The organism is Acidithiobacillus sp. (assembly GCF_023229925.1).
In the GTDB taxonomy this organism is placed as follows: domain Bacteria; phylum Pseudomonadota; class Gammaproteobacteria; order Acidithiobacillales; family Acidithiobacillaceae; genus Acidithiobacillus.
Window position 1 is genome coordinate 111,051 of sequence record NZ_JALNYM010000001.1, and the last position, 54,157, is coordinate 165,207.

General features: G+C 57.0%; 59 protein-coding genes, 5 tRNA genes and 1 pseudogene (2 of these 65 only partly in view). 33 read left to right on the forward strand and 32 right to left on the reverse strand.

The window, feature by feature from the left end; translation table 11 throughout:
* A protein-coding gene (gene tilS / locus M0P56_RS00625; protein ID WP_291508124.1) for a tRNA lysidine(34) synthetase TilS crosses the window boundary here: on the forward strand, positions 1-633 show its end. 762 nt of this gene lie to the left of the window's left edge; the window shows 633 of its 1,395 coding nt (coding positions 763-1,395); its start codon lies off the left edge, out of view; the stop codon is at positions 631-633.
* On the opposite strand, the gene M0P56_RS00630 is transcribed toward tilS, so the two are convergent.
* Both M0P56_RS00630 and dksA read right to left on the reverse strand, forming a co-directional pair.
* On the reverse strand, positions 597-1,928 hold the full coding sequence (locus tag M0P56_RS00630; protein ID WP_291508125.1) for a dihydroorotase: 1,332 nt from the start codon (positions 1,926-1,928) through the stop codon (positions 597-599). The two genes, tilS and M0P56_RS00630, sit on opposite strands and share 37 nt — an antisense overlap.
* A gap of 4 nt (positions 1,929-1,932) precedes the next feature.
* On the reverse strand, positions 1,933-2,397 hold the full coding sequence (dksA, locus tag M0P56_RS00635) for an RNA polymerase-binding protein DksA (protein WP_291508126.1): 465 nt from the start codon (positions 2,395-2,397) through the stop codon (positions 1,933-1,935).
* Positions 2,398-2,562: 165 nt separating this feature from the next.
* Here dksA and M0P56_RS00640 point away from each other — a divergent pair, with 165 nt between their 5' ends.
* A complete protein-coding gene (locus M0P56_RS00640; RefSeq protein WP_291508127.1) occupies positions 2,563-3,327 on the forward strand; it encodes an HAD family hydrolase in 765 nt (254 codons plus the stop codon).
* A gap of 51 nt (positions 3,328-3,378) precedes the next feature.
* Here the strand turns inward: M0P56_RS00640 and M0P56_RS00645 are convergent, their stop codons facing one another.
* Both M0P56_RS00645 and cadR read right to left on the reverse strand, forming a co-directional pair.
* Positions 3,379-4,137, reverse strand: a complete 759-nt coding sequence (locus M0P56_RS00645; RefSeq protein WP_291508128.1) for a sulfite exporter TauE/SafE family protein — start codon at positions 4,135-4,137, stop codon at positions 3,379-3,381.
* Between the two features lie 128 nt (positions 4,138-4,265).
* Positions 4,266-4,742: a Cd(II)/Pb(II)-responsive transcriptional regulator gene (gene cadR / locus M0P56_RS00650; protein ID WP_291508129.1), complete on the reverse strand. Its 477-nt coding sequence runs from the start codon at positions 4,740-4,742 to the stop codon at positions 4,266-4,268.
* Between the two features lie 100 nt (positions 4,743-4,842).
* Between cadR and M0P56_RS00655 the strand changes: the two genes are divergently transcribed.
* Positions 4,843-5,805, forward strand: coding sequence for a cation diffusion facilitator family transporter (locus M0P56_RS00655; protein ID WP_291508130.1), 963 nt, complete (start codon positions 4,843-4,845; stop codon positions 5,803-5,805).
* Between the two features lie 122 nt (positions 5,806-5,927).
* Here M0P56_RS00655 and M0P56_RS00660 read toward each other — a convergent pair whose 3' ends face one another.
* Entirely contained in the window at positions 5,928-6,662 is a 735-nt protein-coding gene (locus M0P56_RS00660) for a M48 family metallopeptidase (RefSeq protein WP_291508131.1), read from the reverse strand.
* Positions 6,663-6,722: 60 nt separating this feature from the next.
* Complete coding sequence (locus tag M0P56_RS00665; RefSeq protein WP_291508132.1) at positions 6,723-7,205, reverse strand: type I restriction-modification system subunit M N-terminal domain-containing protein; 483 nt, start codon at positions 7,203-7,205, stop codon at positions 6,723-6,725.
* A gap of 279 nt (positions 7,206-7,484) precedes the next feature.
* Here M0P56_RS00665 and M0P56_RS00670 point away from each other — a divergent pair, with 279 nt between their 5' ends.
* The 5 genes from M0P56_RS00670 (at position 7,485) to M0P56_RS00690 (ending at position 12,260) form a co-directional block, all read left to right on the forward strand.
* The gene (locus M0P56_RS00670) at positions 7,485-8,228 is read left to right on the forward strand and encodes a polysaccharide deacetylase family protein (protein WP_291508133.1); all 744 of its coding nucleotides are present in this window, start codon (positions 7,485-7,487) and stop codon (positions 8,226-8,228) included.
* A 78-nt stretch (positions 8,229-8,306) separates the two neighbouring features.
* Positions 8,307-9,626 (forward strand): NAD(P)/FAD-dependent oxidoreductase, encoded by a 1,320-nt coding sequence (locus M0P56_RS00675; RefSeq protein ID WP_291508134.1) that lies wholly within the window; start codon positions 8,307-8,309, stop codon positions 9,624-9,626.
* A gap of 2 nt (positions 9,627-9,628) precedes the next feature.
* Positions 9,629-10,705 (forward strand): hypothetical protein, encoded by a 1,077-nt coding sequence (locus M0P56_RS00680; RefSeq protein WP_291508135.1) that lies wholly within the window; start codon positions 9,629-9,631, stop codon positions 10,703-10,705.
* Positions 10,702-11,502, forward strand: coding sequence for a 1-acyl-sn-glycerol-3-phosphate acyltransferase (locus M0P56_RS00685; RefSeq protein ID WP_291508136.1), 801 nt, complete (start codon positions 10,702-10,704; stop codon positions 11,500-11,502). Before M0P56_RS00680 ends, M0P56_RS00685 begins: the two co-directional genes overlap by 4 nt.
* Complete coding sequence (locus M0P56_RS00690; RefSeq protein ID WP_291508137.1) at positions 11,499-12,260, forward strand: glycosyltransferase family 2 protein; 762 nt, start codon at positions 11,499-11,501, stop codon at positions 12,258-12,260. Before M0P56_RS00685 ends, M0P56_RS00690 begins: the two co-directional genes overlap by 4 nt.
* Before the next feature lie 29 nt (positions 12,261-12,289).
* On the opposite strand, the gene fabG is transcribed toward M0P56_RS00690, so the two are convergent.
* Genes fabG through M0P56_RS00710 form a run of 4 tightly spaced genes read right to left on the reverse strand, consistent with a single transcriptional unit; the run spans position 12,290 to position 15,517 of the window.
* Entirely contained in the window at positions 12,290-13,012 is a 723-nt protein-coding gene (gene fabG, locus M0P56_RS00695) for a 3-oxoacyl-ACP reductase FabG (protein WP_291508138.1), read from the reverse strand.
* Positions 13,005-13,502 carry a 3-hydroxylacyl-ACP dehydratase gene (locus tag M0P56_RS00700; protein ID WP_291508139.1) on the reverse strand — a complete coding sequence of 166 codons (498 nt, stop codon included), beginning with the start codon at positions 13,500-13,502 and terminating at the stop codon, positions 13,005-13,007. Before M0P56_RS00700 ends, fabG begins: the two co-directional genes overlap by 8 nt.
* The gene (locus M0P56_RS00705) at positions 13,493-14,308 is read right to left on the reverse strand and encodes a beta-ketoacyl synthase chain length factor (protein WP_291508140.1); all 816 of its coding nucleotides are present in this window, start codon (positions 14,306-14,308) and stop codon (positions 13,493-13,495) included. The genes M0P56_RS00700 and M0P56_RS00705 overlap by 10 nt, the downstream gene beginning before the upstream one ends.
* A gap of 12 nt (positions 14,309-14,320) precedes the next feature.
* Complete coding sequence (locus tag M0P56_RS00710; RefSeq protein ID WP_291508141.1) at positions 14,321-15,517, reverse strand: beta-ketoacyl-[acyl-carrier-protein] synthase family protein; 1,197 nt, start codon at positions 15,515-15,517, stop codon at positions 14,321-14,323.
* 256 nt (positions 15,518-15,773) lie between these two features.
* Between M0P56_RS00710 and M0P56_RS00715 the strand changes: the two genes are divergently transcribed.
* Positions 15,774-16,040, forward strand: coding sequence for a phosphopantetheine-binding protein (locus M0P56_RS00715; RefSeq protein WP_291508142.1), 267 nt, complete (start codon positions 15,774-15,776; stop codon positions 16,038-16,040).
* A gap of 71 nt (positions 16,041-16,111) precedes the next feature.
* Here M0P56_RS00715 and M0P56_RS00720 read toward each other — a convergent pair whose 3' ends face one another.
* Positions 16,112-18,031, reverse strand: a complete 1,920-nt coding sequence (locus M0P56_RS00720; protein WP_367273205.1) for an MMPL family transporter — start codon at positions 18,029-18,031, stop codon at positions 16,112-16,114.
* Positions 18,032-18,151: 120 nt separating this feature from the next.
* Between M0P56_RS00720 and M0P56_RS00725 the strand changes: the two genes are divergently transcribed.
* Positions 18,152-18,298 (forward strand): hypothetical protein, encoded by a 147-nt coding sequence (locus M0P56_RS00725; RefSeq protein ID WP_291509256.1) that lies wholly within the window; start codon positions 18,152-18,154, stop codon positions 18,296-18,298.
* A 164-nt stretch (positions 18,299-18,462) separates the two neighbouring features.
* Here the strand turns inward: M0P56_RS00725 and M0P56_RS00730 are convergent, their stop codons facing one another.
* The 8 genes from M0P56_RS00730 to M0P56_RS00765 form a co-directional block, all read right to left on the reverse strand.
* Positions 18,463-19,131: a LolA-related protein gene (locus M0P56_RS00730; protein ID WP_291508143.1), complete on the reverse strand. Its 669-nt coding sequence runs from the start codon at positions 19,129-19,131 to the stop codon at positions 18,463-18,465.
* Positions 19,132-19,142: 11 nt separating this feature from the next.
* Positions 19,143-20,069, reverse strand: coding sequence for an acyl-CoA synthetase (locus tag M0P56_RS00735; protein WP_291508144.1), 927 nt, complete (start codon positions 20,067-20,069; stop codon positions 19,143-19,145).
* The gene (locus tag M0P56_RS00740; RefSeq protein WP_291508145.1) at positions 20,069-20,479 is read right to left on the reverse strand and encodes a hypothetical protein; all 411 of its coding nucleotides are present in this window, start codon (positions 20,477-20,479) and stop codon (positions 20,069-20,071) included. The genes M0P56_RS00735 and M0P56_RS00740 overlap by 1 nt, the downstream gene beginning before the upstream one ends.
* Positions 20,376-21,737 (reverse strand): AMP-binding protein, encoded by a 1,362-nt coding sequence (locus M0P56_RS00745; RefSeq protein ID WP_291508146.1) that lies wholly within the window; start codon positions 21,735-21,737, stop codon positions 20,376-20,378. The genes M0P56_RS00740 and M0P56_RS00745 overlap by 104 nt, the downstream gene beginning before the upstream one ends.
* Entirely contained in the window at positions 21,734-22,468 is a 735-nt protein-coding gene (locus M0P56_RS00750; protein ID WP_291508147.1) for a hypothetical protein, read from the reverse strand. The genes M0P56_RS00745 and M0P56_RS00750 overlap by 4 nt, the downstream gene beginning before the upstream one ends.
* 97 nt (positions 22,469-22,565) lie before the next feature.
* Positions 22,566-22,898 (reverse strand): hypothetical protein, encoded by a 333-nt coding sequence (locus M0P56_RS00755; protein WP_291508148.1) that lies wholly within the window; start codon positions 22,896-22,898, stop codon positions 22,566-22,568.
* Between the two features lie 280 nt (positions 22,899-23,178).
* Positions 23,179-23,508, reverse strand: coding sequence for a hypothetical protein (locus M0P56_RS00760; protein ID WP_291509257.1), 330 nt, complete (start codon positions 23,506-23,508; stop codon positions 23,179-23,181).
* Positions 23,471-23,884 (reverse strand): SHOCT domain-containing protein, encoded by a 414-nt coding sequence (locus tag M0P56_RS00765; RefSeq protein ID WP_291508149.1) that lies wholly within the window; start codon positions 23,882-23,884, stop codon positions 23,471-23,473. Before M0P56_RS00765 ends, M0P56_RS00760 begins: the two co-directional genes overlap by 38 nt.
* 150 nt (positions 23,885-24,034) lie before the next feature.
* Here M0P56_RS00765 and sixA point away from each other — a divergent pair, with 150 nt between their 5' ends.
* Positions 24,035-24,517 carry a phosphohistidine phosphatase SixA gene (gene sixA / locus M0P56_RS00770; RefSeq protein WP_291508150.1) on the forward strand — a complete coding sequence of 161 codons (483 nt, stop codon included), beginning with the start codon at positions 24,035-24,037 and terminating at the stop codon, positions 24,515-24,517.
* A 23-nt stretch (positions 24,518-24,540) separates the two neighbouring features.
* Here the strand turns inward: sixA and M0P56_RS00775 are convergent, their stop codons facing one another.
* The 4 genes from M0P56_RS00775 to M0P56_RS00790 form a co-directional block, all read right to left on the reverse strand.
* On the reverse strand, positions 24,541-25,047 hold the full coding sequence (locus tag M0P56_RS00775; protein WP_291508151.1) for a 2'-5' RNA ligase family protein: 507 nt from the start codon (positions 25,045-25,047) through the stop codon (positions 24,541-24,543).
* Positions 25,048-25,159: 112 nt separating this feature from the next.
* Positions 25,160-25,675 (reverse strand): nucleoside-triphosphatase, encoded by a 516-nt coding sequence (locus M0P56_RS00780; protein WP_291508152.1) that lies wholly within the window; start codon positions 25,673-25,675, stop codon positions 25,160-25,162.
* 76 nt (positions 25,676-25,751) lie between these two features.
* Positions 25,752-27,185 (reverse strand): RtcB family protein, encoded by a 1,434-nt coding sequence (locus M0P56_RS00785; protein ID WP_291508153.1) that lies wholly within the window; start codon positions 27,183-27,185, stop codon positions 25,752-25,754.
* 41 nt (positions 27,186-27,226) lie between these two features.
* On the reverse strand, positions 27,227-27,637 hold the full coding sequence (locus M0P56_RS00790) for an archease (protein WP_291508154.1): 411 nt from the start codon (positions 27,635-27,637) through the stop codon (positions 27,227-27,229).
* Positions 27,638-27,720: 83 nt separating this feature from the next.
* Between M0P56_RS00790 and M0P56_RS12355 the strand changes: the two are divergent.
* Positions 27,721-27,822: pseudogene (locus M0P56_RS12355) on the forward strand (antitoxin); the annotation flags it as partial.
* A gap of 96 nt (positions 27,823-27,918) precedes the next feature.
* Here M0P56_RS12355 and M0P56_RS00795 read toward each other — a convergent pair.
* The 3 genes from M0P56_RS00795 to M0P56_RS00805 form a co-directional block, all read right to left on the reverse strand.
* On the reverse strand, positions 27,919-28,314 hold the full coding sequence (locus M0P56_RS00795) for a VapC toxin family PIN domain ribonuclease (protein WP_291508155.1): 396 nt from the start codon (positions 28,312-28,314) through the stop codon (positions 27,919-27,921).
* Positions 28,290-28,487, reverse strand: coding sequence for a type II toxin-antitoxin system VapB family antitoxin (locus tag M0P56_RS00800; RefSeq protein WP_291508156.1), 198 nt, complete (start codon positions 28,485-28,487; stop codon positions 28,290-28,292). Before M0P56_RS00800 ends, M0P56_RS00795 begins: the two co-directional genes overlap by 25 nt.
* A gap of 194 nt (positions 28,488-28,681) precedes the next feature.
* Positions 28,682-28,758 (reverse strand) — tRNA-Arg (locus tag M0P56_RS00805).
* 133 nt (positions 28,759-28,891) lie between these two features.
* Between M0P56_RS00805 and uvrB the strand changes: the two genes are divergently transcribed.
* From uvrB to M0P56_RS00835, 6 genes are all read left to right on the forward strand, one after another.
* Positions 28,892-30,919, forward strand: a complete 2,028-nt coding sequence (uvrB, locus tag M0P56_RS00810) for an excinuclease ABC subunit UvrB (protein WP_291508157.1) — start codon at positions 28,892-28,894, stop codon at positions 30,917-30,919.
* 104 nt (positions 30,920-31,023) lie between these two features.
* Positions 31,024-32,076: an NAD(P)-dependent alcohol dehydrogenase gene (locus tag M0P56_RS00815; RefSeq protein ID WP_291508158.1), complete on the forward strand. Its 1,053-nt coding sequence runs from the start codon at positions 31,024-31,026 to the stop codon at positions 32,074-32,076.
* A gap of 215 nt (positions 32,077-32,291) precedes the next feature.
* Entirely contained in the window at positions 32,292-33,929 is a 1,638-nt protein-coding gene (locus tag M0P56_RS00820) for a CTP synthase (protein ID WP_291508159.1), read from the forward strand.
* Complete coding sequence (gene kdsA, locus M0P56_RS00825; RefSeq protein WP_291508160.1) at positions 33,926-34,771, forward strand: 3-deoxy-8-phosphooctulonate synthase; 846 nt, start codon at positions 33,926-33,928, stop codon at positions 34,769-34,771. The genes M0P56_RS00820 and kdsA overlap by 4 nt, the downstream gene beginning before the upstream one ends.
* Entirely contained in the window at positions 34,768-36,048 is a 1,281-nt protein-coding gene (eno, locus tag M0P56_RS00830; RefSeq protein WP_291508161.1) for a phosphopyruvate hydratase, read from the forward strand. The genes kdsA and eno overlap by 4 nt, the downstream gene beginning before the upstream one ends.
* 53 nt (positions 36,049-36,101) lie before the next feature.
* The gene (locus M0P56_RS00835; protein WP_291508162.1) at positions 36,102-36,467 is read left to right on the forward strand and encodes a septum formation initiator family protein; all 366 of its coding nucleotides are present in this window, start codon (positions 36,102-36,104) and stop codon (positions 36,465-36,467) included.
* Between the two features lie 48 nt (positions 36,468-36,515).
* On the opposite strand, the gene efp is transcribed toward M0P56_RS00835, so the two are convergent.
* A complete protein-coding gene (gene efp, locus M0P56_RS00840) occupies positions 36,516-37,076 on the reverse strand; it encodes an elongation factor P (protein ID WP_291508163.1) in 561 nt (186 codons plus the stop codon).
* Positions 37,077-37,166: 90 nt separating this feature from the next.
* On the opposite strand from efp, the gene M0P56_RS00845 reads away from it, so the two are divergent.
* The 6 genes from M0P56_RS00845 (at position 37,167) to dusA (ending at position 41,239) form a co-directional block, all read left to right on the forward strand.
* Positions 37,167-37,469, forward strand: coding sequence for a DUF971 domain-containing protein (locus tag M0P56_RS00845; RefSeq protein ID WP_291508164.1), 303 nt, complete (start codon positions 37,167-37,169; stop codon positions 37,467-37,469).
* Positions 37,470-37,500: 31 nt separating this feature from the next.
* Positions 37,501-39,372: an excinuclease ABC subunit UvrC gene (uvrC, locus tag M0P56_RS00850; RefSeq protein ID WP_291508165.1), complete on the forward strand. Its 1,872-nt coding sequence runs from the start codon at positions 37,501-37,503 to the stop codon at positions 39,370-39,372.
* Positions 39,373-39,374: 2 nt separating this feature from the next.
* Positions 39,375-39,962 (forward strand): CDP-diacylglycerol--glycerol-3-phosphate 3-phosphatidyltransferase, encoded by a 588-nt coding sequence (pgsA, locus tag M0P56_RS00855; protein WP_291508166.1) that lies wholly within the window; start codon positions 39,375-39,377, stop codon positions 39,960-39,962.
* Between the two features lie 22 nt (positions 39,963-39,984).
* Positions 39,985-40,059, forward strand: a tRNA-Gly gene (locus M0P56_RS00860).
* A gap of 40 nt (positions 40,060-40,099) precedes the next feature.
* Positions 40,100-40,173, forward strand: a tRNA-Cys gene (locus tag M0P56_RS00865).
* 115 nt (positions 40,174-40,288) lie between these two features.
* Positions 40,289-41,239 carry a tRNA dihydrouridine(20/20a) synthase DusA gene (dusA, locus tag M0P56_RS00870; RefSeq protein WP_291509243.1) on the forward strand — a complete coding sequence of 317 codons (951 nt, stop codon included), beginning with the start codon at positions 40,289-40,291 and terminating at the stop codon, positions 41,237-41,239.
* On the opposite strand, the gene M0P56_RS00875 is transcribed toward dusA, so the two are convergent.
* The 3 genes from M0P56_RS00875 to gnd form a co-directional block, all read right to left on the reverse strand.
* Complete coding sequence (locus M0P56_RS00875; protein ID WP_291508167.1) at positions 41,236-41,529, reverse strand: helix-turn-helix transcriptional regulator; 294 nt, start codon at positions 41,527-41,529, stop codon at positions 41,236-41,238. The two genes, dusA and M0P56_RS00875, sit on opposite strands and share 4 nt — an antisense overlap.
* Before the next feature lie 269 nt (positions 41,530-41,798).
* Positions 41,799-43,262: a glucose-6-phosphate dehydrogenase gene (gene zwf, locus M0P56_RS00880; RefSeq protein ID WP_291508168.1), complete on the reverse strand. Its 1,464-nt coding sequence runs from the start codon at positions 43,260-43,262 to the stop codon at positions 41,799-41,801.
* Complete coding sequence (gene gnd, locus M0P56_RS00885; protein WP_291508169.1) at positions 43,263-44,183, reverse strand: phosphogluconate dehydrogenase (NAD(+)-dependent, decarboxylating); 921 nt, start codon at positions 44,181-44,183, stop codon at positions 43,263-43,265.
* 99 nt (positions 44,184-44,282) lie between these two features.
* On the opposite strand from gnd, the gene purT reads away from it, so the two are divergent.
* Complete coding sequence (gene purT / locus M0P56_RS00890; protein WP_291508170.1) at positions 44,283-45,467, forward strand: formate-dependent phosphoribosylglycinamide formyltransferase; 1,185 nt, start codon at positions 44,283-44,285, stop codon at positions 45,465-45,467.
* A gap of 45 nt (positions 45,468-45,512) precedes the next feature.
* Here purT and M0P56_RS00895 read toward each other — a convergent pair whose 3' ends face one another.
* Positions 45,513-46,721 (reverse strand): pyridoxal phosphate-dependent aminotransferase, encoded by a 1,209-nt coding sequence (locus tag M0P56_RS00895; protein ID WP_291508171.1) that lies wholly within the window; start codon positions 46,719-46,721, stop codon positions 45,513-45,515.
* Positions 46,722-46,914: 193 nt separating this feature from the next.
* On the opposite strand from M0P56_RS00895, the gene M0P56_RS00900 reads away from it, so the two are divergent.
* From M0P56_RS00900 to M0P56_RS00930, 7 genes are all read left to right on the forward strand, one after another.
* Entirely contained in the window at positions 46,915-49,350 is a 2,436-nt protein-coding gene (locus M0P56_RS00900) for a copper-translocating P-type ATPase (protein WP_291508172.1), read from the forward strand.
* A gap of 144 nt (positions 49,351-49,494) precedes the next feature.
* Complete coding sequence (locus tag M0P56_RS00905) at positions 49,495-49,875, forward strand: hypothetical protein (protein ID WP_291508173.1); 381 nt, start codon at positions 49,495-49,497, stop codon at positions 49,873-49,875.
* Between the two features lie 15 nt (positions 49,876-49,890).
* The gene (locus M0P56_RS00910; RefSeq protein ID WP_291508174.1) at positions 49,891-50,868 is read left to right on the forward strand and encodes a heavy metal-binding domain-containing protein; all 978 of its coding nucleotides are present in this window, start codon (positions 49,891-49,893) and stop codon (positions 50,866-50,868) included.
* Positions 50,865-51,689, forward strand: coding sequence for a heavy metal-binding domain-containing protein (locus tag M0P56_RS00915; protein WP_291508175.1), 825 nt, complete (start codon positions 50,865-50,867; stop codon positions 51,687-51,689). The genes M0P56_RS00910 and M0P56_RS00915 overlap by 4 nt, the downstream gene beginning before the upstream one ends.
* A gap of 39 nt (positions 51,690-51,728) precedes the next feature.
* On the forward strand, positions 51,729-52,472 hold the full coding sequence (locus tag M0P56_RS00920) for a PspA/IM30 family protein (RefSeq protein ID WP_291508176.1): 744 nt from the start codon (positions 51,729-51,731) through the stop codon (positions 52,470-52,472).
* 60 nt (positions 52,473-52,532) lie between these two features.
* Positions 52,533-52,609, forward strand: a tRNA-Arg gene (locus M0P56_RS00925).
* Between the two features lie 108 nt (positions 52,610-52,717).
* Positions 52,718-53,290 carry a DUF1643 domain-containing protein gene (locus tag M0P56_RS00930; RefSeq protein ID WP_291508177.1) on the forward strand — a complete coding sequence of 191 codons (573 nt, stop codon included), beginning with the start codon at positions 52,718-52,720 and terminating at the stop codon, positions 53,288-53,290.
* A 12-nt stretch (positions 53,291-53,302) separates the two neighbouring features.
* Here M0P56_RS00930 and M0P56_RS00935 read toward each other — a convergent pair whose 3' ends face one another.
* Complete coding sequence (locus M0P56_RS00935) at positions 53,303-53,956, reverse strand: DUF202 domain-containing protein (protein WP_366110257.1); 654 nt, start codon at positions 53,954-53,956, stop codon at positions 53,303-53,305.
* Between the two features lie 167 nt (positions 53,957-54,123).
* Between M0P56_RS00935 and M0P56_RS00940 the strand changes: the two genes are divergently transcribed.
* Positions 54,124-54,157, forward strand: a tRNA-Val gene (locus tag M0P56_RS00940) (it continues 41 nt past the right edge of the window).

A 54,157-nucleotide genomic window follows, 5' to 3' on the forward strand; every position in this document is an offset into this window, starting at 1 on the left:
CGGCTCTCCCTGGCGTATTTGCAGTCCCTCTCTACTGCCGCGCAGCGGGTTTTCCTGCGCGGATGGCTTCGGAAACGGCAGATTTCGGTGCCGAGCCGGGAGCGTCTGGAGGCTCTGCAAGGCGCCATAGCGCAGGGACGTGGAGGCGCGAGGATTCAGTGGGAAGGAGGAGAAGCCTGGCTGCAGGGCGGATTGCTGAGCGCCTGGCCGCAACCGCGCGCTACGGCGGAAAAAGAATGGGAAGAAGGCCCTTGGTGTGCCGCTCTGGAAAAACCGCTGCCGATCCCTGGCTGGCAGTTTGCTCTGCGGGATACCTCACCGGACAGTCTTCATCATGCGCTGGCTGAACGTTTTGCGGAGACGCGCTTGTACTGGCGCCGTCGCCGCCAGGGGGAGCGCGTCCTAACCGGACAGGGCCAACATCGTCCGCTGAAAAAATTGCTGCTGGAGGCGGAGGTCCCACCGGATCGGCGTGCGGATGTGCCCTTACTCTGGGACGAGGCGGGGCATCTGATACTCATTCTAGGTTACTACACTAGCCCCTGGGCGAGCGCCCCCCATGGGAGCACGGCACTCTGCCTCTGGAATGCCGGTACTCAGTCTACCGCCGGCAAGGGGGTCGGCTCGACGTAGTGCAGCGGCTGCCCGTGCGCGTTGGGGAGAATCTCGCCTTTGTCGAAAACCACCTGGCCGCCGACGATGGTAGTTATAGGCCAACCGGTCAGAACCCAGCCATTGAAGGGACTCCAGCCCACCTTGGTGAACATCTCCTCATTGCGGACGGGCTTTTCATGGGTCATATCGACCAGGGTCAGATCCGCATCCCAGCCGATGGCAATGCGCCCTTTGTTCACCACCCCATAGAGACGCGCCGGGTTGTAGCACATCCAGCGCTGCAGCTCGGCCAGACTGCAATGGCCGTCGCGCATGGCGGTGAGCATCAGGGGCAGGCTGGTTTCCACGCCGGGCATGCCCGAGGGCGCGCGGGGATAGCCCAGGGATTTGTCTGCCAGCAGGTGCGGGGCGTGATCCGTAGCAATGCAATCGATTACGCCGCTGCGCAAACCCTCCCAGAGGGTCTGGCGATCGTGCTCGCTGCGGATAGGGGGGTTCATCTGCGCCAGCGTACCCATTCTGGCATAGGCATCGGTCGTCAGAAAGAGATGGTTGGGAATCGCCTCACAACTGATATAAGGCGTCTTTTCCTGCCGTAAGAATTCGGTCTCGATGGCCGTGGAGAGATGCAGGACGTGCAGGCGGCGCTGATATTTTTTCGCCAGCCGAACGGCTCGCCGGGTAGCGATCAGCGCCGATTCTTCATCGCGGATACGGGAATGGTCGGCGGGATCACCGCTGCTGGTAAACCGAGCGCGCCGCTCACGAATGCGTGCCTCGTCTTCCGCATGGACCGCTATCAGTTTGCGGCCATGGGCGAAAATACGATCCAGGTCCTCTTCCTTGTCCACCAGTAAATTGCCGGTACTGGCACCCATAAAAATCTTGATGCCGCAGGCGGCATCGGCTGCCAGCAGATTGTCGAGATTGTCGGGGGTGGCCCCGATAAAAAATCCGTAGTTGACCACGGATTTTTCGGCACCGCGCGCCAGCTTGTCTGCCAGAGCAGCGGGGCTGGTGGTGGACGGGTTGGTGTTGGGCATTTCCAGAAAACTGGTGACGCCGCCTTTGGCCGCTGCCCGCGAGCCGCTGGAAATATCTTCCTTCTGCTCATTGCCTGGTTCGCGGAAATGCACCTGCGGGTCCATAACGCCGGGCATTAGCATATGACCCTCGGCGTCAATCACCGTATCGGCGACGCGGTCTATATCCCGATCGATGGCGACAATGCGATCATCTTCGGCAAAAAGATCCCCGTGATATAGTTCACCGGAGGGTAGCGCGATGCGCGCATTGCGGATCAGCAGACGCATGGCATCAGTCCTGCGCCATCTGTTTCTCGCGTTTTTCTTCCAGTGTTTTGCAATCAATGCAGAGAGTGGCGGTAGGGCGGGCTTCGAGGCGGCGCAGACCGATCTCCACGCCACAACTTTCGCAGTAGCCATATTCGCTAGCCTTGATGCGGTCGAGGGCTTGGGTGATTTTACGGATCAGCTTGCGTTCCCGATCGCGGGCGCGCAGTTCCAGGCCCATGTCCGTCTCCAGGCTGGCCCGATCATTGGGGTCGGAATAGTTGACGTTTTCCATCTGCATGTGTTGTACGGTACGGTCGACTTCCGCCATCAGTTCGCCGCGCCAATCTTCCAGAATTTTCTGGAAATGGGCGATCTGCGCGGGGCCCATATACTCTTCACCGGGAGCGGGTTCGTAAGGGGTGAAGGCGGTGAATTGCTGGGCTGCGCCGGGCACTGTTTTCGCGGGCTGAAACGTGTTCTGGTCCATGTGGCTTCCTGTCTTTGTGGAATATCCGCTTACGTTTAACAGAGAACAGCCGTTTTGGCAATCCAGGGTATGCTGGTTACAATAGCCTACCCAAGCTATTTTGGATGTCGTGGGTTTACCAGCGGAATTATGGCGCTTTTTGATAAATTTAGGAGATAATGATCCATGCCTTTGCGCGCGCTGATCTTTGATGTAGATGGGACCCTTGCCGATACCGAACGGGATGCCCACCGGGTTGCTTTCAATCAGGCTTTTGCTGAAGCGGGCCTTCCTTTTAGCTGGGATGTGCCGACCTATGGCCACTATCTGAAGGTTACCGGCGGCAAAGAGCGCCTCAGGACTTTCCTGAATGAACATCCGCAATTGCCACAACTGAGCGATGCTGACATTGCCGCTGTCCACCGTCAAAAGACCGGGTATTACGTGGAGATGATGAATGCCGGGCTATTACCGCTACGCCCCGGTGTGGAGCGTTTGCTGAACGCGGCGCGGGACCATGGCCTGCTGCTGGCCATTGCCACGACCACCACGCCAGCCAATGTCGAGTCCCTGTTGAAGAGTACCCTGGGTGCGGAGGCCTCGCAGCGCTTTCATACCATCGGTGCCGGGGATGTCGTTTCCCATAAAAAGCCGGCAGCGGACATTTATACCCATGTTCTGGGTCAATTAGGGTTGCCTGCCGCAGACTGCCTCGCGATTGAAGACTCGGCGAATGGGCTGCAATCAGCGCGTGGGGCGGGGCTTGCCACCATTATTACCCAGACGGAATATACCGAAGGACAGGACTTTAGCGCCGCGCTGCGGGTTCTCGATCATTTGGGAGAAACCGTATCCCCTGCGCATGTCTTGCAGGGCCAGGCCGCTGGGGAACAGGTGGTCGTGGATATCCCCACGCTGCAGAAATGGTGGGCGGATATCCGCGAAGTTTGAGTGTTTGGAAATGTCGCCGCAGGTGTTATGCGGTCAGCATCCCCAATCCGGTCAAACCCAGAGCTTGGCAGCCATCAGCAGTATGATGATCGCCATGATCACTTTGACCCACCGTTCTCCGCGGCGGCTCACCGTAAGCCTGGTAGCCAACCATGCGCCTATCATGCCGCCTATGCCGACGATAACGCCAATGCCCCAGCGAACTTGACCCATCCATGCGAAGATAAGGAGGGTAGGCAGTATATATATTGAGATAATGAGGGTTTTGTAAGCATTTACTTGCGCTAGATTTTTGGTGAGCAAATGGTGCAGGGCAAAGATGAAGAGGAAGCCGACACCGAGCTGCATAAAGCCGCCGTAAAAGCCCAGTGTTAGCATGGAGGGATACAGCCATGGTGAGGCACTGCCATCGGGACGTGTAGATTCTCTAGCGACAATCTTTGGGAAGAACATCGTGGCCGTGCTGAGCGCCAATACAATCACTAAAATGCGCTGAAACCAGAGACTACCGATATGGATACCCGTAATAGCCCCGAGTATGGCTCCCGGCAGCGTCCACAGGGCCAGCATCATCCCTTTTTTTAAATCCACCAAATTGTGGCGATAGAAGGTGCGAGCGGCGGTGAGATTTTCCAAAAGGATGCTGATGCGGTTGGTGCCGTTGGCGGTGACGGGATCAAGGCCAAGGAAGATGAGTACCGGCAAGGTCAGCATGGATCCGGCACCAGCGAGGACATTGATGAATCCGGCACCCACCCCGGCGGCGAACAATGCCGGGAAGAGCCACCATTCTGTGCTTACCGATTGCATCGTAGGTAGGTGTCAGCCCGCTTGGCGCCAGTCGGGATATAAAAAATCCGCGCCCTGGCGTTGCCCCACATGCTGCCTTGGGGCGGCATGGTAGTCATTTCGGGGGAGACGGAATAAGACAAATCCTGTCAGCCTGTTTGGTTTACCGACCGCCGCGTCTCCTTCAAGGGGGCCGGGATTGAACTGCCATGACATACGCAGCTTTCCCCTTGGGCGGCGGCCACCAACTCATGTAGAATACCGCATTCGGCCGTCGCATGTTGCCCGTGGCAACGTCCGCGCAGTTGCGCAAGCTGCCTCGCCAGCGCTTGTAGGGACTGGAGTCTTCCCTGTACGTGCGCCAAATGCGTATCGATCAGTCGATCCACGTCCTGGCAATCGTCCAGAGGGTGATCCAGCAAGTGCAATAGTCGCTGCACATCCGCGAGTGGCATATCCAGCGCCCGACAATGGCGAATAAAGGCAAGTCGCTCCAGGTGCGCGGGGCCATAAGTGCGATAACCGTTCGCCCGCCTGGTCGGCGCGGGCAACAGGCCTATCCGCTCATAATAACGGATGGTCTCCGGATCCACGCCGGTCATCTGTCCAAGCGCGCCGATTTGCATATCGCCCCTCCCAAAATGGCCAGTATAAATCCTTGACCACGTAGTGACTACAAGGTTTTTAATGGCCATTCATGCGGATTTTTTCGAGGAAGGATAATGTATGGCACACGACCATCATGACCATGCCGACCATACCAGTGGTCAACAGCAGATCCACGGCCACGCGCATGGGCATGGTCATGGCCCGGCGGACTACGGCCGTGCCTTCGCCATCGGGGTGGCGCTCAATCTGGCCTTCGTGCTGGTTGAGGCCGTGTTTGGGGTGATGGGACACTCCTTGGCCTTGTTGGCGGATGCCGGCCATAACCTCAGTGACGTGCTGGCCATGCTGATGGCCTGGGGCGCCACTGCCCTGGCTCGCCGTCCACCCTCGGTCCGTTTCACCTATGGGTTGCGCAGTTCGTCTATCCTGACGGCACTGGCCAACGCCGTATTCCTGTTGGTGGTAACTGGTGGGATTGCCTGGGAAGCGATTCAGCGTCTGCTGCATCCAGCTCCGGTAGACAGCGGTATCGTGATCGGTGTGGCGGCTTTCGGGGCGCTGATCAATACCGGGACGGCGCTGCTGTTCATAGCGGGGCGCAAGGGTGATCTGAATGTCCGGGCAGCCTTTTTGCACATGGCAAGCGACGCTGTCGTCTCGCTTGGCGTGGTCATCGCCGGAATTATGATGCTTTTTACGCACTGGTTTTGGCTGGATTCCACGGTGAGTCTGCTCATCAGCGCGGTGATCGTGATCGCCACCTGGGGGTTATTGAGGGATTCCACCCAGTTGGCCCTGCATGGCGTGCCAGAAGGCATTGAAACCCCGGCGGTACGCGCTTATCTCTCCGCCCTGCCGAATGTGGTAGCGGTGCATGACCTGCACATCTGGGCCATAAGCACCACGGAAACGGCGCTGACCGCGCATCTGGTCATGCCGAATGGTTACCCGGGGGACGCATTTCTGAATCAAGTCAGCGATGAATTGCAGGCACGCTTTCGTATCGACCATCCCACCTTGCAGGTAGAGACAGGCGATCCGGCCCATCCATGTGCACTGGCTCCGGATCATCGAGTTTGAAATTCCCCGGCTGGAAGTACTAACGATTGAGGGTTCCTCGGGGGGCGCATCCTCGGTGTCTATTCTTTGGGTCAGCGCCGCTGATGAAATGACCCGCTTCCGAGCTGGCAGTGTGCGTCATTTCAGCCGCCCTCTGGTTCAGAGCTTGTCAACGGTACGCCTTTTTTCAGAACCGCCCGCACGGTCCGCCAATCCGGCATGGCCTGATCCAGAATACCCTTGAAGCGGTCATTGTGCAGGCGCTCCAGCAGGTGCGCCATTTCATGGACCACCACATATTCCAGGCATTCCTCTCCGTAATGCACCAGTTCTAGATTCAGCCAGATTCGGCGTGCCCGGATATTGCAAGTGCCCCAACGGGTTCGCATGCGTTTGACGCCCCACTCAGCGACTCTGACCCCCATGATGGGCTCGTAATGGGCGATGAGCGCCGGGATACGCTCCTTTAGCGTCTGTCGGTGCCAGTCTTCGATAACCCGTGCCTTGTGGTCGCGGCTGGCCCCTTCCCGCACATGGAGGTCTAGGTAATGGCTCTGCTGGCAGGAGATATGGGCGGCCTGCGTCGTTGGGTATACCCGCAACCGGTAACGTCTGCCCAGGTAATCATGGCTTTCTCCAGAGACATACTCCCGTGGCGAGGGCCGGTCCTGCCGGGCGAAGTTCTGCTGATGTTTTTTTATCCACTGTAGGCGAATCAGCACCGCCGCACGGATGGCTTCTTCACTGAGATGCCAGGGCGCCGCCACCCGGACTCTGCCCTCCGGCGGATACACCCCCAGATGCAGGTTTTTGATCCGTTTCCGCACCACCTGCACGGTCAGGTCGCTGACTTCCAGCGTGTAGGTCTCAGTAATCACGCTATTCTTTGACCAGAGCGAAGATGCGCGCGACGTCTTCGGGATCGCTCAAATGACGTTTCACCACACGCAATACCTCCCGTTCCTTGAGCTTGTGGCCGCGCCAGCCGTCCTTTTTGACACTGCAGATAGCGCTGTCCAGACATCCCCCAGCAGATCATCACCCTCGGCGCGGTTGCCGGTGAAATCCACTCCCTCAAAGATGCCGATGAGTTTGGTGAGGCGGTCCACCCGCTCTTTGCCTCGGCCGATCTTGTCCGCGTCGTTGAAGTCGGCTACATCGATCATGCCGGTCAGGTCGTGGGCTTCGGCCAGACGGCGGATGATCTTGTTGGGCTTGTCGCCCTTGGCCAGCACCATGTCCCGGAAAAAGCCGCCGTATGGCACTTCCAGCAGAGGATCGCGCTCGGCTTTGTCCGACACATATTTGACGAAGAGCAGGACCAGCATGGAGCTCTTGTACTGGGAGGCGTCCATACCCCCGCGCAGTCCGTCACAGATCTTCCAGAGGGAGGCGTAGAGTTCGGATTTCTTGAGGGGCATGGGGTGGAGCGTACCTGCGGTGATGGGCTTATGTGCGGCATTCTATAACAAATACACAAAAGACGATGCGCGCCCATCCTTATGCCACCACTGGTCCGGCGGGCGGGTATTCGCTTTGACTTGCTGGGGAGCACTTATCATGCCACACTTTACGCCGAGCGGCAGCAGACTGGTGGGCACCTTAACGATCACGCTAACAGCAGCGAAACGATATACTTTGGAGGTTGTTTCCATGGAGGGCGGTCTGCCCCGGATGGCCGGGAACCCGAGGATTCTGGAATGATGCTGCTGACGTCGGCGTTATGGACCCTGGCAAGTGCAGGGGTCCTGGGGAATGCCGTGTTAGGATTGCTGGTGATGTGCCCACGCTGCAAAATAATCAGTACCAACTTGGTATGTCTGCCAAAAACCGCTATAGGGCGCGGTGAGATAGCACTCACTTTCGACGACGGACCGGATGCCCACATAACCCCTCAGGTGCTGGATCAGTTGGACCTCTATGGCGCGAAAGCCAGCTTCTTTTGTATTGGCGAGAAAGTGGCCGCACAACCGGATTTGGTTGCAGAAATCATGCGTCGCGGACATAGCATAGAAAATCATAGCTATAATCACCGGAATTTATTTGCATTTAGTAGTATAAAGCAACTGAAAATGGAAGTCGTTGCCACGCAACAGGCCATCCATTCCGCGAATAGCGGCAGCAGTTCCCAGTTTTTTCGTGCCCCATTTGGCTTTCGCAGCCCATTATTAGGCGGTGTGCTGCGCCAGGCCCATATGCAGCATGTGGCCTGGACTCGGCGCGGCTATGACGCCGTTTGTCGAAATCCCGATGCGGTGCTCCGTCGCCTTGTCCACAATCTGTCCGCCGGCGATATTTTGTTATTACACGACGGAGGGTCAGCACATACACGCAATGGACAGCCGGTTGTACTAGAGGTCTTGCCCCGGCTTTTGGAACGGTGCGCCAGCCACGGACTGCGCAGTGTATCTTTACCAATGGCATTCAGTGACGCGCAATTATAAAAATCCTTGTCCTTTGATTGACCTGCCATGAATGGCAACCAATGCCGACGTGAAAAAATTAAAATGGAGCAGATCATAATGGAAAAAGAGGAAATAATAGGTTCGGCTCCAGTAACGCAAATCTGTGACATTCTCGTTATCGGCGGGGGACCTGCGGGCTCCACGATCAGCGCGCTACTGGCAGAGCGGGGCTACCAGATCACCGTTCTGGAAAAGGCGCACCATCCCCGCTTTCATATCGGCGAATCGCTACTCCCGGCCAATTTACCTTTATTGCGAAAATTGGGTGTTGCGGAGGCGGTCCAGCGTATCGGTATGGAAAAATGGGGGGTAGAGTTCAACTCACCTTACCATGCGGAGAAAAGGCAGACGTTTTCTTTCGCCGACGCATGGGATAAATCCATGCCGATGGCTTATCAGGTGCGACGCTCCGAATTTGACGATATCCTCGTGCGCAATGCCGAGCGGAAGGGCGCCAGGGTGATAGAAGGTTGCCGTGCCAATGCCGTGGAGTTCTTGCCGGATAACACCGGGGTACTCATCCTTGCGCAGCACGAAGATGGCCGACGGGAAACCTGGCGGGCACGCTTCCTGGTGGATGCATCTGGCCGTGATACGTTCCTGGGCAATCGTCTCAAATACAAGCGTCGCAACCCCAAGCATAATGGTTCCGCGCTCTATGCGCATTTTCGCGGTGCCCAGCGTCTTGACGGCAGGGAAGAAGGGAATATTTCCTTATTCTGGTTTGAGCACGGGTGGTTCTGGTTCATTCCCCTTGCGGACGGGGAGACCAGTGTAGGGGCCGTGGTATGGCCGCACTACCTCAAATCCAGAAGCAAACCGGTAAACGAATTTTTTCAGGAAATCATCGAAATGTGCCCTGCCCTCGCGGCACGGTTGGTGGATGCCCAGCGTACTACTGATGTCGAGGCCACCGGCAACTACTCCTACGCTTGCGATCAAACCCATGGATCCAACTATCTGCTGCTGGGTGATGCATTCGCTTTCATCGACCCGGTTTTTTCTTCGGGGGTCATGCTGGCGATGCAAAGCGCATTCATTGGCGCCGAGACCATCGACACTTGCCTGCGTGAGCCGCAGCGCGCCGCAGGGGCGCTCAGGGATTTCGATCGCCGGGTGCGTCACGGCGGCAAGGTGTTTTCCTGGTATATTTATCACATCAGCCAACCGGCCATGCGCGACATGTTTATGCGTTCGAGTAACGTGCTGCGGGTTAAAGAGGCAGTACTCTCGGTTCTTGCCGGAGATATTTTCAGCAAGACGCCAATTTGGCCCTCTCTTGCCGTCTTTAAGGGCATTTATTACTTGTTTTCCCTGCGTCATGCACGTCGTTCATGGGCAGCCAGGAGGAAACGTAAAGAAGACATACGAGTATAGTGATGACGCTAAGCGCGAACGCCTTGCTTACTGATCCGGAAGCACTTTATTTTTCTTATGCCCCTCCTGGCGAGGCGGTGTTGCAGTCACTATCCAGGCCAAAAGGTCTGCTGGGGATCATCACATTCCGGACCGATTTTTTTAGAGACAAGGATGGCGCTACGCCAGACAGAATATTACAGATACCCTTATCTGGCCGGGGAGACGATCTTTGTGAAGTATGGAAGACCACGCAACCGGTAGTTGCCGGGACGGTCGGTGATATTTCCTACCGTTGCAGCCGCGACTTTTTGTTGGGCAGCATCGCCCTAACCGTAGCCGATGTTCCCGCCGACAATCATCATGGTCTGATCTCCCCTCCTTTACAAAGCGTCGCCGAACGTGCCTATAGGCAAATATTCAGCCTGCTGGATCACCACGGGTACCCGGGCCTGCTGCGCATTTGGAATTTTGTCCCGAATATCAACGGGGTTAGCCATGGTCTTGAACACTATCGCCAATTTAATATGGGCCGCCAGGAGGCGTTTCTTGCCCACAGTCGCCTCCCGTCAAAGCAAAATATCCCCGCAGCCAGTGCATTAGGTTCCGTTGATGGGCCGCTGATAGTGTACTTTCTTGCGGCACGGCATAACTCGGTAGCCATTGAAAATCCGAGGCAAATCAGCGCATACCATTACCCACGAGAATACGGGCCGAGCAGCCCGACCTTTTCTCGTGCCGGATGGATTGATCTAGGGCAACAAAAAATCCTCTTCATTTCCGGAACGGCCAGTATCATCGGGCATCAAACCCGGCATGAGGGGGATGTAGCGGCGCAAACGCGCGAAAGCATGGCGAATATTGCCGCCGTCATCGCAGAGACAAATCGCGTCGCGGCTGGGTCCTTTTATGACCTCAACGACTTTTCCTACAAAGTTTATTTGCGGCAGTTCACAGATCTGCCGGTCGTTCGGGCCGAGTTGGATCTTCTGGTTACGCCAGAGGCACCGGTATTTTATCTTCAGGCCGATATCTGCCGAGCAGATCTTCTGGTAGAAATTGAGGCAACCGCGGGCGTACTTCATGGTGGCATGGCATGAGCCAAGCCCCAGGATTGGGCATTCCAGGGATACTGCACACGCTGCGCGAATATCTCGTCTTCTATAGCGGACTGGGACTGCTGGCAGGCGTCAGCCTCCTGTGGTCCGTGCTGGCCCTGCCATTGCGCCTTGTACTGCCCAGGAGATGGAGAAAACAGACGGGACGATGGGTCATTACCATGGGGTTCAGAATGTACCTGCGGGCATTGTCCATTATGGGCGCCTGCCATTTTGACTTGAAGGCGCTGGATACGCTCCGGGGCGAATCGCCCATGATCATCGCGCCCAATCATCCCTCTCTGCTGGATGCGCTGATGGTGATTTCCCGCTCGCCCAATCTGGCGTGCATCATGAAGTCCGAGTTGGTGGATAATGTATTTTTTGGCGCAGGCGCTCGTTTGGCTGGTTATATCCGTAATGATTCGTTACGCAGCATGATTTGTCTTGCCGTGGAAGACCTGCGCAGGGGCAGCCATTTGCTGCTCTTTCCGGAAGGCACCCGGAGCAACCGCCTCCCCATCGGGACCGTACGCGGCAGCATTGCCCTGATTGCCAAAGAGGCTAGGGTGCCTATCCAAACCGTTTTTATCGAAACCGAGTCGGCATTCCTGACCAAGGGCTGGCCTTTTTTCCGCAAGCCATCCATGCCCATTCATTACCGAATCCGTCTCGGGCAACGCTTCGATCCACCGACCGACGTACGCGGCTTTACCGTGGAGTTGGAACGGTACTTCCAGTCGGCGCTGGCAGAAGCCCGGTTGCCGCCGCTCTCTTCAATGGGTGCTCGTGCTCCATGAGCGAAGCGTCGACTACCCATCTGTTGCTGATCCCAAGTTACAATCCCGGTCCAAGAGTATATGAAACTGTCGCATTGGCACGGCAGCAGTGGAATCCGGTATGGATAGTGGTGGATGGCAGCACCGATGGAACGGCTGCGGGGCTGGAGGCGCTGGCCATCAAAGATAGTGGGTTGCGTGTTTTTCAGCGCACCAGTAATCAGGGTAAAGGGGCGGCGGTGCTTTTGGGTCTGGATCAGGCAGCCTCACAGGGTTATACCCATGTGCTGACGATGGACTCCGACGGACAGCATCCCATGGCGGCTATCCCAGCGTTTATGGCAGCATCACTGCAAAATCCGGATGCCATGATTCTCGGGGTTCCGGTCTTCGATGCCAGCGCCCCAGCCTTGCGGGTAAAAGGCCGCAGGGTATCCAACTGGTGGGCCAACCTGGAGACGTTGGGGGGCGGCATTGGTGATTCCCTGTTTGGTTTTCGCGTCTATCCCATCGTGCCGTTACGGCAACTGATGCACTCACAACGCTGGATGCGGCGCTTCGATTTCGATCCGGAGGCGGCGGTGCGTATGTCCTGGCGTGGTGTCAGGATCATCAATATGCCGGCAACGGTCCGCTACTTCCGCGCCGATGAGGGTGGGATATCCCATTTCCGCTATCTGCGGGACAACGTGCTGCTTACCTGGATGCATACGCGCCTGTTCTTCGGTTTTCTGGTTCGTTTCCCCGTATTGTTGTTGCGTTACTGGTCAAAATCATGACTAAGTGTGCTCTTGGGCAGCTCCAGGGTTTATGCCATGGCGCCATTGATGGAGATGATTTGGCCACTGATGTAGGCAGCTTGCTCCGAGGCGAGAAAGCCAACCAGATCAGCCACCTCCTCGGTTCGTCCGGCACGTTTCATCGGCACCACTTGCGCGATGGCATCAGCGGTGAAGGCCTGCGCGCTCATGTCCGTGGCGATGATGCCAGGCGCCACGGCGTTGACGGTAATCCCGCGGCTGGCGACCTCCAGTGCCAGGGACTTGGTGGCCGCATGCAGCGCACCCTTGGCCGCTGAATAATTGACCTGACCTCGGTTGCCCGTGAGAGCGGCCACCGAGGTGATATTGATGATACGCCCCCAGCGCGTGCGGATCATGGGCATGAGCACGGTCTGCGTTACATGAAAGAAACCATTCAGGGATACGTCTATCACGCTCTGCCATTGCCGCGCACCGAGGGCCGGGAAGACCGCATCGTCGTGAATGCCGGCATTGTTGACCAGGACCTGGATGGGTCCGGCTTCGAGCACATCCCGCAAGGCCAAAGCGGTAGCCTGTGCATCAGTGGCATCGAAAGCCGATATTGATGCGTCGCCACCTGCGGCGATGATGGAGTCGGCGAGGGCCTGCGCTTTCACCGGGTTGCGATGGGTATGGATAATGACCTGGAGCCCATCTGCGGCGAGTTTTTTGCAGATGGCGGCACCAATGCCGCCGCTGCCTCCGGTGACCAGGGCGCGCTTAGGCATGCGGCTCCTCCCGGCTGTCTGCAGGTAGGGCAGGGGAATGCACCGCTGCAGACGGATTGGTGTCCAGTAGAAGTGCCGCACGCCCGTCCAGCAGCACGCGGCCCTGGCCCAGAACGGAGAAGCGGTATAATAGATTGCTCTTATCGGAGAGCTTTTCCGCCGTAATCGTGAGGTCGTCGTCGATGTCGTCAAGGCGCGATACGCGCAGTACTATATTACGCACACTGATGAGATAGCCTAGTTGGGCTGCGCGCCCCTCTTCGGTTGTGGAGCATAATAAGGCGCTATGTACGGCCATGGTCTGTGCCGCATATTCAATACCACAGGCGGCGCCGAGCCGCCCGTGGGCGCGTAGGGGCAATGTTTCCCATCGGTGGCTGGTGGCCGTGCAGGTAATGGTGTTTTCGTCCCATCGCTCTACAGTATTGAGCAAATGCATGCCGCCCTGGTGCGGTATTTGTTTGGCAATCCACTGACGGTCTAGCCGCACGGTGCTACATCCACTGCCAAACGCGGTGAATTCACATAATCCAGGACGATGCGCCCGGCTGTTCCTCTCGCTATGGCCTGAAGCAGAGGGAGGCAGCGTGCGGCAGGAATGGATTGGCGCAAGGTTTCAAGGGCAAGGTCATCCATGGGTTGCACTGCGGCGTCCGTAAATAACGTTTCGCCGCAAAAACTGAGTTGCGCGATGGTTCTTCCGGGATGTGGCGTAGCTGTCAGCAGTAGTGCCACGGCAAAAGTATCGGGAACCGGACGGACATCGTGCAGAGGCTGTGGGTAATCGCTATCACAGGCGATCAATAATACGGGGCGCTGCGCGCTTACCAGCAGCATCACCGCTTCCAATAGTCCGGCAGCGAAGCTCCCATCATGGGCGCTGACCACGGAGGACGGCGTCATGGCACCCGCCGCAATGCCCCAATAACCGGAAATGGCGTTGTGTACGGAATTATGAAACTGGGTGGGAGAAATCATGGTGTCCCCCGACGCCAGCGCCGAACAGATGGCATGGCAGATACGACCATCACCCCCTGACGAGGCAAATACCGACGCCGGATCTGCAGGTTGTACGTCGGCCATGGCGCAGGCCTCATAGCCCACCTCCAGGGCAGCCATGACCCCCGGACTGGCGCGGCGCCGCTCTGCCGGTGGCAACGAAGTAGGTGGCGATAATACGGTTTTCTGCTTTTGGTAGCGCGTTTGTCCGGTAAGCATGGCCAACCCTTGCGGCCAGTTGGTGACGCCAGGGCCGAGCAGGCCTATACCTTCAAGGTGTGCACTGAGCAATGTCATGATGTCGTTTCGCTAGGTGAAGCGGCCGAAGACCAGACTACAGTTGCTGCCACCAAAACCGAAGGAATTGCTTAATACATGGGAAACCCTTTGCCGTTTATTGGACGCGAGGTATTGAATGCCGGTCGTGGTGTCGGTCTGTCCAATCTCCGGGCCTGCTGGCATCAGGTCATGTTGGATGGCGATGGCACAAATGACGGCTTCCAGCGCTCCGGCGGCACCTAAGGTGTGGCCGGTGGCTCCCTTGGTAGAACTGCATGGCGTTGTGGCTCCGAAGACGTCGGCTACGGCTATGGCCTCGGACGAATCATTGTTGAAAGTGGCGGTGCCGTGCAGATTGATATAGTCAATATCTGCAGGGCTTAACCCGGCCGAAGACAGCGCCTGCTCCATGGCCATACGTGCTCCCAGGCCCTCGGGGTGAGGCGATGACATATGATAGGCATCGCTGGATTCGCCCACACCTAATAAAAGCACCGCATTGCCGTCGGCGGGGCGGTCCGGCAGGCGTTCTAGCAGCAGATAGGCGGCGGCCTCACCGAGGGAAATACCTTTACGGTCGTCGCTGAAAGGCCGACAGGGTCCGTCGGCCAGCAGCCCCAGCGAATGAAAACCATAGAGGGTAGTAGCACATAATGAATCTACGCCGCCAACTACGGCGGCATCAATCAGCCCCGCGTCGAGCATGCGCTTTGCCGAGGCGAGGGCCTTGGCGCTGGAAGAGCAGGCGGAAGACACCGACATGGCCGGACCCTCAAGGCGCAATTTGCGCCGGATGAAGTCGCTTAGAGAGTACGGGCTATGGGTGGCGGCATAGACAAAATTCGTGGGCAGACATCCGCTAATGGGGGCGCGGTGCCGAAATGCCCACTCGGTCTGCAGAATGCCTGCAGTGCTGGTCCCCAGAAAAACGCCGATCCGCCCTCTGCCCCATCTCCTGGCGGCAGTATCCACTGCCTCGGAAAATCCGTCCTGGCGCAGGGCCAACTGCGCCAGCCGATTGTTACGACAGTCGTAATCTCGTAGCTCCGGTTCCATTTCCTCATCGTCAATAGCATCCACTTCGCCGATCCAGGTCTTGATGTCGATATCCTGGAAGGCGCACTGCTTCAGCCCGCTCTGGCGCTCAAGCAGTGCAGAAAGGGTTTGGTCCAGACCGCGGCCGATACAGCTTGTCGCAGTGAGGCGTGATACGAACACCGGTGGCATGTGTCTTATAAATCATAATAATAGATGATGCGGACATTGTGATTGGGCGACCGACGAATGTCAAACAGAGCCCAGTGGCTACCTAGCCCAGGGTAGTATCCACAGATTGTGAACCAAGTAGCCATCTGAGGTAGAATCATAAAAGTGGAACGGGGCGGATACCGCCGTCCTCCTGCCGGAGGCGCTGGATCATGCCACCCAGCACGTATCGCCACCTAACGTGCGGTTAAACATTAAGCAATGGAGATTATCAAATATGTACGGTCTTACGCCCCAGGAACTGGAGTTAAGTGCTTTAATAATAGCGGCGCTGAATCTCCCCATGAGTCCGCAGGAAGTTGATCCTGAGGCGCCGTTATATGGTGGAACATTGGGGCTTGACTCCATTGATATTCTGGAGATATCTATGGTCATAGGAAAACAATACGGGTTAATGATATCAAGCGACAATGACAACAAGGTAGAAATATTTAGTTGTTTGCGTAGCCTCTGCACTTATGTGCAGGCGCACAAGGCCAACTAGAAAATCCTTTTCGCGCACGCTGTAAGCTGAAGCATCTGGCGGTTGGTCAGGGCATTTTGGGAAACTTGGGATCAAGCTGTTGTGTGTTGAGAAAAGCTGGCAGAGAATAACAACGCCAGAAAAACGCCCGGCGCGACGGTGACACCGATGGCCTGTAGTACCGGGACCCCGGAAAAAGCGAGTGGCCCAAATCCCATGATGGTGGCGATGTTGGCGATGACCAGGGAGGCCAGCGTACGCGGAGCGATTTCCCCGTGGACCTGCCCGTCGCCCTGGTCAAAAAAGAGTGCGTAGTTTGATCCGACGGCGACAATCAGCATCAGCCCGATCAGATTCATGATATTTAGCTCATAACCGAGCGAGACAAGCCCGGCGGACACAGTCAGGACGGCCGCAATCAACGGTAGCAGTATCCTGAAGACGCGCATCGGGGAACGCAATGCGAATAACAATAGTAAGGCAATAAAGACGACACCGGATAATGATAGTTTAATCCCATTTATCAGATAATTTTTATACAATTTATTTGATATGTCGGACAAATCGATGAGCATGGCACCCGTGATATGGTGCCGGGCAAGCCCGGCACGCACGCGCTGCGTGTCCACTATGCCTGAAGCCGGCGCCTTGAGCGGTAGAATGGCGTCCCAGCCATTGCTGTGGCGGACAAGCATGCTGTTTACCAGCATCCCGATACCTGTGCCGCGCAGGTCGGCAAGGGTTAGAGGTGAGAGCGTGCGTTGCGCCTCGGATTCCTTGATGAATGGTGTAAACAGGGACGCTTTTACCGGTAGGCCAAGCAGGGCCTCATGCAAACGCCTTTCCAGCACATCTTTCGGGGGAATCGCCGCTTGCCGCTCCTGTTGTAAGGTGACGCTCGGCAGGTACCGGGCGGGACTTTCATAGCCGGCAATGACGTGATTTTCTACCAATTTTTGTAGCGCATTGTCGGCTTTTTCGGCCGCAGCCAACGTGGCGTTGACGGTGGGTGCAGAAACGACGACCAGATAACCGCCCTCGGATACACCCAAGTCAGCGCGCATTTGCGTATAGAGTCGTTGCGCTGCCGCCGGAACCGGGCTCAGCGCAGACAGGTCGTAGTTCCAAATCTTGTTGCGATGGCTGATGAGGACGGCGCTCGCCGCCATCAGTAGCAACACGACGCCAGGCCGCATAGTGGAAAGCACACGCGTCAAGCGAAGCAGCTGTTCGCCAATATTGCTTAAATCCCGTGATTTAAAATTGCTAGGCAGCAGGGTTGGTAATACCAGTCGGGTGACGGTTGCCGCAGTGAGAAGCCCGGTAATTGCATAAAGGCCGAGTTGTGCTAACCCCGGCAAATTTGAAAATAGCAGGCTGGCAAACCCGATGATAGAGGTGAGCACCCCTAATCTGATGGTCGGCCAGTACTTGCGTATCCATTCTTCACTACTTGTTGCCGATGGTCCAGACTGCACAAAAAAATAAATGGAATAATCTACGGCTTCGCCAATTAATGCTGTACCAAACCCCAGAGTGATATCGTAGACAACAGAAAAGCCGAGCGCTACTGCAGAAATTCCGACGATCACCCCGGAAAATACGGGTATCAGACCTAAAATAAGCACGATACCGGAGCGGTATATGAGCAATAGCAAGAAAATAATAAGCGTTATGCTGATGATGGACATCCACTCGGCTGCATGGACGATGGTATCGCGGGAGGCTACCGAAATCACCCCGACGCCAGTCATCATCAAGGTCGTGTTCGTAGCTACGGAACCCGCTTCCGACTTCGCCACGGCGAATGCCGTTTGTATCTCGTTGATCGCTGCCTGCTGGGCATCCGTAGCGGAACCGGAAGCCTGGGTTTGCGCTAAGATCAAGGCACTCTTGCCGGAACGCGCGGACCACACTCCGTCGCGGGTCGCCGGTTTCGTCCCGCTTCCCATGGATTGGATCATCTGCACTGTGGCCCCGGTAGGATCATTAGGGAACAGTGACTGGGCCATCTCTCCGCCTGGAGTAGCTAACAAATCAATGGAATTGGCAATGGCGTTGTGTAGTCCGGCAACGGTAAAAAGTGTCTGGTTGACGGTGGGGCTCAACAAATAGCGATGAGAAAAAATATAATGAAATATTCGGGTATCACCATTGCTGCTGCCGTTGTTGATGGACAAAAAGGCAGTGTTACCCTGAAGCTTCCGGACCAGATCATTGGAGAGCTTGGCGCGTATGGCAGCGTCGCCGCCCTCAATGCTGATCATGATTTGGCGTGATAGAACGCCCTGACGTAATTGTTCATTCAGGACTGCCTGCTGCGCGCTGGGGGACCGCGGCAAGAATTCCGAAAGATTTGCTGTGAATTTGGCGGTGCTGATCAATAAGCCACCGACAAGCAAAATAGCGAGCCAGGTTGCAATGACGAAAACGCGGTTTTCCCTCACGGGGTGGGTGACTGAATGATGGTTATCAGGGAACGATCGCGGTTTGTTTTTAATGTTTCAATGCCGGTTACCGTATCGTTGCTACCGCTGACCAGAATATGTTGAATCAAGTCCGCCAACTTTTTTTGCCTGGGCAGCATCGTCAAGGTCCAGTTGCCCTTGCTGCCATCCAAAGAAAGACGAAAGTATCGCTCCAGCATCTGCCGGTTCCCGGTTAATGTGCCACGTATGCTATCGATAAATGCCTGTAGTTCCGGATGATCTTCCAGAGGGATATCTTGGTGGTCAATGGTGAGCACGTCGCCTTGTATGCGCATCACCTCATTTTTTGGCTTGAGGGTGTGCATCTCCAAGATGTCCGGGGCGATGAAAAGCAGTCTACCGGATGATTCTATGGGGTTTTCCAGCATGGTTAGCGATTTCTTCTCGACGAATCTGGCGCGACCGGGTTTTGCGTGTGACAAGGACTGCATCAGATGATCAATGTTCCATTCTGATGCCTGAGCGGTCGCCGTCAGCGCCGTACTTAGGCTTAGGAGCACGAGCAGGATCGCCGCCCCGAGGTGAAAAAAGATCCGTCCAGGGGCGGTGGTGGGTGAGGGTGCACTGCTGCGCGACGTCACCCGGGTATCCCGCAGTTGCCGAAGTACTTCAGATATGGTCATCAGACTACCCTCTAACCTTGTTGCCAGAAGTCGAAAAAATTAAACCAGTTATAAGGCGCTACATGACAGTACTTATCCAACAGGCTGACGTACTTTTCCATAGCCCGGTGCAGGACTACTTCCCGGTCGTTTCGTTCGACATCAGTGAAATCAGCCAGCTGTTCAAAAAAAATCTCATATTTCCCCGGCCCGGTATGCAGACCGACCATAAAGAAAATCGGTCTACGCAAGGTCGCCGCCATCCGGAAAGGCCCGCTGGGCCAAAGGGCGGGCTTGCCCAGAAAGGGGATGGATTGCACTTTCTCCTTATTAAAAAGGCGATCACCCAGCAGACCAACCAGGGCCCCGTTTTCCAGTTGTTCATGAACGCGGATCATTGAATCCATACGGCCGGGGGGTATGATATTTTGTTCGACTATCGGGTTGATGGCCGAAAGCATGGCATTTATGCGCCGGGCATTTTGCTCATACATCACCATGACCACGCGAGGACCTCCGTGCCGCTGACCAACGCCCCTGAGCATCTCAAAACTGCCGAGATGTGCTCCGAGAAGCAATGCCCCTTGTCCGGCGGCAATGGCCGTGTCGATAGCCTCTGGCTGGTGTACATGTATGTCAAAGAGATCGAAACGATTGTTGAGCAAATAAATACGGTCATGAATTGTTGCGGCGAAGGTAAGAAAATGATGGTAGATCTGCCATATACGTGCAGGTTGGCCGAGCGCTCGCGTGAGGTAGGCTCGCGATGACCGCCTGGCCGTTGGTGCAAACAAGAAAAAGTATCCGGCGATCAGGTGCAATATGGCGCGGGCCTGACGGCGGCCTAGCTTCATGGAAATCCAGGTTATCACCCGAAGCATGGTCAGGCTTCCACGCTCTGGATGCTGTGCCCAGGAGGGGTGGTTTGGGGGTGTGGACGCTTGGTCTGGGGGGGGCATCAGCAGGTTGATGTCTTTATGGCGGGAGACAAATTGCCAGCGGCTATCTTGCGGTTATTCGCGTGAATCGCGAAGGCGATGGACGCATCTGCTCTCGTATCGAAACAGAGTGTCAGTATTTCTCCGGGAGATGCGGGGCTGTAAAATTTGGCCATAGCGATATGGCCTCCTGTCATCATCGCTTGCCCGGTCGCAGACTCCACCAGATGAATGACCTCGTCCATAAGCATTACACCGGGAACCATGGGACGCCCGGGAAAATGGCCAGAGAAGACGGGGTGTTGCGCCGGGATGCTGAAGAAAACTTCATGGTGTGCCAGGATTGTTCTCCTCTTTATGAGGATGCACCGTGACCAGCAACTGAAGCGCGTCGCGCGGTAACTTCCCCGTATTATTACGCGGTAGCGCATCCACAATCTGTAATGGCCGGGGAAGAAATGCCGGATCAATGCGCTCACGCAGTTTGGCGTAAATCGAATGCGCATCTATTCCCGGCGCCACAACAAATGCCATCAAGCGCTTTACGCTGCCCGCCGCACCGTCGTCGGGCATAAAAAATACACCATCCTGTACCTCTGGGATGGAATTAAGCTGATGGTTTAGATAAGCCAGAGAGCTGCGTTTGCCCGCTATATTGACAAGATCAGCGGCTCGACCATGAAGAAGAAAACGCTCATCGTTAATAATCTCTAGTCTGTCGCTGAGTTCCGTTGCTTGTTCCACATGCCCACCGCTTGCCCACACGCGCCCAAGTTGTGCCGTCAAACGCAGTTCTGGTAATAACGACCATTCATCGGTTTCTGCACTGCGTCGGGTAGCAATCTGGCCCGTTTCAGTGGATCCGTAAATTTCTTGCAGAGGGGCATCGAAGCAGGTTTCCGCCTCTCTTGCCAGATCCTGGGTCAATGGAGCCGTAGCGGAAACCAGCAAGTCGACAGGTGGCAAAGGAGAACCTGTACCTAGTAAAGCGCGGAGGTGAATTGGCGTGCTCACCAGCAATCGTGGGCGTGGCAGCAATGAAAGTTCAGCGCAAATATCCGCAGGGTAAAAATATTGCGGCGCACTGAGGGCGCCGCCACATTGTAGAACGATCAGTATGGTTGATTCGAAGCCGTACATATGCTGTGGTGGAACCGTACCAAGCACCGCATATTTACGGCCATCCAGTAAGCCCAGGCGCTGGGCTTCGGCCCGGACGCTGCCTACCAGCGTGCCCCAGGTTTTCAGATGAGGAACCGGGCTTCCGGTGGATCCGGAAGTGAATACATAACTTACCGGTAGAGTTTCCGGAAGGAGGGGGATCGGCAGATTGTGATTTGTCGCCGGTACGGGAGGTCCTTCATGTAATGAAAGTTGAGGTAGATCTATATCGTTATCACCATCGCTGAGGCAAAACACATCCGGAGCGAAGCGGGCCATCTGGCTGACGGTTTCGTGTGTATATGTGGACGGCAACAGGCTTATTTTATTGGCAGTCATGACCGCAGCGAGGCCTACCATGAAGCGGTAGCGGTCACGGCAAATATTAAGAACATGTTTCCCTGGAAGAAGTATGGCACGAAGCTGTGCCACATCCGCCAAGAATTGATGCACGGTTATCGCTTTGCCATGACGAAATGCTACGATATCGCTTGCCGATTGATGGGTCAGCAGGGGGAGGACGTTCATGGCCTGTGGATGCTATTGCGCGATTGCTGTTTGCTCATCGCAGTTTTGCCGGAATAATGGAAGTAGGCACGAAGTCCTTCCATCATTCCGGAACGCTCGCCTACGGGGATGGTGCGACAGCGAACTATGTATTCAGCAAACAACATGGAAGCCATTAGCGTCATGGTAACGATGTTGGTCAATAAAAATAACAAATGGTGTGGCGCAAATATGAAAACAATCAGAGGCAGGCCTGTCATGATGGCGAAAAACAATGTCCAGGCCATTGTCACATGTCGAGTATAAATTTCTACCTGTTTGCTCAGGGGACCATGAACCAGGTCGGCAACTCGCGATATCAAGGGGGTATGCCCCGGAAGCAAAGTGACGCCGAATACCGTGGCCAATAATGCGAAAATACCGCTCCTTTGGACCAGGTACGTCCAGTTTAGGTAGTGCACAAGAATGGTTTGGTAATGCCACAATGCTACACATCCAGCAATAATAGAGGCAAGGCCGATAATTCGGTAACGCGTGCTCCACGATATAAATAAGAAAACAATGATGACAGGTGCAAAGGCAGACACCACCACCAATCCACCCGGATGGACCGAAGAGATTCCCCGGTAAGTGAGCATTTGATAGCCGACAAAGATAAATAAATAAAGCGCTATACTCCAATACTTTGCCAACCTGCCAGTTGACAAATTTTGACAAAATAGTTTAACGATTTGGCCGCACAGAAGTTTCACATATCTTGCCTTCTCATTGGTTTCTGCCTGCCCAGTTTACGTATTCCCCAAGGAAATGAGTAAATCGCAACCCGGAGCCGAATTTGTCTCGAGGCTGTTAATTTGGACTCTTGGTACTTCCCGATGCGGATGGCTTATTCCCCTTGGCGGCCTCCCAAAATCGGATGGCTCCTGCCTTTGCCGCGTGACCAATAGCGACCGCCTCATGAGCGATGCCGAGCCCCACCGCTTTTCCCGCTTGGCCGATCTTGTGGACAGTCGAGCCCACTGTCTGCCCTGCCTGCTCGGCTCCTTGCTTGAGATCAGTATTTTCTGCATATGCCGTGATAGGGGACAGAAGCGAAACCAAAAATATGCAGACGTACACCGGGACTAGTGCATTTGCCATCTTTGCCTTGAGGCTGTTGTTCGTCACCTGGTCTACCTGCATCGCATGTCCTCCTAACCGCAGCAAAAAAGTCGTCGTTCATCTGGATGACACCAAAGACACAAGGTTGTTATGCCAGATCGGTTCTCTCCGGTTGCCCGGATCTGCAAGTGCGTATTCTGGCGATCGTGGGCACCCCCAAAAGGCGTACATTCTGGTTGCCGCCATTTTATCCCCAAATGATCACGATGCGTCAAATTTTGGGGTGGCACGATCGAACCGCGCGGGCGGTACCAGCTAGCGCCTCATCCAATGGCCTCGGCCCCAGAACCAGCGCCCATCGCTATGCCACCAGTGGTCCGGCACCCAGCGGGCGTAGGGGTAGGGTGGATAGACCCAGCGTCCTGGTCCCCATATCCATTGCCCCCGCCAAACCCAGGCCCCCGGCGTCCATACCATGCCCATTGCCGGAGCTGGTGGAGCCACTACCACAGGCAGGGGCGGCGGCGGCCCAGGCACGACGACGGCCCCAGGAATTGGCCCCTGCACGTAGGCGGGTCCAGGTGCCACCACGCAACCACTCAGGACCGCGAGCCATCCCACCACCCATACTACCCGCCATCTCGTATATGTGCTCATTTTCCCAGATCCCCCCGCTTTTCGAGATACTCATCACGCTGGATCTCGCCGCGCGCATAGCGCTCGTCGAGGAGTTTGAGGGCGGTGACCTTTTCGTCGCCGGCCAGGCCGCTCCTGCACCCATGGCGATGTCGGCATGCAAAAGCCCCGCGGATCAGAAACAGAATGCCGCCTACAATCCCCACGAGGGCCAGCAGGCACAGCAATCCCCAAAACAGTCCAAAAGCGCCCATCATGCCGAGACCCCAACCCCCCATCATGTCCGGGCCGGGATAAAAGTCTACCGCCGGGCCTGGCGTGTTGGTGCTGGTCTGTGCCAAGGCCATGGCGGGCGCTGTCACCATCAGGAAGCCCGCCGTGGCGGCTATCCGGATTCCTTTTTTACGCTGTGATGTATCTATACGGTTCATCAACGGATCTCCTGTCGCGGAAACAACGCTTCCCGAAGCAAGTATAGTTCGGTTTTGTTCCGCTATCTCTCGCAATGGATTATGCAAACCGGTAAAATCGTCCAATAGGCGCGCAGGCGCATCAGCTCTGGCTGGGGAGGAATAAAGACTATGCAACTCGTATTGGTGCGGCATGGCAAGGCGGAAGACCCGACGCTGCGGCCCTCTGATGAAGAGCGGGAACTGACCGCCACAGGACGTTCGGTGGTAAAGGGCATGGCGGAGGGATTGCGACTTTGTGTGTCAGGAAAAGTCTTGATCTGGACCAGCCCGTTGCCACGGGCCCATCAGACCGCCGATATCCTCGCTAACGCCTTTAAGGTTAAAAAGATTCGGGAGCACGACGCCATATCGGCGGGTGATCTGGATGTCCTCGCCAGCGATTGGCAGAACCTGGATCCCCAGCCCAAGGTCCTGATCCTGGTGGGTCATCAGCCCCATCTGGGAAACTGGGCCGAACGGCTCGCTGGTGCGGTGCTGCCGATAAAAACCGCAACAGCGCTGGCGATTGACCTGGATGAGGATGGCGCTTTGAGCGGTGCGCTGCGTTGGTACGCCCATCCCAAGGCGTTGGCCGGCCTTGTAAACCGTTGAGTCGAGATGGCCAGGGCGGCACTTCAAGAAACCAATGACCAGCGACGCAGCACGGTGTACTGTCCGCCGCTGGATGCCACCAGCGTCAATTCCTGCAGGGTCCAGCATAATGGCTCGATGGGCTTTTCCTCCCAGGACCAGGGACGAGGTGACCGCAGCAGGGTGACATGGGGCAGAAACGGATCTGCCTCGACGCCATCTTCCGCCAACCACCCCTGCCGCCATTGCGTCAATGCCGGCGGCGCCTCCTGACCACCGATCCATAGCACCCGGCCGCCCTTGAATGCCCTTATTCTATCGAAGCTGAGGGTGATCGGGAATGGCCCCGGCCATAAATCATCCAGACGTCTTTGTAAGCGGGCAGGGTCGGACGCCCCCAAATAAAAAAGGGTAAGATGCCAGCGCTGGGGGAGTTCGCAGCGACCGGCCAGCGGCCAGTTCCGTTGGTGGAACTGAGCCAAGCGCAGGCGCAGGGCGGAAAGCACGCCAGCCGGCGGCCAAGCGGCAAAGAAAAAACGCGGTTCCCTCATCGCCCTAACCGGCCTGAGACTCGGTTTCTAACAAAGACGTTACGCCGGATGTGTCCTGCAGGTGGCGGACCAGGGCGGTTGCATGTGGGGCGGCGTTGCGGGCGGGCATAGCCTATGGCTGCACGGCGATGAGGATGGCGTCCTGCACGGCTTCCAGATCGGCGTCATCCCGCACGTCGTGCACCCGACCGAAACGGGCGTATGTGGATAGGTAGGGCCGGTCCACGATGGCCACCACCGGACTGAGGCCCTCCAAGACCTCCACCACCCAGGTGTAAAACAGGTCCGAAGACAGCTCGATAGGGCCAATCTCGTCGATAATAACGAGCCGGGACTCCAGGAGCTGGCTGCGGCAAGCACCGACGATATAATCGATGGCCGCCGTGTCCACGCCGAACTTCTCCACCATGGGGGGACCGGAAAAGTCCATGGAAGCCGCCAGTGCCTCCTCACCGCTGCCGAGGTCCTGCAGCAGGTAACCCGTATGAGGTCCATGGGCCACGTCGCTCACGGGGACGCCTCGGATGCCGGCCACGGGCCAACCGCTACCGGCGATGATGTGATCCAGCAGGGTACGCAGCTTGCGCTTGTCGTTGCCGACGATGAGATGTTTCTTATCCTTATTCATGGTGTCACCTTCCTCTTTATCCATTACCCCAAAAACAGCAGTTCGCGGGGATGTTTTTTTGTTCCGGGGGTTTCGCTCACCCCTTGATGCAGACCTTGGGACGCAGGAAGACGACCCTGCGCGCCAAGCCCGCCTTCTCCGTGGCTTCGGCGACCAGGTCCACGTCCTTGTACGCCCCCGGCGCTTCCTCTGCGGCTCCGCGCATGGAACGGGTGCGGATGAGGATACCCTGGCCCGCCAACTCGTCGATGAGCTCCCTGCCGTGCCACTGCTTGAGGGCTTGATGGCGGCTCATGGCCCGGCCGGCGCCGTGGCTGGCGGAGGAAAAGGTCCGCTCCTCGCTCTCCGCCATCCCGGCCAAAATATAAGAGCCCGTCCCCATGCTGCCGCCGATGATGACGGGCTGTCCGACGGCCCGGTAGCGCTCCGGCAGGGCCGAGTGCCCCGGACCGAAGGCGCGGGTAGCGCCCTTGCGATGAACCCAGAGCTTGCGCTCGACGCCGTCCACCTTATGACTTTCCGCTTTGCAGGTGTTATGGGAGACGTCGTAGAGGAGTTCCAGACGACTGTCCGGGAAGATGCGGCCAAACACCTCGCGGGTGAGCTGAGTGAGGATCTCCCGGTTGGCCAGAGCAACATTGATGGCGGCGTTCATGGCCCCGATGTACTGCTGTCCTTCAGGGGAATGGATGGGGGCACAGGCCAGCTCCCGCTCGGGCAGGGTGATGCCAAGCCGGTCCCCGGCCTTGGCCAGGCTCAGCAGATACTCGGTGCCGATTTGGTGGCCAAGTCCCCGGGAACCACAGTGGATAGTGATCACCAGTTGGCCTTCCTGCAAGCCGTAGGCGGTGGCTGCCTGGGCGTCATGGATGCTGTCCACCACCTGCACTTCCAGGTAATGGTTGCCCGATCCCAGAGTCCCCATCTCCCCGCGTTGGCGCCGCTTGGCCAAGTCGGAAACGGACTCTGGATGGGCGCCGCTCATGCGCCCGCGCTCTTCGATGTATTCCAGGTCCTTTGGGTCTCCGTAGCCGTGGTGGACGGCCCACTCTGCGCCTTCCTGCAGGACTGCGTCCAATTCCGCGGTAGACAGCTTCCGCTCGCCCTCCTCGCCCACTCCGGCGGGAATGCGGTGATAAAGGGCGTCGGCCAGTGCTTCCAGTTTGCCGTCGACCTCATGCAGCGTGAGGTTGCTGCGCAGGGTCCGTATGCCGCAGGAGATATCAAAGCCCACCCCGCCCGCCGAGATGATGCCGCCTTGGTCCGCGTCGAAGGCGGCCACCCCACCGATGGGGAAGCCGTAGCCCCAGTGGGCATCGGGCATGGTCATGGCCGCCCCCACCAGGCCCGGCAGTCTGGCGACGTTGGTAATCTGCTCCAGAACCTTGTCGTCCATGCTGACGAGCAGGGGCTCACTGCCATAGAGCAGCACCGGTCCCCGCCCCTCGCCGGGGGTCAAAGGCGCTGTCCAGCAATAGTCATTCAGCTTCCGCAACCGGCTCATGTCCATGGGAAATCCTTATCCAAAAACGGCGTTTGCCCAATGGCGGCTCAAACGTCCACTACGCAACGGGCTTCGAAACCCTCCGGCCCCTGGGAAACGCGCAGCATGGTGAGAGTGGCGCCCTTCACTTCCACCCCCCGATCCAGATCCTCCCGCCAGGGCTCGCCCCAGGCCTCTCCCTGCCAATGGCTGTTATCGCGGACGAGCCGAAAACGTCCCAAGACCAGACCATGGGTCCCCGCCTCGGCCAGCAGGGTATTCAGCCAAGTGACCAGGGCCAGTTCGAGGTCTTCCTCCTCGAAGTCGATCCGGACCGAACGGGCTGCCCGCACCTGGGCGAGGTCGGCCATAATGGCAAAGGTCCCCGCCGCTACGCCCTCGAAGGACTCTTCCAGGGTCCTGCCCCGGCCGATGACACCGATGTCGGCGTCATGATCAAAGTATGAAAATACCGTCAATGGTTACGCTCCATCCCCGTGCTCGCCTTATGGACGACGAGGTCGGATTTCCAGCCCTCTTGAAAGTATAGGACGGATTAGAATCTGTAGACGATCCCCGTCCGGGCATCCCGCACGATGCAGTTATGACTGAGATGGACGCGGAGATTGTCGCTATTGCGTCAGGTCAGGGAAGCCGCGTGTGACCGAAGCGAATTATCGTATTGGATGGCGGCCTATGGCCACAGTTACCGCGACCATGGAGATGGAGCTTGCCTATTATGCTGTGGTCGGACGCTATTTTATTCGGATGATTTCGGCGAATAGGCTGATCCAAGATCGGCAGCCGGGGCCATGAGGCGTTTGTTGCGGGACCATAGAGCGGTCTGCACGAGGACGGTGGAGGCCAGGATGCTTGCGTCCATGTAGCCTATACCACGCTCCATCAGGCCATGACGCTCAATGAAAAATAGTGTTTCTTCTGGAGAGGTGGCGGTGCATCGGGGTAAGCAGGAGAGCAGATATAAGGTCTGTTGCCGGTTTTTGAGGTCGCCGCAGGCGATTTCTCCGATGATGAAATCGTGCGTTTGCACCATGCCATGATCGAGCAGGGTAGAGAGGTGTGCATCTCCAGAGCGGAAATGGTCGATCCAGACGGAGGTATCGACCAGAATCAAGCGTCCGGCTCCCGCCTGCATGGTATGTCCTGTAGTTGGGGTTCTGTTCCGCCCAGACGACTCAGGCGACGAGCGCTCTCCCGTTCAATCAGTGCGCGCAGCGCTTCTTTCAAGAGGGCACCGCGATCTTCCACACCGCTGAGATTTTTCGCCTGAGCCAGGAGGTCATCATCCAGATTGATGGTTGTTCGCATAAGGGAGAATCTCTTTTGGCATCATGTGATGCCATTTTAGATGGTTGTAGTGGGTATATCGACCTGGTGGCGAGCGGCTTACAAAACATCAATTGGGTGCCGGTGAGAGCCCACGGCTTGCGGCGTGGTGTCCCAAAAGCGCCCCATGTTAGGTCTTTGATGATCTGGGATGTTTCATAACTAATTGTTCTATATGGTGCGCCTGACAGGAATCGAACCTGTAACCTACGGCTTAGAAGGCCGTTGCTCTATCCGGTTGAGCTACAGGCGCAAGGGATAATCCGACAATAAATCGTCCGCACCATTGTAGAGGACCGGTGGCGGTCAGGGAAGCCGAAGCGCCCCCTTTTCGCCGACGGCTGCCAGCGTGTATGGTTGGTGGTATCAGCCGATCGGAGCAGAGCATGGACAAGCGCTTTATCCTGGAAAGCAGTTTTCCACCGCAGGGCGATCAGCCGGAGGCCATTCGGCTGTTGGTGAACGGCCTTGCTTCTGGTGAATTTTTCCAGACCCTGTTGGGGGTGACCGGTTCGGGCAAGACCTTTACCATGGCCAACGTCATCGCAAGCACCCACCGGCCCGCCATCATCATGGCGCCCAACAAGACTCTGGCAGCGCAGCTCTATGCGGAGATGCGCGCGTTTTTCCCCCACAATGCCGTGGAGTATTTCGTCAGTTATTACGATTACTACCAACCCGAGGCTTACGTTCCTTCCTCCGACACCTTTATCGAAAAAGATGCCGCCATCAATGACCACATCGAGCAGATGCGCCTCTCCGCCACCAAGGCCCTGCTGGAACGGCCGGATGTCATCATCGTGGCCACCGTTTCCGCAATCTACGGTCTGGGTGATCCGGCCTCCTACCATGGCATGATTCTGCATCTGCGCGAGTCTGCCACCATGGATCAGCGCGCTATCCTCAAGCGTCTGGCGGAGATGCAATACAGCCGCAATCCTTTGGAAATGAAGCGCGGCACCTTTCGCGTCAACGGCGATGTCATCGATATCTGGCCCGCAGAAAGTGAGGACGAAGCCGTTCGGATCGAGCTTTTTGGCGATGAACTGGAGCGCATATCGCTCTTTGATCCCCTGACCGGCAAGACCATCACCCGTTTACCGCGTTACACCATCTACCCCAAAAGCCACTACGTCACCCCGCGCGAGACCATTCTCGCGGCGCTGGACGCTATTAAAGATGAACTTCGCTCGCGTCTGGACGACCTGCGCCGCGCCAACAAGCTGGTCGAGGCGCAACGGCTGGAGCAGCGCACCCGCTTTGATCTGGAGATGATGGCCGAGCTGGGGTATTGCTCGGGCATCGAGAATTATTCCCGCTACCTCTCGGGACGGGTGCCCGGTCAGGCGCCGCCGACCTTGATGGACTACCTGCCCAAGGACGCCCTGCTGTTTATGGACGAATCCCATGTGACCGTCCCGCAGTTCGGGGGAATGTACAAGGGCGACCGTTCGCGTAAGGAAACCCTGGTAGAATACGGGTTTCGCCTGCCCTCGGCGCTGGACAACCGGCCCCTGATGTTCCCCGAGTTCGAGTCACTCATGCCGCAGACCGTGTTTATTTCCGCAACACCCGGTCCCTACGAGCTGGAGCACTCCGGGCAGGTGGTGGAGCAGGTGGTACGGCCCACCGGTCTGGTCGATCCGGCTGTGGACGTCCGTCCGGCGAAGGGGCAGGTCGATGATCTGATCAGTGAAATCAACGTCGTTGTGCGTACCGGCTGGCGTATTCTGGTGACGACGCTGACCAAGCGGATGGCCGAAGATCTGACCGATTATCTCCATGAGCTGGGTATCAAGTGCCGTTACCTGCACTCTGATATCGAGACGGTGGAGCGGGTGGAGATCATTCGCGATCTGCGCGCTGGGGTGTTCGATGTGCTGATCGGGATTAATCTGCTGCGGGAAGGTCTGGATATGCCGGAGGTGGCATTGGTCGCCATTCTGGATGCGGATAAGGAGGGTTTCCTGCGCTCGGAGCGGTCGCTGATCCAGACCATCGGGCGCGCCGCGCGCAATCTGCATGGACGGGCCATTCTCTACGCCGACAGTGTTACCAAATCCATGGCCCGGGCCATAGCCGAAACCGACCGCCGCCGGGAGAAGCAGTTGCAGTTCAACGCGGTGCATGGCATTACCCCGCGCGGCATCATCAAGCCGGTGTCAGACCTGATTGAGGGAGTCTATCGGCGTAATGCACAACCCGCCGCGCGCGCGGCGGAGAAAAGTGCGGATTATCGCGTGCTCAGCGACCCCAAAGCCGTTTCTAAAAAAATCAAGGAGCTGGAGGAGGCTATGTACCGTCACGCCCGCAATCTGGAGTTTGAACAGGCGGCGGCGCTGCGGGACGACATTAAAAAACTGGAGACCCGTCTGCTGGGTACCGATCTGCCGGTGTCTCTTGAAGAGGACTGAAGTGCGACCCGTAGGGACAAAAGTACCCCCAGCAACTTGACGCCGCGCAGGGCATTGCTTATTCTATAAACCAACCGGACGGTATGTAATAACAGGAGAACGTGATGATGATGAAGGCTAAAGCCTATGCTGCTCAGACTGCCCGCAGTCCGTTGGCGCCCTACGAAGTCCTGCGTCGTGAGCCGGGCCCTGATGATGTTCAGATGGATATACTTTTCTGCGGTGTCTGCCACTCCGATTTGCACACCGCCCGCAATGAGTGGAAAAATACGCTGTACCCCGCTGTTCCCGGTCACGAAATCGTGGGCCGGGTGGTTGCCGTCGGTAAGGATGTCAAAAACTTTAAAGTCGGTGATTTTGCCGGTGTTGGTTGCATGGTGGATAGTTGTGGGCACTGTCCGTCCTGTGCCGAGGGTGAGGAGCAGTACTGCGATAACGGATTCACCGGAACATACAACGGCCCGGTATTCGGTGGCGAAAATACCTATGGCGGCTATTCCCAGAGCGTGGTGGTCAAAGAATCTTTTGTACTTAAGATTCAGCATGATGAAAAAGATCTGGCGAGCGTGGCACCGCTGCTCTGCGCCGGTATCACCACCTACTCGCCCTTACGCCACTGGGGGGTCGGACCAGGTAAAAAGGTCGGCATTGTGGGTCTGGGCGGTCTTGGTCATATGGGCGTCAAGCTGGCACACGCCATGGGTGCTCACGTGGTGCTGTTCACCACCTCTCCCGGCAAAGTGGAGGATGGTAAGCGGCTGGGGGCGGATGAGGTCTGCATCTCCAAAGATGACGCGCAAATGGCCAGCCATGCCAACAGCTTCGATTTTATTCTCAATACCGTGGCGGCGCCCCATAATCTGGACACCTTCCTGAACCTGCTCAAGCGGGATGGTACGATGACGCTGGTGGGCGCTCCGGCAGAACCTCATCCGTCACCAGAAGTCTTCAATCTGATTTTTAAGCGCCGGCAGCTCGCGGGCTCCCTTATTGGTGGCATCCGGGAAACGCAGGAGATGCTGGATTTCTGCGCGCAGCACGGGATTGGTTCGGATATCGAGATGATCCCCATGGATTACATCAATACCGCCTATGAAAGAATGCTGAAGAGCGATGTGAAGTATCGCTTTGTGATAGACATGGCGACGCTGAAATAGGTTCTCCGGGGCCGGAGATATCCAGCCCCACCAGCAAGAGACGGAAAACGCGCCAGGCTGAAGCCATAAACGGCAGTCCGGCGTGTTTTTTTGTTTTGGGGCGAGATGTCAAGGAAGCAGGAGCTGCGCGTGGGCCACCACAGAAAGGCGGTTTGCGTTGTGCCGCACGTCCGAATTGGCTACCATGCGCAGGTTAAACGCGCGTTGCGAGTCCTATGAGCAAATACATTTTTGTAACAGGTGGGGTGGTTTCTTCTCTGGGCAAGGGCGCCGCTGGCGCAGCTCTTGGCGCACTGCTGGAGGCGCGTGGGCTGAAGGTCACCATGCTCAAGCTAGACCCCTATATCAATGTCGATCCGGGCACCATGAGCCCCTTCCAGCACGGTGAGGTGTTCGTCACGGCGGATGGCGCGGAAACGGATCTGGATTTGGGGCATTACGAGCGATTTCTCTCGACGCGGATGGGCAAGCGCAACAATTTCACCACCGGTCTGGTTTATCAGACTGTTATTGAAAAAGAACGGCGCGGCGACTATCTGGGACGCACTGTGCAGGTCATCCCCCATGTCACCGATGAGATCAAGCGGCGCATCCGGTTGGGTGCGGTGGATGCGGATGTGGCGCTCGTGGAGATCGGTGGTACCGTCGGTGACATTGAATCGCAGCCCTTTCTGGAAGCGATCCGGCAGATGGCGGTAGAGGAGGAACGGGGTGACACCCTCTTCATGCATCTGACGTTGGTACCCTATCTGGCGTCTGCCGGGGAGATGAAAACCAAGCCGACCCAGCACTCGGTACGTGAACTGCGTGCCATCGGCATCCAGCCGGATGTGCTGCTCTGCCGTGCCGATAGGCCTATACCAGCCGATCACCGGGCTAAGATCGGGCTCTTTTCTAATCTGCCGGAAAGGGCGGTCATTTCCGCTATCGACACCGACAGCATCTACCGCATTCCGCTGCTTTTCCATGCGCAGGGTCTGGATGATCTGGTGGTACAGAATCTCGACCTGCAGGTGCCAGCCCCTGACCTTTCGGTATGGAATGGCATCATAAACGCCCTGGAACACCCGGAAGGCGAGGTGGTGATTGCTCTCGTAGGCAAATATGTGGGGCTTACCGAGTCCTACAAGTCACTGGCCGAGGCGTTGCTTCACGCCGGATTACGGGCACGACGGAGTGTGCGCTTCCTGTATGTGGATGCGGAAGATATTGAAACGCTGGGGACGGAAATGCTTGCGGAAGCGGATGCTATTCTGGTGCCCGGTGGTTTTGGCGGGCGTGGCACCGAGGGCAAAATCACCACCATTCGCTACGCGCGAGAGCAGAAGGTGCCTTATCTCGGTATCTGCCTCGGCATGCAATTAGCTGTCGTTGAGTTCGCGCGGCATTGCGCCGGACTGACGGACGCCAACAGTACAGAGCTGGACCCCCAGACTCCGGCGCCAGTCATTACGCTGATGACCGAGTGGTCCGATCCCGAAGGTCATAAAGCATATCGGGAAGAGGGCGGTAATCTGGGTGGCACCATGCGGCTGGGTGAGCAGGAATGCCGATTGGAACCTGGCAGCCTGGCGACACAAGCTTATGGACAGGAGCGGATTTACGAGCGACATCGCCATCGCTTCGAGTTCAATAACCGTTACCGCAATTCGTTGGCTATGGCGGGGTTGCGTTACACGGGTTTCTCTGCGGATAGTGAGCTGGTGGAAGTGGTGGAGTTGCCGGGCCACCCGTGGTTTCTGGGCTGCCAGTTTCACCCGGAGTTCACCAGTAATCCGCGTGAGGGGCATCCATTGTTTGATGCCTTTATGCGCGCCGCCATCGCGCAGCGGGAACGGGAGGCGGTAGCGTGAAACTTTGTGGCTTCGAGGCAGGTCTGCAGCACCCTTTCTTTCTGATGGCAGGCCCCTGTGCGATTGAGAGTGAATCCCTGGCGTTGCGCACGGCGGAAGAACTGCGCGATATTTGTGCACGGCTCAGTATTCCCTTTATTTATAAAAGTTCCTACGACAAGGCGAACCGCTCTTCAGGAGAAAGTTTCCGAGGACCAGGGAGGGACGAAGGACTGCGCATTCTCGAAAAAGTTCGCCGGGAAGTGGGTGTGCCGGTCATTACGGATGTGCATGAAAAAGAAGATGTGCCTGCCGTGGCGGAGGTGGCCGATGTGCTACAGACGCCGGCCTTTCTCTGCCGGCAGACCGATTTCATCCAGGCCGTCGCGGTCGCAGGTAAGCCGGTCAACATCAAGAAGGGCCAGTTCCTCGCGCCCTGGGATATGCTGCATGTCGCCAACAAGGCCAAAGCTACCGGTAATGATCGAATTATGGTCTGTGAGCGCGGTGCCTCCTTCGGCTATAACAACCTCGTATCGGATATGCGCTCCCTCGCTGTGATGCGCCAGACCGGATGCCCGGTGGTTTTTGATGCGACCCATTCGGTACAGCTTCCGGGTGGGCAGGGCGACCGGTCCGGGGGCCAGCGCGAATTTGTCCCGGTGCTGGCGCGTGCCGCCGTGGCAGCAGGCGTGTCAGGGCTTTTTATGGAGACGCATCCTGATCCGGCGCAGGCCTTGTCCGATGGCCCCAACGCCTGGCCGCTGGGACGTATGGAGAGTCTGTTGCGTGTCCTCCAGCAGCTGGATCATCTCGTGAAAGACCAAGATTTCCCTGAAAACCACCCTGAGGAGTTAGCATGAACGCCATCGTTCGCATTCAAGCCCGTGAAGTTCTCGATTCGCGTGGTAACCCCACCGTGGAAGCCGAAGTCCATCTCGAAAATGGTGCCATGGGTCGTGCTATCGTGCCCAGTGGCGCCTCGACCGGTGAGCGCGAGGCGGTAGAATTGCGCGACGGTGGTCAGCGCTATGGCGGCAAAGGGGTGCGTAAGGCCGTTGAACATGTCAATGGCGAAATCCAGGATGCACTCCTCGGCATGGAAGCCGAAGAGCAGGAGCACATCGATGCTGCACTCTGCGCGCTGGATGGCACCGAAAACAAGGCACGCCTCGGCGCTAATGCGATTCTGAGTGTCTCGCTGGCAACGGCCCACGCTGCCGCCCATGCCGCTGGTCAGCCCCTGTATCGTTATATTGGTGGTCTGGGCCCACTACAGTTGCCCGTCCCCATGATGAATGTCATCAATGGCGGAGCCCATGCCGATAATGACGTGGACATGCAGGAATTTATGCTGATCCCGGCGGGTGCGGAGTCTTTCTCTGAGGCTTTGCAGATGGGGGTGGAGGTGTTCCACAGCCTTAAGGCTGTGCTGCAATCGCGCGGGCTGGCAACGACAGTCGGTGACGAGGGCGGCTTCGCTCCGAATCTGCCTTCCAACGAGGCGGCACTGGAATTGCTCATGGACGCCATCAGCAAGGCGGGTTATCAACCGGGCAAAGATATCTGGCTGGGTATGGACGTAGCCTCCAGTGAGTTTTATCGGGATGGGCGCTATCATCTGGCCAGCGAAAAGCGCGAACTCAACAGCGCGCAATTCGTAGCTTACCTGGAGGCACTGGCCGATCGTTATCCGCTGATCAGTATTGAAGATGGCATGGATCAGAATGACTGGGAAGGCTGGATCATGCTGACCGACCGTCTCGGCGATCGTTTGCAGTTGGTGGGTGATGACATTTTCGTGACGAATACGACCATTCTGCGCGAGGGCATTGAGCGCGGCGTCGCCAATAGCATCCTCATTAAACTGAATCAGATCGGTACCTTATCGGAAACCCTGGCAGCCATTGAAATGGCAAAAACCCATAGCTATACGGCTATCGTTTCGCACCGCTCCGGAGAGACCGAGGACACCACATTGGCGGATGTTGCGGTAGCTACCGGTTGTGGTCAGATTAAAACGGGTTCTTTGTCGCGCACGGATCGGGTTGCAAAGTACAACCGTTTGTTGCGTATTGAGGAGGATTTGGGTGACGCGGCTCGTTATCCCGGACTTGCAACTTTTTATAATCTCGACTAAAAGGAATTTAATGGGGTATTTTCTGGGCCATTAAATTTCGGGGATTTTTCGGCATGGGTTATTGGGCGCGCGTAAGAAATAGCATAGGTACTGCTAAGGCAGAAATGCGCCTCGCGGACTTTATGCTTCTAGCCGTGCTGTGTGCCTTGCAATATCCGCTTTGGTTTGGTTCCGGAAGCTGGTGGAATGTTGTGGACCTGCACCAGAAACTGGAAGGCAAGCAGGTGGTTTTGAAGCAGCTAGAGGATCGTAATGACCTTCTGGTGGCGCAGGTGAAGAGCCTGCAAACGGGAAGCCATGCTGTTGAAGAGTTAGCCCGACGTCATTTGGGGATGGTTAGCAAGGGAGAGGTGTTTGTCTGGGTGATCCCGGCCAAAGCCACTCCCAGCAGTATGAACCTGACTACCCAGGTGTCCTGAGTTCTGCCGAGTGTTTCGCAGTCCGGCAATTCGTCCGTTTATGATCTGTCAGGCGCGGTCGATGTAACTGCCGTCTACCGTATTCACCCGGATTTTTTCACCCGCATTTACAAACTGTGGCACCATAACTGTAATGCCGGTTTCCATACGTGCGGACTTATAGGAGCCGGTAGCGGTTTGTCCCTTAATGGCGGGGTCGGCTTCAACCACCTCCAAAGTAACCACAGGCGGCAATTCAACGCCAATGGGCCTTTCGTTATGCAGGTTGACCTGGATTTCGGTATTGGGCAAGAGATAGCCGGTTTGTCCTTCGAGCAGATCCTCACTGAGGATGATCTGCTCGAAGTTCTCGTTGTCCATAAAGACATAGCCGGTGGCATCTGCGTATAGATACTGCATGGTACGAGGCTCGACGACGGCCTTCTCCATGCTTTCTCCAGAGCGGAAACGCGTATTGGACTTGGTACCCGTCTCAATATTCTTCATCTCGACCTGTACGAAGGCGCCGCCCTTGCCGGGTTTCACGAAATCGGTTTTGAGTACACGCCAAAGCCCTTTTTCATGTTCCAGAATATTGCCTGGGCGGATATCAAAGGCGGAAATCTTCATACTGTAGTCCTTCTGGGCATTCCCTTTAGAGGGCGTGAATTGTACCCTAGAGGCTTATTTCTGACCAGTCCGGTCCCTTGAGAGGTAATTATGTCTGAGCCCCGTACCCAGCCCCTGGAGATTCGTCCCCTCATGGTCAGTCGCATCATGGAGGTAGATTGGGCTGACGGTCACACCAGCCGTCTGACCTTTGAATACCTGCGGGTGGAATGTCCCTGCGCGGAGTGTAAGGGGCACACACCCGATCAGGCGCAAGTGATTACTGGCAAAGAGGACGTGCGCATTGTGGACGTGGCCCCGGTGGGTAACTACGCGGTGCAACTGCATTTCAGCGACGGTCACAATACGGGGATTTTTACCTGGGGGTATCTGCGCATGCTGGATAATGAATGAGCACTTCTGGCGTTAATAGTTTAAAAATTTCATGGATGCTGAACCCATAGAAAACGCCCAGAGAGGTATTGAGACGGCGGAAACGTCTTTCGTTCTGGGCGACTTTCTGCGTACGCTAACCAGTCAGCCCGGTATTTACCAGATGGTCGGCTCCGGTAGCCGCCTGCTCTATGTGGGCAAGGCCCGCAATCTCAAACGCCGCGTCAGTTCTTACTTTCAGAAGCAGCGCCACAGTCCCAAAACGCTGGCGATGCTGGCGCAGGTAAAACGGGTCGAAGTGGTAGTGACCCACACCGAAACCGAAGCGCTGGTGCTGGAAGCCAATCTCATCAAGCGCCACCACCCACCGTACAATATCCTGCTGCGCGATGATAAGAGTTACCCCTACTTGTTCATAGAAAGCAGTCACGACACGCCGCGCATGAGCCTGCATCGGGGCGCCCAGAAAGGCAAAGGGCACTACTTCGGCCCGTATCCGGCCGTCACTGCGCTGCGCGAGAGTATGGTGCTGTTACAGAAAGCCTTTCGCTTGCGGACCTGCGAGGATCATACCTTTTACCACCGCCGCCGGGCTTGTTTGCAGTACCAGATTCGCCGTTGCAGCGGCCCCTGTGTTGGGCATGTCAGCGGAGAGGACTACGCGCGGGATGTGGCGGACACCATCCGCTTTCTGGAAGGGAAAAGTGACGAGGCGATCCGCAGTCTGGGGGCGCGCATGCAGGCGGCGGCGGAGCAACTGGATTTCGAGGAGGCAGCGCGGTGCCGTGATCAGATTGCCGCTTTGTCCAAGATTCAGGAGCGTCAGTATGTGGCGCAGGCAGGTGGCGGCGATTTCGATGTGCTGGCAGCAGCACAAGAGAATGGGCAGTGGGTGGTGTATGTCAGTTTTATCCGCAATGGACGACAATTGGGCGGACGTTCTATTTTTCCGCGCCATACGGAAGAAATGCGTGCGCCAGATGTGCTCGCGGCCTTCCTCATGCAGTTTTACCATAATAAAGAGGTGCCGGGGAATCTGCTGGTCAATGTGCTGCCGCGTTCGCCGACCTCACTCGCTGAGGCGCTGAGCAGCGAAGCCGGACATCGGGTCATGATTGATCAGCCGCAGCGCGGTCCGCGCCGGCGCTGGATGGCGTTGGCGTTCACCAACGCTGTGGGAGCGTTGCGCCAAAGAGCGCAGACCGCCACCGCCGGACGGCGGCGTATGCTCCTGCTGCAGGAGCTTTTCGACCTCGCAGAGGCACCGCAGCGCGTAGAGTGCTTTGACATTAGCCATACACGCGGTGAAGCGGCGGTGGCATCTTGTGTGGTTTTCGGTGAAGATGGGGCGCTGAAGCATGCGTATCGCCGCTTCAATATCCGGGACATCCAGGGTGGGGACGATTACGCGGCTATAGAGCAGGCTGTGCATCGCCGTTACGCGCGTTTGCAAAAAGAAGGTTTGCCCTTGCCGGAGATCGTCCTTATTGACGGCGGTCCCGGGCAGGTAGCCCGGGCGCAGGTGGCTTTGGACGCATTGGAGATAGCGTGTATTCAGTTATGTGGAGTCGCGAAAGGGACGACGCGGCGTCCGGGGCTGGAGATGCTGCATATTCCCGGATGGGCCGCAGCGCGACAATTTGACGATGATGACCCAGTATTACTGGTGATTCAGGAAATACGCGACGAAGCCCATCGTTTTGCCATTACTGGTCATCGGGCGCGGCGTGGCAAGGCGCGACAGGAGTCTGATCTGGATGGCGTCGCCGGGATCGGACCCAAACGGCGAGTCGCGCTGTTACGCGCGTTTGGCGGTTTGCGGGGCGTTCGCGACGCCGGTATAGAGGATTTGCAGCGCGTAGAAGGCATTCATCTGGAGCTCGCGCAGCGGATATATGATTTCTTTCACGTAGGACGTGCCTGATTGTGATAAAACGGCTGCCCAATTTTCTGACAGTTCTGCGCATCTTGCTGGTGCCTATTTTTGTGGTGCTCTTTTACTGGGGGAGCGATGTGCGCACTTTGGCCGCCACCGGCGTTTTTGCGGTGGCGGCGATTACGGATTGGGCCGATGGCTATCTGGCGCGGCGCTATCAGGGCGTGTCCCCCTTTGGTACCTTCCTGGACCCGGTTGCAGACAAAATCATGGTGGCCACTGCACTGGTGCTCATCGCGTCTTCGGGGGAGATGCCAAAGATACTTGCGGGGGTTCTGATCAGTGTGATTATTGGCCGGGAAATCACGGTGTCGGCGCTGCGTGAGTGGATGGCAGAACTGGGGGAGCGCAGAAAGGTGGCCGTCTCCTGGCTGGGCAAGGCGAAGGCGACTACGCAGATGATTTCGATCCTGCTCCTGGTCTACGAACGACCGCTGTTTGGCCTGTCGGGACGGAACCTGGGTATTGTCCTCCTGATCGTGGCGGCAGCAATGACGCTCTGGAGTATGGTCGGTTACTTACGCATCGCCTGGCCCAGCTTGATGGCCAGCGACGTTCGTCTTGACAAGGACCGGTGATCTCGGTAACCTTTGCGCCCATGCGGGAATAGCTCAGTGGTAGAGCACAACCTTGCCAAGGTTGGGGTCGCGAGTTCGAGCCTCGTTTCCCGCTCCACAATCGAGGGAAAGCGTTCAGTCTTTCCCTTTTCTTTTAAGGCTGGGTGGCAGAGTGGTCATGCAGCGGCCTGCAAAGCCGCGTACCCCGGTTCGATTCCGGGCCCAGCCTCCAAATTCGCTGAGATGTGTTGTACGGCGAGTGCCCTGCGATATTTGATTTCTTCCTGCGTTATCTGCTTTTCCTGGTCGGGAGATGGGGCGTGGCCGAGTTAAACAAATATACTGCGATGGATAAAATTCTCTCCGTAGCCCCCATGCTCGATTGGACAGACCGCCATTGTCGATATTTTCTGCGCCTGGTATGCCCTTCCTGTGTGCTTTATACCGAGATGGTCACCACCAGTGCGCTTCTTCTGGGACGTGACCCTGAGCGATTTCTCGAATTCTCTGCGGCGGAGCACCCCCTGATTTTGCAGTTGGGAGGGGATGATCCGGCGGCGATGCATTCGGTCGCAGCGATGGCGCATGCCTATGGCTATGACGGCCTCAACTTGAATGTGGGTTGCCCCTCGCCGCGCGTGCAGAAGGGCCGCTTTGGGGCCTGTCTGATGGCGACACCTGAGTTGGTCGCCGAGCTAGTGGCAGCTATGGGCGAAAGTGGCTTGCCCGTCAGCGTCAAACATCGTCTCGGTCTGGATCGGGAAGAGGATTACGCGGCGCTGCGTGCTTTCATCGAAACCGTCGCAGTGGCGGGCTGCCGACACTTCATTGTTCATGCGCGTAACGCTTGGCTGAAGGGCCTCAGTCCGGCTGAAAATCGTGACGTGCCGCCTTTGCGCTGGGATTGGGTGCATCAGTTGAAAAAAGATATGCCGCATCTAACCATCGAGATCAATGGAGGCTTTAACGATTTGGCGGCGGTAACGGCGCAGTTTGCCGCAGTGGATGGGGTAATGATCGGGCGTGCGGCCTACCATCATCCCTTACTATTGGCGGAAATTGAACGTGCCATAGGGCGCAGGGAGACCCTGCCAGAACCAGAAGTGATCTTATCCGGATTGATGGAATATGCGGAACAGTGGGGGGAGGCGTTGCCTGCGCGGCGGTTAAGCCGCCATTTGCATGGGCTGCGCTTTGGGCAAAATGGCGCGGGAGCGTGGCGTCATTTTCTGGGTACAGTTGAACTCGGTGAGAGCGCCGCAGCGTTTCTGCGGCGCGGTATGTCGCTGTTAAGTTAGGCGAGGACGTGGTGGCTCATGGCCAGCAGACGCAAGGTGCGCTGATCACGGATGCGAAAGTACACCCGACTGGCTACCCGTCGTACCAGCACCAGACCGCTGTCCTGCAGTAAGGCAAGATGCTGCGATGCATTGCTGTGGCTGGTATTGATGGCTTCCACGAGGCTTTGCATGCTCATTTCGCCTCGTCCCAGCAGGCAGATAATCTTGTACCGCAAAGGATGAGACATGGCTTTGATCACCTCGGAAAGCTGCTCAATCTTGCGTTCGGGAATAATGGGCTTTTGCATGGTGAGGCTCCTTGTCATCAGAATACGATATTCGCCTATAGTTATTAGCATAGATCGTGCCACATCCTTGCACTAGCTTGAATTGTCTGTATAAGCTTGAAAGCGCCCGATGATATGATGTCACGCAGAAGGGTTATATTGTAGTCTGTCGGCTACGCTTTTTTGTGGGGTAGCTTGGGGCTATTGAGTTCTATGGCGTTTTTGCTGTTTGCAACGGACGACATCTCACCGTGCAGGCGGAGGAAGTGACGCCTCCTCCGGGCGCCAGCTCAGATCTGATTGCGCCAGTATTGGTCTTCTTTGTCCATGATTCGGGTGGCCTCGTCTGGTCCCCAGGAGCCAGAGGGGTAGGTGAGGATGTAGTCGGTCTCCCGTCCCCAGGATTTGATGATAGGGTCGACGACGCGCCAGGCCCATTCGACCTCGTCAAAGCGGATGAACAAGGCTTTGTCGCCTTGCATCACATCCAGCAGCAGGGCCTCATAGGCATCCAGCTCCTGTTCACCATCTTTGCGGTAAGATGCGTTGAGTTGTACGGGGCGAACGCGCATTTCCAAGCCTGGTTCCTTGACCTGGATTTCAATTTTAAGGCTCTCCGGTTCCAGAGAGAGCAATATCCAGTTGGGTTCAATACGTTCGATGCTAGTTTCGCGGAAGAGTTGTTGTGGTGTATGACGGAAGCGGATGGCCACGCTGGAGGTTTTGGCGGTAAGACGTTTGCCGGTGCGCAAATAAAAAGGTACGCCGCGCCAGCGCCAATTGTCGATGTAAAACTTGGCGGCGACAAAGGTTTCTGTTACGGAGTTGGGCTCAACACCCGCCTCATCCTGATAGCCAGGGACATGTTTGTCGTGGATGACGCCAGGCCCATACTGCGCGCGCATGGCATAGGCGGTAACGGCAGATTTGGGAATGGAGCGAATCGAGCGCAGGACCTTGACCTTTTCGTCGCGCAGGCTATCTGCCTCGAGAGAAGGTGGTGGTTCCATGGCGACCAGGGTGAGAATCTGCATCAGGTGATTTTGCAGCATGTCGCGCAGAGCGCCGGCCTGATCATAATAGCCAGCCCGATTTTCAATGCCGATATCTTCGGCCACCGTTATTTGGACGTGATCGATGTAATTACGGTTCCATATCGCTTCAATCGCCAGATTGGCGAAACGAAAAACCAGCAGATTCTGGACAATTTCTTTGCCAAGATAGTGATCGATACGATAGATCTGGTCTTCGCGGAAATGACGATGCAACTGCTCATTGAGTTGCACGGCACTTTCCAGATCATCCCCGAAGGGTTTTTCAATGACGATGCGGTAGTCGCCATCCTGATTGAATCCGGCCTCGGAAAGGCGTTGTACCACCGGAATAAAATCGGTGGGACGAATAGCGAGATAAAAAATGGTGTCCGCTGGCTTTTCGGCCCCTGCCGGGGTCAGCAGGCTGCGGAGCCTGGCGTAAGATTCCGGCTCATGAATTTCACCGCGCACATATTCAAAATGCCTGCAAAAATCGGCAAAGTGGTCCGTATGGTAATTGCTGGCATACGTTTCCAGTTGCTCACGCAGAAAGTCCTGCCAAGCTTTGTCATCCCAAGGTCGTCGACCAAAGGCAAAAATACGCAGTTCTTCAGGCATTCTGCCTGCACAATGCAGATGATAAAGTGCGGGGAGAAGTTTCTTGCAGGAAAGATCGCCGGTAGCCCCAAAAATAGCGAACTGACAATTACAGTGACTCATTCATCCCTCCTTTTGTACCGCGTGGCCGCCAAACTGGTTACGCATCATCGCCAGGAGTTTGGCGGCGTAGTCGTCGCGCCCCTGAGAAGTCCAACGCATTTGCAGGGCGAGGGTGATGACCGGCGCGGGGATTTTCAGCGCGAGGGCGGCCTGAGCCGTCCACAAGCCTTCACCGGAATCCGCTACTACAGGCGCGATGTCCGCGAGCACCTGGTCTTTGGCGAGGGTGTCAGCAGTGAGATCAAGGAGCCAGGAGCGGACGACGCTGCCGTAACGCCACATTTCGGCTACCTTGGCGAGGTCGAGCGCAAATTCGGTTTTGCCTTGCAAAATGGCGAAACCCTCGGCGAGAGCCTGCATCATTCCGTATTCGATGCCATTGTGGACCATTTTGACAAAGTGGCCACTGCCGACGGGGCCACAGTGCAACCAGCCCCTGTCGGTGCCTGGTGCCAGCGCCTCCAGAAAAGGCGTTACCTGCGCTACGGCTTCCTGGCTACCGCCGACCATCAGCGCATAACCCTCTTGTAGACCCCAGACACCACCCGAGACACCGGCGTCTATATAATGTACCCCCGCCGCCTCCAATTTTTTGGATTGGCCGACGGAGTCCTCATAAAAGGCATTCGCGCCGTTAATCAGTATGTCGCCCTTGCTCAATAAGGGAAGAATGGCGTCGATATGACTCTGGGTGGCTTCTCCGGCGGGAAGCATGAGCCAGATGATTCGGCGGCTGGGCAATGCCTGAACAAGGGCTTCCAGACTTTCGGCAGCGTGCATGCCGGTTTCGTCAGCCAGATCGGTGGCTTTTTCGGTATGGCGATTGTAAACGGTGACTTCCACACCCTTGAGATGCAGACGCCGCGCCATATTGGCACCCATTCGACCTAGACCGACCATCCCGATGCTTTTATTGCTCATTACTCGCTCCCTTGCGTACACGCCTGCCCGAAAATGTTAGCATGAGTATAGACGTTCGGGCCTCTATGTCGCCGTTTTACTGTTACGAAGGAATTTTCCATGCAACTGGGCACACCACTTTCCGCTTCTGCTACGCGTTTGCTCATGCTCGGTGCAGGTGAGTTGGGTAAAGAAGTTCTGATAGCCGCGCAGCGGTTGGGGGTAGAGACGATCGCGGTGGATCGTTACGCCGATGCGCCGGCCATGCAAGTCGCCCATCGTTCCCACGTGCTGGATATGACCGATCCAGAGGCTATTCTGGCTATTGTCAAACGCGAGCGTCCACACTTTGTGGTGCCGGAAATTGAGGCTATTGCGACTTCCGCACTGGCGAAAATCGAGGCGCTGGGGTTGGCCACCGTGGTGCCATCGGCACGGGCAGTACAACTGACCATGGACCGCGAGGGTATCCGCCGCCTCGCTGCGGAAGAGCTGGGCTTGCCGACATCGCCGTATCGCTTCGCCGGGACGCTGGCAGAGTTGGAAGCTGCGGCGGCGGAGCTGGACTTCCCCTGTGTGATCAAACCGGTCATGTCTTCCAGTGGTAAGGGGCAGTCCGTTGTGCGCGGTGCGGCGGAGCTGGCGCTGGCCTGGCAGGAGGCACAGACGGCGGGTCGGGTCGGCGGCCAGCGGATCATTGTCGAGGGTTTTGTGGACTTCGACTTCGAGATCACTCTGCTGACCGTGCGTTCTGCCTTTGGGACGACTTTTTGTGCACCTATCGGGCATCGACAGGAAGCCGGCGATTATGTGGAATCCTGGCAGCCGCAGCCGATGAGCGAGGTCGCTATGCGGCAGGCGGAAAAGATGGCGCGGTTGGTGACCGACAATTTGGGCGGACGGGGATTGTACGGAGTGGAGTTTTTCGTGCGAGGTGAAGAGGTCATCTTCAGTGAGCTCTCGCCGCGCCCTCATGATACGGGGCTGGTGACCCTGGCCAGTCAGCGTCAGAGTGAGTTCGACCTGCACCTGCGCGCCATTTTGGGTTTGCCGGTCGATCCGGGTTTCCGGCGTCCGGCGGCGTCTGCGGTGATTCGCGGGAAGGATCTCGGTTGGGGGCCAATGTATTCGGGGCTGGAAAAGGCACTGGCGGTGCCGGAAAGCGATCTGCGGCTTTTCGGCAAGCCGACGGCCAGCAAGCTCAGGCGCCTCGGGGTAGGTATTGCATGCGCCGATGAGGTGGAGGAGGCACGGGAACGCGCCCGACGGGTGGCCGCGGCGATCAACATCTGCCCTGCCTCCTGAGCGGGGTAGAGCTTGCGGTAACCTGATACTGGCTCTGGGGGTGGTCTAGGCGTTGATAAAAGCGCTGATGCGGTCCAGGGCCATCTCCAGATTCTTATCGCTGGTTGCGAAGGAGAGGCGGATGTGGCCAGGCGTGCCGAAAGCTGAGCCTGGTACTACTGCCACTCCGGCCTCCAGCAGGGCTTCAGCCAGGGCAAGATCGTCACGCAGGCCTTTTGCCGCCATGACTTCGCGGAATCCCGGAAAACTGTAAAAGGTACCATCGGAGGGCATGGCGGCGACGCCGGGCAGCGCTTTCAGGCGGTCGTAGACGTATTGGTGGCGCCGTTTGAAGGCATGCACCATTTCGTGGATGGCGCTGTCGCCACCTTCCAGCGCTGCCTGGGCGGCCACCTGGGCGATGGCCGTGGGATTGGAGGTGCTCTGGGATTGTACGGTATTCATGGCGGTGATCAGCGCTTTGGGGCCGGCGCAGTAGCCGATGCGCCACCCGGTCATAGCATATGCCTTGGACACGCCATTCATGACGATGCAGCGCGGGGTCAGATCCGGGCAGGCATTGGCGATATTGACGAACTCCTCATCGTGAAAACGGATTTTCTCATACATGTCGTCACTGGCGATGAGGATATGCGGATGACGGCGGAGTACCTCGCCCAGGGCTTCCAGTTCCGGGCGACTGTAGGTCACGCCAGAGGGGTTGGATGGGCTGTTGATGACCAGCAGGCGGGTGTTGGGGGTAATCGCCTCATCCAGTTGCTCCGGGCTGATCTTAAAACGTTGGCTGGCGTCGGTATCGATGATGACAGGCCGTGCTTCAGCCAGCAGCACGATGTCTGGATAAGACACCCAGTAGGGCGCGGGAATGATGACTTCATCGCCCGCGTCCAGAAGGGCCTGACAAAGATTGAAGAAACTTTGCTTGCCGCCGACAGAAACGAGAATTTCATCGGGGCGGTATGATAGATGGTTGTCGTGCGCGAATTTGCCGATGACGGCGGCTTTGAGCTCGGGGGTGCCGCCGACGGCGGTGTATTTGGTGAAGCCTTGCCGGATGGCGGTAATGGCGGCTTCCTTGATGTACTCGGGGGTGTCAAAGTCCGGTTCCCCAGCGCCCAAACTGACAATGTCCTTCCCTTCGCGGCGCAGTTGCTGGGCACGGGCAGTGACCGCAAGGGTGGGGGAGGGGCGCACCGCATTCACGCGGCGGGAAAGGCGGATATCCACGATCATCAACTCCAGGAGCAATTTCATCGGGCGCGGAAAATGCGCGCAAGAGCGCAAATGATAAGCATCCTTCGACTAAAATCAACTATTTTGCGCGAGGCAGATATTTGTCGGGATGTGGGACGTGCAGGATTGACATTACAATCGACTAAAGGGGTACGATTTTCATCATGTATCCAGTTGATACCGCTTGAGTGGCCGGAAGGCAGGGGACGTGATTATGGCGAACGTAGAGATTGGAATAGAGGGCATGACCTGCGCCTCTTGCAGCAGCCGGGTGGAGCGTACCCTGAACCGCTTGCCGGGGGTGCAGGCCGCGGTGGTGAATCTGAGTACGGAACAGGCCACAGTGCAGTACGATCCGATGCAGACTACCCCTGCCGCGCTGACTGCGGCCATCACAGAAAGCGGCTACACGCCGGTGATCGCGGAGACGGAACTGGTTATCGAAGGGATGACCTGTGCGTCCTGCGTGGGAAGAGTAGAGCGCAGTCTGCGCCGCTTGCCTGGCGTGCTGGCGGCGACGGTCAATCTCGCCACAGAACGGGCGGCACTGCGCTACCTTCCTGATACCGTGGACCAAAATACCTTGATCGCGGCAGTGACCGCGGCCGGATATGGGGCGCGCCCCATACGGGAGGATGTGGCCGTCGCTGACCGCAAAGCGCAGGTCATCCGCGCCATGCGCTGGGATGTCGTCATCGCAGTGATGCTGGCGCTCCCCATTCTGTTGCTCTCCATGGGCATGGTGATGGTTCCTGCACTCGATCGTCTGCTGGGCCACCTGGAGCTTTTTCCGCAGTTTTGGGACTGGGTGCAGGCGGGATTGGCGACCATCGTGCTGGCTGGTCCTGGTCGGCGATTTTTCCGGCCTGGTTTCCTCGCCTATCGCCATTTGTCGCCGGATATGAATTCCCTGGTAGCCACGGGGACCGGGGCCGCCTGGCTTTACAGCATGCTGGTCCTTGTGGCGCCGGACTGGTTCCCGGCCAGTGCCAGGCATGTCTATTTTGACTCCGCGGCAGTGGTGATTGCGGCAGTTCTTTTCGGTAAATATCTGGAAGAGCTGGCGAAGGGAAGGACTTCCGCAGCGATCAAACAGTTGCTGGGTCTGCAGGCAAAGGAGGCCCATGTGCTGCGCGACGGCGAGGAGTTGCAGTTAGCGATCGGTGCCGTTGTCCCGGGCGATCAAGTGGTGGTCAGGCCGGGGGAGCGTTTGCCCGTGGATGGCGTGGTCGTGGAAGGCGACTCCCACGTGGATACTGCCATGCTCACCGGCGAGCCGCTGCCGGAGCATAAAAAACCGGGTGATCCGGTGGTAGGCGGTACGGTGAACCGCGAGGGGCGTTTGCTGATCAACGCGACCTCGGTGGGCCGGGATACGGTGCTGGCGCAGATCATCCGGCTGGTGGAGCAGGCGCAAACGGGCAAGCTGCCGATTCAAGGCCTGGCGGATCGGGTGGTGCGGATTTTTACACCGCTGGTGATCCTTATCGCCCTGCTAAGCTTTATCTTCTGGCTGCTTTTCGGGCCGCCGCCAGCGATTACCCTCGCCATGCTCTCCGCGGTGGCGGTGCTGGTGGTGGCCTGTCCCTGTGCGATGGGGTTGGCGACCCCGGCGGCGGTGATGGTCGGTACTGGACGCGCCGCGGAACTGGGGGTGCTTTTTCGCAAAGGGGAGGCACTGGAGTCTCTGGCAGCGGTGGATACGGTTTGTCTGGACAAGACCGGGACCCTGACCTACGGGCGTCCGGCGGTGACGCAGATTGAGGCGACGGATCCTGGGTATTTATTGCAGATAGCTGCCGCCGTGGAGAGTGCTTCCGAGCACCCCCTGGCACACGCGGTACTGGTGGCTGCCGGCGAGCGCCATCTGGATATCCCGGCAGTGCGTGATTTTATGGCATTGCCGGGGAAGGGGGTGCAGGGCAAGGTGGATGGGGCGATCGTGCTTGCCGGTACGTTAGCCTGGATGCATGAACAAGGGATCATTATGCCGGAGTCCTCTGTGGACGACTTGCAGCAGACCGGCAGGACCGTCGTCTATGTAGCCAGGGATGGCCGCCTGCTGGGACTGCTGGGGATCAGCGATGTGGTCCGGCCGGAATCTGCCCAGGTGGTGCGGGCGCTCAGGGCGCTGGGTTTAAGGGTGGCGATGGTGACGGGCGATGCGGAGGCGGCGGCCCGGGTGATTGGTGGCCAGTTGGGGATTGACGAGATCTATGCGCAGGTATTGCCGCAGGATAAGGCGGAGATTGTGCGTCAACTGCAGGGAAAGGGCCGCAAAGTGGTTTTTGTCGGGGAGGGCATCAACGATTCGCCGGCGCTGGCGCAGGCGAATGTAGGCATGGCCTTGGCCTCGGGTACGGATATCGCGATGGAAGCGGCGGATATCACCCTTACCCATGGAGATCTGGGAGGGGTCATTACCGCGATTCAGGCGGCGCGCCAAAGCCTGCGGACCATTCGCGGGAATCTGTTCTGGGCTTTTTTTTACAACATTTTACTGATACCCGTTGCTGCCGGCGTGGCTATCCCCCTCGGAATTCAGCTCAACCCAATGCTTGCGGGCGTGGCCATGGGCTTGTCTTCGGTTTTTGTCCTCAGCAACAGTCTGCGGTTAAAGCGTTTGCAACCCTGGGCGGCAGGTGGGTGAATTATGCGCATGATCGGGAATAGCGAACTATAGTTGACATGCAGTGTCTTAAAATGGGTGGCGAGGATTTTGGGTTTTTTGAAAGTCATATAGTGGCCCCGCAGGTCCAGTATATTTGCTGCAATTGAGGGAGGGAGGCCCTGTATGAGTACGGATTTTGAGCAGAATATGGCCTGGATCAGGCGGGCACAAACAGATATGAAGGCCTTTGTGGAGGGGCTGGCGACGCGTCTTGAGGGTGACGTGCCGGGTTTTGTAGAGGTGGAGCGAAAAAGGGATGGGTTTTTTGCGAAAACCAGCCACATTGAGTCAATTATTATCCACACCAACAATAACGACTATATCCTCAAAAAAGAGGGCGCCCATATCAGCACCGTGCGCGCGAAAACCGTGCGCGGCGTAGTGCTCAAACACGAAGATTTATCGTTATCCGTCTGGCTGGAAAGCCTGGTTGCGGATCTGGCTGATCTCTCCGGCGAAATGCAGGGTGCCAGCAATACCTTGCACGACTTTCTTATGGGGTAATCTGAAGGGGAATTTATGTCCATTTGGGAGAAGATCAAACAGGGCATCGAGGAAGTCGCACATGATGCCCGGCGTGCCGCAGAAAATATCGGTCAGAGTGCCAGCAAAGGCATCCGCTCACAAACCCCAGAAGAAATGCAGCGTTACTCCGAATGGGAGCTGGCGCTGCGCGAACACCGCCTCCCTTCTTTTGTTCAAAGCCGCATGTTTCAGACTAGCCAGGGGCGACTGCCCTGGATCAGTACGGCGAAGGCGTGCGAGTTGCTGCTGCAGCGCAGTCACGGTGTGCAGCCCATCGGCATGGTAACCGGCAACTGCTGGTACCATTTCGGCTATTCGTGGACGCAAGGGCACTATGACGGCTGGCATACGGCAGTGGAACGCATGCGTCTGGAGGCCCTGGCCCTGGGTGCGAATGCCGTTGTCGATGTGCGGATGAAGGTGCATCCCGGTGAGCACGAAGATATGGATTACGGCGTTACTGGCACGGCCATCCGCATTCGCGGTCTGCCGCCGTCTGCGGAGCCGGTGGTTGCTACGGTCTCCGCAGTGGAGTTTGTACGGCTGTTGGAGGACGGCGTGGTGCCGGTGGGTATTGCCATAGGGGCCAATTTTGACTGGTACAGCCCGTGGATGGGTACCATGGCTGAACAGGCCGCTCAGTCCTCCCCCTTTGCGGCACGCTACTGGAATATGGAAATCACCGACCTGTCTGCGTTCCAGGAAAATGTCCGCCGTCGTGCCCTCTACGATTTACGTGAAGATGGACGGCGAATGGCGGCCGCGGTACTGGCCCATACCAGCACCACCCAGATGTTCCATGTTGCCGGAGATCAGGACAACCGGGAACGCTTTCTGTGCCGTCACATCAGTATTGGCACGGCCATCAGTTATTTGCCGCAAAATGTCCCCCAGCACGAGTTGATTCCGATGATTTCACTCCTTGACCATCCATTGAAAAGTGCCACCACGACACGAAAGGATCTTATATGACGGATACCGCTGAACAACTGGCTCCTCATGCCATCGAACGTCTGAAAGGCTTGCGTTCGCAGGGCAGTCACGAAGGCATATTTACCTCCGATCTCTCCGTCAATGAATTCGTTATGGTCCGTAAGGCCAATTTTGAGCCTTTAGGGCTGGTGGTGGGTTCCTGCATTTACCACATGGGTATTCAATATGGTAACTGGAATCAGAACATGGAGATGGATGTGCTGTCCCAGGCGATGTATCAGGCTCGCGAACTGGCTATGAGTCGTATGGAACAGGAGGCTACCTTGCTACAGGCGGATGGAATTGTCGGTGTGCGCCTGGAAGTCAAACGCATGGAATGGGATCAGGAGATTCTCGAATTTATGGCGATTGGTACGGCTATCGCGCATCGGAGCGGCGCCTCTGGATTTAAGGGGGTGGGGGGTAAACCATTCACCAGCGATCTCAGCGGGCAGGATTTCTGGATGTTGCTGCAGGCGGGCTATCGACCGATGGAAATGGTGATGGGCTCCTGTGTGTATCACGTCGCCCATCAGAGCCTTTTGAAATCTCTGGGCAATGTGGGGCGCAATACCGAAATGGAGCAATTTACGCAGGCTATGTATGACGCGCGTGAGCTGGCCATGGAGCGTATGCAGCATGAGGCCCAGGAGGCCCAGGCGGATGGCATTACCGGCGTGCAACTGCATGAAGGTAGTCACAACTGGAAGCCGCATATCATTGAGTTTTTTGCGGTGGGCACGGCAGTGAAGGCCATGGAAAATGCGGATGCACTGGTCGATGGTCTGAGTCCGCAACTGGTGATCCCGGTGAATGATTGATGCAGTGAACAGCACGATGCTGTCCTAAGGAGTGATCTGATGTCGATCTTTAAACGTGCCGCAGAAATACTGGAAGGCAAGGTGAATCATTTTCTCGATAATGCAGAGGACCCTGCAGAAGCCCTGGATCTGTCCTACGGGAAGATGGTTGCGAATTTGCAGGATACCAAAAGACATCTTGCCGATGTGGTGACCGAACGGGTCTCTCTGGAAAACCAGATGGCGCAGGCGCAGAAGGCGTCCGATAAAGCCGACGCCGATGCCCGTATGGCGCTGGGCGCCAACCGGGAAGATCTGGCGCGCGCTGAATTGGCCCAGAAGCAGTCCGAATTGCAGAAGATCGCTTCCCTCAAGGAGGCGCATGATACCGTCGCCGCCCAGGCGCAGAAGCTGACCGATTACGAGCATAAGCTGCAGGACCGTATCGAGCAGTTCCGAACCCAGAAAGAAGTGACCAAGAGTGAGATGACCGCGGCGCAGGCGGAAGTCAAAGTCAGCGAGTCGCTCACCGGTATTGGCAAAGGCATGGATGACGCCGGTGATGCCATGCGCCGCGCTCAGGATCGTACTCAGCACATGGAGGCCAAGGCAGCGGCCATGGATGGCCTGATGGAATCTGGTGCGCTGAATGATCCTTTGGATAGCCGTAGTCAGATCGAGAAAGAGCTGGATAAGGTGCGCGCTGCGAGTGGTGTGGATGACGATCTCGCCAGGCTCAAGGCGGAAATGGCGAAGGATAAGGGCACACCGGGAAGCGGCGCCAGCGGTGGCGGGGGCGCTTGATACGGGTTTGGGGCGGAGGATTGACCAGACTCCCTTCTGTGGGTATATTACGCCCTCCACGCGCTCGTAGCTCAGCTGGATAGAGCAACTGGCTACGAACCAGTAGGTCGGGAGTTCGACTCTCTCCGAGCGCACCATGTAAGACAAGGGCATTGAGGTGTTTCCTCTCTGCCCTTTTATTTTTGGGGTTGGTTATCGCGTTGGTTACTTTCCGCTTTGATCCCGGTCTGTGAAGGAGACCTCCGTTGCGCATTGGTAGAACGGTTCAGCATGCGCCCGCTGTGGATACGACCCGGATCACAGCCTTGTTCTCGCCCTGCAGGACCTGGCGATACCGCCTTACCCTCCCGTTTTCCGGCCGCACGGGGGGCATGATCGCCGTTTTTCTGAAAAATCCTTCCAGCGCGAACGAAATGGCCGCCGACAAGACCGTACGCACGGCCTCAGAGTATGTCTGGCGTAAATTTCCGCAAGCGAGTGGGTTACACATTCTGAATCTTTATGCCTTACGCGGCACGGATAGCAAGGAAGTAGGCGGCGCGCTGAGACAACAGGGGGAGTCTTACGTCATCGGTCCGGAAAATGACGCTATCATTCGCGAAACGCTTGGCACCAGCCCCACCGTCATTATTGCCTGGGGTGGCCATGCGGGTATTCCGCCTGTCTCTTACAGCAGGCGAGTAGCGCAGTGCCTCGATATCTTAGGCGAGAGTAAGCCGGCTATTTGGAGAAATGAGAGAAAGGGATCAGAAAGGTATCCATTTCATGCGTGCTATTGGGCTTATGACGACTGTCTGACGCCGGTACGGATGTTTTAGCGATGTTTGGCATCAGGGCGACACATGGATGATCATGATCGCCAGTACGATGGTGATGCTCAGCAGAATGATGCCATAGAGACCGTAGAGGAATTTGTGGACATGGTAACAACCCTCGTCCACTTTTTTGACCGTGCGAATGAAGTTGATACCACCGATCATCAGATTGGTGATGCCGAGGAAAATAAAGATAATACCTATCCCTGAGAAACCTTCCCCCATGGCTAGTCTCGTGTGCAGCATGATGGAGAGCTGTTCCAGAAAGAAGTCGAACTTCTCAATGACAAAACCAAAGGCAATCAGGCCGATACCAGTGCGCACCCATGCCAGGAAGGTGCGCTCGGCGGCCATATAAATGCGTGGATCAACGATTTCTTTTGCAGCCACGGGAGTTCCTTTTTCGATGTGTTCCAAGTCTGACATGAAACGAAATCCTACCACAAAAATCAGGGCGATGGCGGGCCAGGCCAGCCAGTTGAAAAGTTCCGTAAAGAAATGTGCCAATGTAGCGTAATGCAATGCCTTAAACAGCACGGCCAGACGCGCGGAAACCAAACCGGTGCCGATGGCAACGAAGAGGAGCTTGAAATAACCCAGATAGGTGCGCTCCAAGGCCATGTAAAGCCGGGGTTCTTGAACCGTCGGCAGGTGCCTCAAGAAGAACATGAATAGGGTAACCGACGTTGATTGGGCATCTGGGGCACTAGTGCGTGGGGTGACAACGGCTGGCAGTGTAACGTGAAAAAACGGGTGTGAGAAGGTCGAAAAGTGGTTGACCATGATGCCTTTGATTGGTATTTTGTGCCCTCTCCAGATGAGAGGGATCTCGTCCTGGGCGGTTAGCTCAGTGGTAGAGCACTGCCTTCA

What these genes read in the sequence shown, in the direction of transcription:
- M0P56_RS00905 (WP_291508173.1), top strand. Translation starts at nt 49,495, where the DNA reads ATGAGTACGGATTTTGAGCAGAATATGGCCTGGATCAGGCGGGCACAA.
- fabG (WP_291508138.1), bottom strand. Translation starts at nt 13,012, where the DNA reads ATGCCTAAGCGCGCCCTGGTCACCGGAGGCAGCGGCGGCATTGGTGCC.
- M0P56_RS00795 (WP_291508155.1), bottom strand. Translation starts at nt 28,314, where the DNA reads ATGCAGGCGGGAGCCGGACGCTTGATTCTGGTCGATACCTCCGTCTGG.
- M0P56_RS00815 (WP_291508158.1), top strand. Translation starts at nt 31,024, where the DNA reads ATGATGATGAAGGCTAAAGCCTATGCTGCTCAGACTGCCCGCAGTCCG.
- M0P56_RS00685 (WP_291508136.1), top strand. Translation starts at nt 10,702, where the DNA reads ATGAGCCAAGCCCCAGGATTGGGCATTCCAGGGATACTGCACACGCTG.
- M0P56_RS00760 (WP_291509257.1), bottom strand. Translation starts at nt 23,508, where the DNA reads ATGAGTATCTCGAAAAGCGGGGGGATCTGGGAAAATGAGCACATATAC.
- M0P56_RS00715 (WP_291508142.1), top strand. Translation starts at nt 15,774, where the DNA reads ATGTACGGTCTTACGCCCCAGGAACTGGAGTTAAGTGCTTTAATAATA.
- sixA (WP_291508150.1), top strand. Translation starts at nt 24,035, where the DNA reads ATGCAACTCGTATTGGTGCGGCATGGCAAGGCGGAAGACCCGACGCTG.
- M0P56_RS00735 (WP_291508144.1), bottom strand. Translation starts at nt 20,069, where the DNA reads ATGCCCCCCCCAGACCAAGCGTCCACACCCCCAAACCACCCCTCCTGG.
- cadR (WP_291508129.1), bottom strand. Translation starts at nt 4,742, where the DNA reads ATGCAAATCGGCGCGCTTGGACAGATGACCGGCGTGGATCCGGAGACC.
- M0P56_RS00780 (WP_291508152.1), bottom strand. Translation starts at nt 25,675, where the DNA reads ATGAATAAGGATAAGAAACATCTCATCGTCGGCAACGACAAGCGCAAG.
- M0P56_RS00720 (WP_367273205.1), bottom strand. Translation starts at nt 18,031, where the DNA reads ATGGCCCAGTCACTGTTCCCTAATGATCCTACCGGGGCCACAGTGCAG.
- zwf (WP_291508168.1), bottom strand. Translation starts at nt 43,262, where the DNA reads ATGAGTCACTGTAATTGTCAGTTCGCTATTTTTGGGGCTACCGGCGAT.
- M0P56_RS00775 (WP_291508151.1), bottom strand. Translation starts at nt 25,047, where the DNA reads ATGAGGGAACCGCGTTTTTTCTTTGCCGCTTGGCCGCCGGCTGGCGTG.
- dksA (WP_291508126.1), bottom strand. Translation starts at nt 2,397, where the DNA reads ATGGACCAGAACACGTTTCAGCCCGCGAAAACAGTGCCCGGCGCAGCC.
- M0P56_RS00730 (WP_291508143.1), bottom strand. Translation starts at nt 19,131, where the DNA reads ATGACCATATCTGAAGTACTTCGGCAACTGCGGGATACCCGGGTGACG.
- M0P56_RS00745 (WP_291508146.1), bottom strand. Translation starts at nt 21,737, where the DNA reads ATGAACGTCCTCCCCCTGCTGACCCATCAATCGGCAAGCGATATCGTA.
- uvrC (WP_291508165.1), top strand. Translation starts at nt 37,501, where the DNA reads ATGGATGCTGAACCCATAGAAAACGCCCAGAGAGGTATTGAGACGGCG.
- M0P56_RS00895 (WP_291508171.1), bottom strand. Translation starts at nt 46,721, where the DNA reads ATGAAATTGCTCCTGGAGTTGATGATCGTGGATATCCGCCTTTCCCGC.
- M0P56_RS00920 (WP_291508176.1), top strand. Translation starts at nt 51,729, where the DNA reads ATGTCGATCTTTAAACGTGCCGCAGAAATACTGGAAGGCAAGGTGAAT.
- M0P56_RS00800 (WP_291508156.1), bottom strand. Translation starts at nt 28,487, where the DNA reads ATGCGAACAACCATCAATCTGGATGATGACCTCCTGGCTCAGGCGAAA.
- M0P56_RS00740 (WP_291508145.1), bottom strand. Translation starts at nt 20,479, where the DNA reads ATGCGCTACCGCGTAATAATACGGGGAAGTTACCGCGCGACGCGCTTC.
- M0P56_RS00835 (WP_291508162.1), top strand. Translation starts at nt 36,102, where the DNA reads ATGGGTTATTGGGCGCGCGTAAGAAATAGCATAGGTACTGCTAAGGCA.
- M0P56_RS00665 (WP_291508132.1), bottom strand. Translation starts at nt 7,205, where the DNA reads ATGCCCCTCAAGAAATCCGAACTCTACGCCTCCCTCTGGAAGATCTGT.
- M0P56_RS00915 (WP_291508175.1), top strand. Translation starts at nt 50,865, where the DNA reads ATGACGGATACCGCTGAACAACTGGCTCCTCATGCCATCGAACGTCTG.
- M0P56_RS00910 (WP_291508174.1), top strand. Translation starts at nt 49,891, where the DNA reads ATGTCCATTTGGGAGAAGATCAAACAGGGCATCGAGGAAGTCGCACAT.
- eno (WP_291508161.1), top strand. Translation starts at nt 34,768, where the DNA reads ATGAACGCCATCGTTCGCATTCAAGCCCGTGAAGTTCTCGATTCGCGT.
- dusA (WP_291509243.1), top strand. Translation starts at nt 40,289, where the DNA reads ATGGATAAAATTCTCTCCGTAGCCCCCATGCTCGATTGGACAGACCGC.
- M0P56_RS00845 (WP_291508164.1), top strand. Translation starts at nt 37,167, where the DNA reads ATGTCTGAGCCCCGTACCCAGCCCCTGGAGATTCGTCCCCTCATGGTC.
- M0P56_RS00785 (WP_291508153.1), bottom strand. Translation starts at nt 27,185, where the DNA reads ATGGACATGAGCCGGTTGCGGAAGCTGAATGACTATTGCTGGACAGCG.
- M0P56_RS00765 (WP_291508149.1), bottom strand. Translation starts at nt 23,884, where the DNA reads ATGAACCGTATAGATACATCACAGCGTAAAAAAGGAATCCGGATAGCC.
- M0P56_RS00900 (WP_291508172.1), top strand. Translation starts at nt 46,915, where the DNA reads ATGGCGAACGTAGAGATTGGAATAGAGGGCATGACCTGCGCCTCTTGC.
- M0P56_RS00755 (WP_291508148.1), bottom strand. Translation starts at nt 22,898, where the DNA reads ATGCAGGTAGACCAGGTGACGAACAACAGCCTCAAGGCAAAGATGGCA.
- M0P56_RS00710 (WP_291508141.1), bottom strand. Translation starts at nt 15,517, where the DNA reads ATGCCACCGGTGTTCGTATCACGCCTCACTGCGACAAGCTGTATCGGC.
- M0P56_RS00680 (WP_291508135.1), top strand. Translation starts at nt 9,629, where the DNA reads ATGACGCTAAGCGCGAACGCCTTGCTTACTGATCCGGAAGCACTTTAT.
- purT (WP_291508170.1), top strand. Translation starts at nt 44,283, where the DNA reads ATGCAACTGGGCACACCACTTTCCGCTTCTGCTACGCGTTTGCTCATG.
- M0P56_RS00875 (WP_291508167.1), bottom strand. Translation starts at nt 41,529, where the DNA reads ATGCAAAAGCCCATTATTCCCGAACGCAAGATTGAGCAGCTTTCCGAG.
- efp (WP_291508163.1), bottom strand. Translation starts at nt 37,076, where the DNA reads ATGAAGATTTCCGCCTTTGATATCCGCCCAGGCAATATTCTGGAACAT.
- M0P56_RS00630 (WP_291508125.1), bottom strand. Translation starts at nt 1,928, where the DNA reads ATGCGTCTGCTGATCCGCAATGCGCGCATCGCGCTACCCTCCGGTGAA.
- M0P56_RS00725 (WP_291509256.1), top strand. Translation starts at nt 18,152, where the DNA reads ATGAAATATTCGGGTATCACCATTGCTGCTGCCGTTGTTGATGGACAA.
- M0P56_RS00640 (WP_291508127.1), top strand. Translation starts at nt 2,563, where the DNA reads ATGCCTTTGCGCGCGCTGATCTTTGATGTAGATGGGACCCTTGCCGAT.
- M0P56_RS00705 (WP_291508140.1), bottom strand. Translation starts at nt 14,308, where the DNA reads ATGACATTGCTCAGTGCACACCTTGAAGGTATAGGCCTGCTCGGCCCT.
- M0P56_RS00935 (WP_366110257.1), bottom strand. Translation starts at nt 53,956, where the DNA reads ATGTTCTTCTTGAGGCACCTGCCGACGGTTCAAGAACCCCGGCTTTAC.
- M0P56_RS00645 (WP_291508128.1), bottom strand. Translation starts at nt 4,137, where the DNA reads ATGCAATCGGTAAGCACAGAATGGTGGCTCTTCCCGGCATTGTTCGCC.
- gnd (WP_291508169.1), bottom strand. Translation starts at nt 44,183, where the DNA reads ATGAGCAATAAAAGCATCGGGATGGTCGGTCTAGGTCGAATGGGTGCC.
- M0P56_RS00670 (WP_291508133.1), top strand. Translation starts at nt 7,485, where the DNA reads ATGATGCTGCTGACGTCGGCGTTATGGACCCTGGCAAGTGCAGGGGTC.
- M0P56_RS00675 (WP_291508134.1), top strand. Translation starts at nt 8,307, where the DNA reads ATGGAAAAAGAGGAAATAATAGGTTCGGCTCCAGTAACGCAAATCTGT.
- uvrB (WP_291508157.1), top strand. Translation starts at nt 28,892, where the DNA reads ATGGACAAGCGCTTTATCCTGGAAAGCAGTTTTCCACCGCAGGGCGAT.
- M0P56_RS00655 (WP_291508130.1), top strand. Translation starts at nt 4,843, where the DNA reads ATGGCACACGACCATCATGACCATGCCGACCATACCAGTGGTCAACAG.
- M0P56_RS00690 (WP_291508137.1), top strand. Translation starts at nt 11,499, where the DNA reads ATGAGCGAAGCGTCGACTACCCATCTGTTGCTGATCCCAAGTTACAAT.
- M0P56_RS00820 (WP_291508159.1), top strand. Translation starts at nt 32,292, where the DNA reads ATGAGCAAATACATTTTTGTAACAGGTGGGGTGGTTTCTTCTCTGGGC.